This is a genomic window from Streptomyces sp. NPDC051041 (assembly GCF_044456065.1).
Classification (GTDB): domain Bacteria; phylum Actinomycetota; class Actinomycetes; order Streptomycetales; family Streptomycetaceae; genus Streptomyces; species Streptomyces glaucus.
Window position 1 is genome coordinate 46,863 of record NZ_JBITFM010000010.1, and the last position, 56,992, is coordinate 103,854.

Consider the following 56,992-nt stretch of genomic DNA (forward strand, 5'->3'; position numbering starts at 1 on the left):
GGCGCCCGCGGGCCCGCCGCCCCGGGGCGTGTGGGCCGCCCGGGGGGCCCGGCGGGGGGGGGCGGCCCCGGGGGGGGGGGGGGGGCCCGGGGCGCGGGGGGGCCCCCCCGGCCCCCGTCGTCCTGCCGACGACCCTGGTGCGCCGCGCCTCCGCGTGACGCGCCCCGCCGGCCCCGGGTGCGCGGCTCAGTCCTCCCGCGGCGCGATCCTGAGCACCGCGAACCGGGCCCCGTACGGGTCGGTGAGCCTGGCGACGCGGCCGACGTCCGGCAGGTCCGTGGGCGGCATGCGGACCGTGCCGCCCAGTTCCCGGGCCCGGGCGGCTACGGCGTCGGTGTCGGCCACCTCGAAGTACGGCAGCCAGTGGGCCGGTCCCTCGGCCGGGGCGTCGGCCAGCGGCACGATGCCGCCGAACCCGGCGTCCGCTCCCGTGCCCGGAGGGCTCACCGTGGTGTACGTGCCGCCCGGGAAGGTCACGCCGTGGGTCTCCATGCCGAGCACCGCGTGGTAGAACGCGGCGGCCGCCGCCTCGTCCGCCGTGTACAGCTCGATCCAGCACAGCGCGCCGGGCTGCCGGACGACGTCGAGGCCCTGGCTGCGGGCGGGCTGCCACAGACCGAAGGGCACGCCCGCCCGGTCGGCGAGGACGGCCGTGCGGCCCTGGTCCAGCACGTCCACGGGCTGGAGCAGCACCGAGCCGTGGGCCTGCTCGGCCGCCTCCACCGCGGCCTGCGCGTCCGCCGTTTTGAAGTACACCGTCCACGAGGGCCGGCCCTGCTCCGGCGTGAGCTGCATACCGCCGGCGGCGATGTTCCCGTCGAGCCGGAAGAAGCCGTAGCCACCGGTCTCCGGGCCGCCCGGCTGGAACCGCCAGCCGAACAGGGCGCCGTAGAAGGACGCGGCGCCGTCCGTGTCGGGTGTGCCGAGGTCGACCCAGTTCGGGGCGCCGTCGGCATGACGGGTGGTGAGCATCTGGGCCCTCCTCCGCGGGATCCCGTTGCCTGCCCTGCCGAGTCTCGCACCCCCCGCCGGCACCCGCCGCCGAAGCGCGGCCGCGGACCACGGCGCCGGACGCGGTGACGCCCGGTGGGCGGCGGGGTCCGCTCCGGTCCGCCGCCGTCTCCGCCTGCCGCGCGCCGCCGTGCGCTCCGGCCCGGGACGGGGGACCATCGGAGCGGCCGCAGCCCTGGGCCGCGGCGTTGATCCCGCGTTGAGCGAACGTTTTTCACCGTCCGGCAGGCTCGGGGCCATGCACATCGAAACCATCGCGCCGCCCGACCTCGACTGGCAGGAGGAGGCGTTGTGCGCGCAGACCGGAAGCGACTTCTTCTTCCCCGAGCCCGGCAGCTCCGTACGGGAGGCCAAGCGGATCTGCGCCCTGTGCTCCATCCGCTCCGCCTGCCTGGAGTACGCGCTGGACCACGACGAACGCTTCGGCGTCTGGGGCGGCCTGTCGGAGAAGGAACGCCTGGAACTGCGGCGCGCGGCCCGCTGACCGCGGAGCGGCCCCGTCGCGCCGGCGCCGCCGGTGATCACGTGCGCCGCGCCCGGCCCGCCCCCGCCCGGCGGGACATCCCCGCACCCCGCGCCGCCGCCCCGCCGCCGGCGTACGCGCCGCGGGATCGGGGACGGGCGGACGAGCGCGAGGCGCCGGGGACGGCGTCAGCCGGCGGGGAGCGGCGGGTGACGGCGGGGGCTCGGGGCGGCGGGCACCGCCCCGAACCGTACCGCCGCCCCGCCGTGTCTCAGCCGCCGGCCCGCGCCGCCATCCGGGCCTTGCGGGCCGCCAGCTTCTCGTCGAACTTCGCGGCCTCCGCGTCCAGCCCGTTCATGAACAGGCCGAGCTCCTCCTGCGCCCGCAGCCCGTCGGGGCCGAGGCCGTCGATCTCCATGACCTTCAGGAAGCGCAGCACGGGCTGCAGCACGTCGTCGTGGTGGATGCGCAGGTTGTAGACCTCGCCGATCGCCATCTGCGCGGCGGCCCGTTCGAAGCCGGGCATGCCGTGCCCGGGCATGCGGAAGTTCACCACCACGTCCCGCACCGCCTGCATGGTCAGGTCGGGCGCGATCTCGAAGGCCGCCTTGAGCAGGTTGCGGTAGAAGATCATGTGCAGGTTCTCGTCGGTGGCGATCCGGGCCAGCATGCGGTCGCATACCGGGTCGCCGGACTGGTGGCCGGTGTTGCGGTGCGAGATGCGGGTCGCCAGCTCCTGGAAGGCGACGTAGGCCACCGAGTGCAGCATCGAGTGCCGGTTGTCCGACTCGAAGCCCTCGCTCATGTGGGCCATGCGGAACTGCTCCAGCTTGTCCGGGTCGACCGCGCGCGAGGTGAGCAGGTAGTCCCGCATCACGATGCCGTGCCGGCCCTCCTCGGCGGTCCAGCGGTGCACCCAGGTGCCCCAGGCGCCGTCGCGGCCGAAGAGCGTGGCGATCTCGTGGTGGTAGCTGGGCAGGTTGTCCTCCGTCAGCAGGTTCACCACCAGCGCGATCCGGCCGATCTCGGTGACCTTGGACTGCTCCTTGTCCCAGGCCTCGCCGTCCTCGAAGAGGCCGGGGAAGTTGCGGCCGTCGCTCCACGGCACGTACTCGTGCGGCATCCAGTCCTTGGCGACCTTCAGATGGCGGTTGAGCTCCTTCTCGACCACTTCCTCCAGGGCGTACAGCAGCCGGGCGTCGGTCCATGCGGAGGAAGGGCTGCCGAGGTGCGGGGAAGTGATCGTCATGGGTACTCCAGGGGGACGTGCGGCAAAGCGGATGGATCCGGCGAGCGGCGCCGGGAACCTACGGAATCGTAGGCTACGAAACCGTAGGTTACGAGACCGTAGGTTAAATGTGTCGTAAAGACCCCTGCTCACATGTCGCGACACACCGGCCGGCGGACCGCGACATCACGGAAAAGCCCCGGAACTCCAGGTCCCGGACCCGGACGCGGGCGCGCGTCACCCGGTCAGGCGTACAGCTCCCGCAGCCGCGCCGACGGACACCTCACGCAGCCCTCGGGCTTCCCGCACCCGCCGGTGGCGACGGCGACCGGCTCGTGGCCGGGGCCGGCGAGCGGGTCCGCCGTCCCCGGCGCGCTCGCCGCCGCCGGCAGCTTCCCGCCGCCGAGCAGCACCGCGTGCGCCCCGGCCCGCTCCGGCACCGGCGGGAAGCGCGCGAGGAGCGAGGGCGCGTCCACCTCCGGGACGTGCCCGGTCACCGTCCCGTCCGGCAGCGCGGTGACCGCCGGCTTCAGGTGCGGCACCCCGTGGGCGCGCGGCGCCGTCCCGTACGCCTCCCGCTGCTCCACCGCGAGGCCGACGTCGGCCTCCTGCCGCTCGACGCGCGCCACCCGCCCTTCGGCGAGGCGCGGGCCGGGGCGGCGGACGAGGGCTTTCCCGCCGGGCACGCCGGGGTTCCCCGTATCGGGGGCGGTCCTCCGGCGCCCGTGACGCGGCGCCGGTGGGCCGTCATGCGGCGCGGGCCGGCGCGGACGAGAACCCGCGCGGTCGGGCCACGGCCCGCCGGAGGTGCTCCGCCGTGACCGAGTCCGGGGCGTCGAGGAGCTGCCGGGGCGTCCCCTCGAAGACCACCCGGCCGCCGTCCCGGCCCCCGCCGGGGCCGAGGTCGACGATCCAGTCGGCGTGCGCGACCACATCGAGGCTGTGCTCGACGACCACGACCGTGTTGCCGGCGTCGACCAGCCGGTCCAGCAGGGCGAGCAGCCCGTCGACGTCCGACATGTGCAGCCCGGTCGTCGGCTCGTCCAGCACGTACACCGCGCCGGTCCGGTGCAGCCGGGTGGCCAGCTTGAGGCGCTGCCGCTCGCCGCCGGAGAGCGTGGACAGCGGCTGGCCGAGCGTGAGGTAGGTCAGGCCGACCTCGCGCAGGGCGCGCAGCCGGCGGCGTACGCCCGGGTCGTCGAAGAAGCCGAGCGCCTGGTCGGCCGTCATCCCGAGGACGTCCGCGATGCAGTGCCCGCCGACCGTCAGCCGCAGCACCTCGTCCTTGAAGCGCCGCCCCCCGCAGTCGTGGCAGGTCGTCGTCACCGGGTCCATGAAGGCGAGGTCGGTGTGGATGACGCCGCGTCCCTCGCAGGTTCCGCAGGCACCCGCGGAGTTGAAGCTGAAGAGGCCGGGGTCGGTGCCCGTCTCGCGTGCGAAGACCTTCCGTACCGTGTCCATGATCCCCAGGTACGTCGCCGGGGTGGACCGCGCGGAGATGCCGATCGACGACTGGTCGACGACCACGGCGCCCGGGTGCGCGTCGGTGAGCTCCGCGACCAGCGTGCTCTTGCCCGAGCCGGCGACCCCGGTCACCGCGGTCAGCACCCCGGTGGGGAACCGGACGGTCACGTCCCGCAGGTTGTGCCGGCCGGCCCCCTTCACCCACAGCCCGCCGTCCGCCGTCCGCGTACGTTCCTTCACCGCCGTCCGCCGGCGCAGGCACCGCCCGGTCGGCGTGTCCGACCGGGCCAGCTCGCCCGGCGTCCCCTCGAACACCACCCGCCCGCCGTGCGCCCCGGCCCCCGGCCCCATGTCGACGACGTGGTCGGCGAGCGCGATCACGTCCGGGTCGTGCTCGACGACCAGCACGGTGTTGCCCTTGTCGCGCAGCCGCAGCAGCAGGTCGCCGAGCCGGCCGACGTCGCGCGGGTGCAGGCCGGCGCTGGGCTCGTCGAAGACGTACGTCATGCCGGTCAGGCTGGAGCCGAGGTGCCGGACCGTCTTCAGCCGCTGTCCCTCGCCGCCCGACAGCGTGGCGGTCTCCCGGTCGAGGCTGAGGTAGCCGAGGCCGATCGCCTCGATGCGCTCCAGCGCGGCGACGGCGGCCCCGGCGACGGGCCGGGCGACCGGATCGTCGATCTCCTTCAGCACGGCGATGAGGTCGGTGACCTGCATCCGGGTGCAGTCCGCGATGGTCCGCCCGCCGATCCGGGTCGCGAGCGCCGCCGCGTTCAGCCGCGCGCCCCGGCAGTCCGGGCAGACGTCCTCGACCAGGAACTCCCGCACCAGGTCCCGGGTCTTCTGGCTCATGCCGGACAGGTCCCGCTTCAGGTACAGCCGTTCGAAACGGTCCGCGAGACCCTCGTACTCCGTGGTCCACGTGCCGCCCGAGCCGCTCACGGTGACCTTGCTGCCGGGCCGCCCGCGCATCAGGAACTCCCGCTCGGCCGCGGTGAACTCGCCCACCGGCTTGTGCGGGTCCAGCTCCTCGCTGTTCGTGTACGCCTGCCCCTGCCAGGTCCCCGCGGCGAACGGCGGGAAGCGGACCGCGCCGTCCGCGAGGGACCTGGCCGGGTCGAGGATGCGGTCCCAGTCCGGCCGGACCGCCCGGCCGAGCCCGTCGCAGCCGGGGCACATGCCCGACGGGTCGTTGAACGAGTACGCCGTCGCCGGGCCGGCGCTCGGAGTGCCGTGCCGGGAGAACAGCACCCGCAGCACCGAGTAGACGTCCGTCATCGTGCCGACGGTGGACCGCGAGTGGCCCCCGACCGGCCGCTGGTCGACGACGATCACGGGCGTGAGGTCCTCCAGGGCGTCCGCGCGCGGCCGCTCGTACTTGGGCAGCCGGTTGCGGACGAACCAGGTGAACGTCTCGTTCAGCTGACGCTGCGACTCGACGGCGATCGTGTCGAAGGCGATCGAGGACTTCCCCGATCCCGAAACGCCGGTGAACACGGTCAGCCGGCCCTTCGGGATGCGGAGCGTGACGTCCTTGAGGTTGTTCTCCCGGACTCCGGTGAGGGTGATGAAGTCGGTCATGCGGTCGAAGCTAGGCGGGAAACCCGACAGCTCCCGGCGTGATTTCCCGCAGTTCCCCGTCCAGCAGCAGCCAGCGCGTGATGCCGATCGACTCCAGGAACGGCAGGTCGTGGGAGGCCACGATCAGCGCCCCCTCGTACGACTCCAGGGCCGTGACGAGCTGCCGGACGCTCGCCATGTCCAGGTTGTTCGTCGGCTCGTCCAGCATCAGCAGCTGCGGCGCGGGCTCGGCCAGCATCAGCGCGGCCAGCGTCGCCCGGAAGCGTTCGCCGCCGGAGAGCGTCCCCGCCGCCCGGTCGGCCCGGGCGCCCCGGAACAGGAAGCGGGCCAGCCGCGCCCGGATCCGGTTGCCGGTGGCGTCCGGCGCGAACCGGGCCACGTTCTCGGCGACGGTCAGACGGTCGTCGAGGACGTCCAGCCGCTGCGGCAGGAACCGCAGCGGCACATGCGCGACCACCTCGCCCGACACCGGTTCCAGCTCGCCCGCGATCGTGCGCAGCAGCGTCGTCTTGCCCGTGCCGTTGCGCCCGATCAGCGCCACCCGCTCCGGGCCGTGCAGGTCGAGGCCGCCGGCCACGCGCGTGCCGTACGCCGGCTCCAGGTCCCGCAGGGTGAGGACGGTGCGGCCCGGCGGTACGGCGGTGTACGGCAGGTCGACGCGGATCTCGTCGTCGTCCCGCACGGCCTCCACAGCCTCGTCGAGCCGCTCCCTGGCCTCGGCGAGCTTCTCCTCGTGCAGGATGCGGTGCTTGCCCGCGGACTCCTGCGCCGCGCGCTTGCGCGCCCCCATGACGATCTTCGGCTCGCGCTTGCTGTCCCACATCTTCTGCCCGTACCGCTTGCGGCGGGCCAGCTTGACCCGGGCGTCGGTCAGTTCCCGCTTCTGCTTGCGCAGGTCGGCCTCGGCGACCCGCACCATGCGCTCGGCCGCCTCCTGCTCGGCGGCCAGGGCCTGTTCGTACGCCGAGTAGTTGCCGCCGTACCAGGTGATCGAGCCGGCGTGCAGATCGGCGATCCGGTCGACGCGTTCGAGCAGCTCCCGATCGTGGCTGACCACGATCATCAACCCGGGCCAGGACTCGACGGCCGCGTACAGCCGCCGGCGCGCGTACAGGTCGAGGTTGTTGGTCGGCTCGTCGAGCAGCAGCACGTCCGGGCGGGCCAGCAGCAGCGCCGCCAGCCGCAGCAGCACCGACTCGCCGCCGGAGACCTCGCCGACGGTGCGGTCCAGCCCGAGGTGGCCGAGGCCGAGTTCGCCGAGCGTGGCGAGGGCGCGCTCCTCGACGTCCCAGTCGTCGCCGACGGTCTCGAAGTGCTCCTCGGCCGCGTCGCCGGCCTCGATGGCGTGCAGCGCGGCCCGCCGCGCGGCGATGCCGAGCGCCTCGTCGACCCTGACCGCGGTGTCGAGGGTGACGTTCTGCGGCAGGTAACCGGCCTCGCCCGCGATGCGGACGGCGCCGTCGGCCGGGGCGAGCTCCCCGGCGATCAGCTTCAACAGGGTCGACTTTCCCGACCCGTTGACGCCGACGAGCCCGGTCCTGCCGGGGCCGAAGGAGACGTCGAGACCGTCGAAGACGGGGGTGCCGTCGGGCCAGGAGAAGGAGAGGGAGGTGACGGTGACGGACTGGGCCATGGGGGCCTCCGCGATTGCGTGATGCGGTCAGGGGCAGACGCGTGTCGAGACACCGGGAGGCGACGACCCGCCGCCGGGCGGGGAAGGGAGGCGCCGGGCACGGGAAAAGCCCTGCTCCGCGAGGACGGCTCCAACGCCGAGGTCGCACGCCACGCCGACACCCCACGGGTGTGACGCGGTGTCTCGGGACCTCAGAGGAGCAACGTCCTTCTCCCATCGACGGCAACAGGACCGCTGTAGACCGTACGAGGGGGCCCGGCCGCCGTCAACGCATTATCGGGTCCGCCCCGACCGCCGAAGGAGATCACGTGCCCCACGGCCCGCTCTCGCTGCCGGCCCGGCTCTGCCTGCTGGCCTGGGACACCTCCCGGCCCGAGGCCGGCACCGCCGCGCGGCTCGCGCACCTGGTGCGGGCCGGCGCCCTCACCGAACTGGCCCAGCGCGGCCTGCTCGTCGACGACGACGGCATCGTCACCCCCGTCGACCTGGACTCCCGCACCGGTGACGCGGTCCTCGACGGACTGCTGGAACTCGTCCACGAGTCCCTGCCGCACCGGTGGCGGGCCTGGGTGCGGCTGCGGGCGCGGGTCACCCTCGACGCCGTCCGGGAGCAGCTGGTGGCCGAGGGGTACGTGCGGGCCGAGAAGAAGCGGGTGCTCGGCGTGTTCCCGTCCGTCGCGCACGTCCTGGCGCGGACCGCCGCCGTGGCCGAACTGCGCGAGGAGGCGCGGCGGATCCTGCTGGGGCCGGTGCCGGTCGCGGAGGTCGGCGCACGGGACGCGGCCGTGGTGGCGCTCGCGTCCGCCGCCGGACTGCGCACCCTGGCGACCGCTCAGGAGCACGTGCGCTCGGCGGGGCGCGTGGCGGAGCTGACCGAGCGCGGCGGGGCGTCCCCCGCGCTGCGAACGGCCGTCCGCGAGGTGCGCACGGCGGTGGGCGCATCCGCCCGGACGGCCGCCCCCGCGGGCGGCTGACGCCTCGGCGGGCGGTGCCGCCCCCACCGGGGGCCGGCGCGTCAGCGGGCGTCGCGCATCAGTTCCGCCAGGTCGCGGTCGAGGTCGAGCTGCAGGTGCTCCAGGCCGGCGGGCACCAGCTCGCTCGTGGCCCGCAGGAACCGGCGCACGTCCCGGGAGTGCACGTGCACGACGGCCGTTCCCTCGGGGGCGTGGAACTCCAGCACGGTGCGGTCGTACCCGTACGGCCGCACCCGGACGTCGCCGTGGCCCTCGGGGCCGTGGAGGCCGGCGGTGAGCAGCTCGCGGGAGAAGGTCCAGCAGACCTCCACGCCCTCCAGGGTGGCGGGGGCCGGGAAGGTCATGCGGACCGCGAACGGGTCGCGCCGGTCGTAGTGCAGGGTGGCGGGAATGCTCGGCATCCGCGGCGCGGCGGCGACGAGGCGGGCTTCGACGGGCTGCTCGATGACGGTGGACAACGCCTTGCTCCCTCGTGACGGCTGGACGGACTTCCGGGGCGGACGGGCCGGGCACTGGAAGAGACGCCGGAATCAGCCGATCCGTGCACACGGATGTCGAGTGACCTCTGTCACCGTCTTCATTCCCGGACGTTCCCCGACGGTCCGGGGCGGCGTTCCCGGCCGGGTGCGGCGGGAACGCGCCACCCGGCCGGCCCGCACGGCGGCGCGGACGGCGGCCCGCTTCCCGCAAGCGGCGGGACGCGCTCCCCGCCCGCCGCGCGGAGCGCGTGCGGCGCTCACCCGAACGGCCGTTCGCGGGGCGTCGCCGCGCCGCGGGCCGGCCGCCGGGGCGGCACCCCGACGGACGGCGGGCAGGGAGGCGTACGGCACCCCGGACTGCTCCCGCGACCCGGACCGTCGGGCCGCGGGCGGGCGGCCCGGCCGGGGAGCCGACACCGCGCGACGCGCCGGGTTTGTCCGTAACGTGGGTATCCGTTCGCTGAGCGTGAGAGGAAGTGAGCGGACATGCCACGCGGATCGAACCCCGAACGGGAGCGGCAGTACGAGCACGTCGAGCGGAGCGCCGAGGAGCGGGGCGCGAACACCGGGCGGGCCAAGGAGATGGCGGCCCGGACCGTGAACAAGGAGCGCGCCCGGTCCGGGGAGTCGAGGACCGCGAGCCGCAGCTCGAAGCAGGACGCGCCGTCCGGCAAGCGGGGCGGCCGGCGGTCCGGCGGCGGCTCCGGGGGCCCCACCTACGACCAGCTGTACCAGGAGGCCAAGCGCCGCGACGTCCACGGCCGTTCGGGCATGAGCAAGAGCGAGCTGCAGCGCGCGCTGGGCAAGTGAGACCGAACCCCCCCGCGGGGCTTCTCCCGGCGCCGTTCCGGGAGCGGCGCCGCCTCGGCGGCGGACCCCGTGCCGCGGCGCGCGCACGACGGCGGCGAGAACGGATCCCCCGCGGCGGCCCCCGGTCCGCGCGGCCCTTCGCGACGGCGGCGAACGGATCACCGCCCCGCCCCGGCGCGTAGGCTCGGGGCCACCATGACGACCGTACGCATTCCCGCGGGCCGGCCCGCGACCGAGGAGGAGGCCCGCGCCGTCCAGGAGGAGCTGCGGGCGCGGGTGGTGCTCGACGAGCCGGGGCCGCCGCCCGGGACGGGCCGCGTCACCGGGGTCGACGTGGCGTACGACGACGAGCGCGACGTGGTCGCCGCGGCGGCCGTCGTGCTGGACGCGGCGAGCCTCGACGTCGTCGCCGAGGCCACGGCCGTCGGCCGGGTCTCCTTCCCGTACGTGCCCGGCCTGCTCGCCTTCCGCGAGATCCCCACCGTGCTCGCCGCCCTGGACGCCTTGCCCCACGACCCCGGCCTGGTCGTCTGCGACGGCTACGGCCTCGCCCATCCGCGCCGCTTCGGCCTCGCCAGCCACCTCGGCGTCCTCACCGGCCTGCCCACGATCGGCGTCGCCAAGAACCCCTTCGCCCTCACCTACGACGACCCGGACACGCCGCGCGGCAGCACCTCGCCGCTGCGTTCGGGCACCGAGGTGGTCGGCCGCGCCCTGCGCACCCGGGACGCCGTCAAGCCGGTCTTCGTCTCCGTCGGCCACCGGGTGAGCCTCGACAACGCCTGCGCCCACACCCTGGCCCTCACCCCCGCCCACCGTCTGCCGGAGACCACCCGCCGGGCGGACGCCCTGTGCCGGCGGGCGCTGCGGGAGGCCGTCGGCGCCGGACCGGAGCGTGCCCCCGGCGGGACCTGAGTCCGGGCTCCGAGGACCCGTACCGCGTACCCGGGCTCCGAGTACCGGTACCGGGAGCGGGTTCTGAGTACCCGTACGGATGCGGCGGCGCCGCCCCGGTCGGCAGGCTGGGCGGCATGACGACGCACCGTGCCTCCGAGTCCGCCGCCCACCCCGACCGGCCCGTCGGGCGGGCCGTGACCGCCGGGCTGGTCCTCGCCCTGCTGGCGGGGCTCGGCTGGACGGCCGGGATGATCTACACCGTCGCGGGCTGGTAGCGCCGCGGCCCGTCCGCGCCGTCACGGCGCCGGCGGCGCCGTCACCGGCGGGCGGCGACCCGGAAGGTGATCCCCGCCCTGCGCAGCCGCTCGATCAGCGCGTCGCCCATCGCCACCGCCGTCGTGACCTGCCCGGCCGTCGGCGGCAGCGCGTCGAGCGCCAGGGACAGCGCCGACTCGGCGAACATCCTCGCCGTCTCGCCGTATCCCGGATCGCCGCCCGCCACCTCGGTGAACACCCGCCGGCCGCCGCCCTCGCCGACGAAGCGGACCGAGAACCAGCTCTTCGCCCGCCGCTCGGGACCCGGCCCCTGCCCGGCCTCGAGCAGGCCCGACAACCAGCGCCGGGCAGGCGGCAGCCGGGCGGCGGCGAACACCGCGCCCACCGCCGCCGCCCCGCCCACCGCGACCGGCAGGTGCCGCACGGCCGCGTAGTGCCGGTAGCGGAAGTCGGGGCCGTAGCGCTCCAGCGCCCTCGCCGAGCGCCGCACGATCCGCGGGTCGACGGTCGGCAGCGGCAGCGCCCAGGCGCCCACCTCCGGGGCGAACCGCGGCGCACCCGCCGGCACCGCCACCCGGCGGCCCACCAGTCGCGGCTCGTGCCGCCTGCGCTCCAGCGCCGCGGCCCGCATCTGCCGCCCGCGCGCGAACTGGCCCAGAGCGGAGGCCAGCGTGCCGCCCGAGAGGGCGCCCTCGGCGGTCACGAACCCGTCCACGGCCAGCGGCACGCCCTCGGGGAGCAGGCCGACCGTGAAGTACACGCCGAGGTCGTGCGGGACGGAGTCGAAACCGCAGGCGTGCACCAGCCGCGCGCCGGTCTCCCGCGCGCGTGCGTCGTGGCGGACGTACGTCAGGTCCACGAACTCGGGCTCGCCGGTGAGGTCGAGGTAGTCCGTGCCGGCGTCCGCGCACGCGGCGACGACTCCCTCGCCGTGGGCCACATAGGGGCCCACCGCCGTGGCCACCACGCGCGCGTGCCCGGCGAGTTCGCGCAGCGACGCCGGCTCGGACGCGTCCGCCCGCAGCACCCCGACGCCCTCGCCGCCGGGCAGCCGCTCGCGCAGCCGCTCCAGCTTCGGCTCGCTGCGGCCGGCGATCGCCCAGCGCAGCCCGTCGGGCGCGTGCGCGGCGAGGTACTCCGCGGTGAGCCGCCCGACGAAACCCGTGGCCCCGAAGAGCACGATGTCGTACGGGCGGTCCGTCCTGTTCAACCTGCTCATGACACCCCTTGCTCCGCAGCACGCGCCGTTGTCGGTGGCTGAGGCTAGCGTGAGGGGTGCGGAGCCCGACGACGAGCCCGGAGGCGGACAGGTGGCCGTGCCCAGAAGTGCCCCGGAGAAGGGGGAGGAGGAGCGCGGGGCCGCCCGCGGGCTGCCGGGCGCGCCCGGAGGGCCCCTCCGGACCGGCGTCCCCCGGGACGGCGGGACGCCCCGGCCGCCGGGCCGCGGTACGGCCGGACGGGGGAGGGGCGCCGCGCGGCGGAGCCGGACGCGCGCCGAGCCGGAGCCGCCCCGCCATCCGTCGGACGACCTGGCCAAGCGCTTGCTCGCTCGACTCTTGTGCCGGCGGGGACCCGTTCCTAGCATCGCTGGCGTCACCACACTCGTGTCATGAACCTTGGGAGCTGCATGGCAGCGGCGACGACGCCCGGGCACGGCCCGCTCGGCGGTGTGCGCGTGGTCGAGCTGGCCGGCATCGGCCCCGGCCCCTTCGCCGCGATGCTCCTCGCCGACCTGGGCGCCGACGTCGTGCGCGTCGACCGCCCCGGCGGCAGCGCGCTCGCCCCCGATCCCGCCCACGACGTCACCCACCGCAACAAGCGCTCGGTGATCGTCGATCTGAAGTCCCCGGACGGCCCGGCCCGCGTCCTCGACCTCGCCGCACGCGCCGACATCCTGATCGAGGGATACCGCCCCGGCGTCGCCGAACGCCTGGGCGTCGGCCCCGGGCCCTGCCACGCCCGCAACCCCCGGCTCGTCTACGGCCGCATGACCGGCTGGGGCCAGCAGGGGCCGCTCGCCCGCCGCGCCGGGCACGACATCACCTACCTCGCGCTCACCGGCACCCTGGGCCTGATCGGCCGCCCGGACGAGCCGCCCCCGCCCCCGGCCAACCTGCTCGGCGACTACGCGGGCGGCTCCCTCTACCTCGTCGTCGGCGTCCTCGCGGCCCTGCACCACGCGCGCGCGACCGGCACCGGCCAGGTCGTCGACGCCGCCATCGTCGACGGCGCCTCGCACCTCGCCGCGATGCTCCACGGCATGATGGCCGCCGGCCACTGGCAGGACCGCCGCGCCGCCAACCTCCTCGACGGCGGCTGCCCCTTCTACGGCACGTACGAGACGGCCGACGGCCGGTACATGGCGGTCGGCGCCCTGGAGCAGCGGTTCTACGACGAGTTCCTGGACCTGCTCGGCGTCGGGGACGACGTCCCCGCCCGCGAGGACACCGCCCGCTGGGGCGAACTGCGCGAGGCGGTCGCCACCCGCTTCAAGACCCGCACCCGGGACGAGTGGGCGGCCCTCTTCGAGGGCTCCGACGCCTGCGTGGCCCCGGTGCTGTCGCTGCGCGAGGCCCCGCGCCACCCGCACCTCGCCGCCCGCGGCACCTTCACCGACCACGGCGGCATCACCCAGCCCGCCCCCGCCCCCCGCTTCTCCGCGACCCCCGCCGCCGTCCGCACCGGCCCCGCCCGCCCGGGGGCCGACACGGCGGACGTGGCCCGCGACTGGGGCGTGCCCGCGCTCCTGCGGCACGCCGCGGCCGACGCCCCGCAGGACGGCGGTTCCTCCGAGGCCCACCCGGACGGCGCCTCCCCCGGGAACGCCGGCCGTCAGGACGGCGACCCCCCGCCGGACCCCCACCCGGGCGGCCACCCGTTCCCCGCCCACCCTCCGCGAAAGGCCTGACCGTGAGCACCGAAGCGTACGTGTACGACGCGATCCGCACCCCGCGCGGACGCGGCAAGGCGAACGGCGCCCTGCACGGCACCAAGCCCGTCGACCTGGTCGTCGGCCTCATCCACGAGATCCGCGCCCGTTTCCCCGGCCTGGACCCCGCCGGGATCGACGACGTCGTCCTCGGCGTCGTCGGCCCGGTCGGCGACCAGGGCTCCGACATCGCCCGGATCGCCGCCATCGCCGCGGGACTGCCGGACACGGTGGCGGGCGTGCAGGAGAACCGCTTCTGCGCCTCCGGCCTGGAGGCCGTCAACCTGGCCGCCGCCAAGGTGCGCTCGGGCTGGGAGGACCTGGTCCTCGCGGGCGGCGTCGAGTCGATGTCGCGGGTGCCGATGGCCTCCGACGGCGGCGCCTGGTTCAACGACCCGATGACCAACCTCGCCACCAACTTCGTGCCGCAGGGCATCGGCGCCGACCTGATCGCCACCATCGAGGGCTTCTCCCGCCGGGACGTCGACGAGTACGCGGCCCTGTCCCAGGAACGGGCGGCCACCGCCTGGAAGGAGGGCCGCTTCGAGCGGTCCGTCGTACCGGTGCGGGACCGCAACGGCCTGGTCGTCCTCGACCACGACGAGCACCTGCGCCCCGGCACCACCGCCGACTCCCTGGCCCGGCTGAAGCCGTCCTTCGCGGACATCGGCGAACTCGGCGGCTTCGACGCGGTCGCCCTGCAGAAGTACCACTGGGTCGAGAGGATCGACCACGTCCACCACGCGGGCAACTCCTCCGGCATCGTCGACGGCGCGGCACTGGTCGCGGTCGGCTCCCGGGAGGCGGGCGAACGCCACGGCCTCACCCCGCGCGCGCGGATCGTCTCCGCCGCCGTGTCCGGCTCCGAGCCGACCATCATGCTCACCGGCCCCGCGCCCGCCACCCGCAAGGCGCTCGCCAAGGCCGGGCTGACCATCGACGACATCGACCTCGTCGAGATCAACGAGGCGTTCGCGGCGGTCGTGCTGCGCTTCGTGAAGGACATGGGGCTCCCGCTCGACAAGGTCAACGTCAACGGCGGCGCGATCGCCCTGGGCCACCCGCTCGGCGCGACGGGCGCGATGATCCTCGGCACGCTCGTCGACGAACTGGAACGCCAGGACAAGCGCTACGGCCTGGCCACGCTGTGCGTGGGCGGGGGCATGGGCATCGCCACGATCGTCGAGCGCGTCTGAACGCCCCGGCGGAACCACGAGACCTCAACGGAGACCCCTGTCATGACGACCGAGCCCACCACCATCCGCTGGGAGCAGGACGACACCGGTGTCGTCACCCTCGTCCTCGACGACCCGGACCAGTCCGCGAACACCATGAACCAGGCGTTCCGCGCCTCGCTCGCCGCGGTCGCCGACCGCCTGGAGGCCGAGCGGGACTCCGTCCGGGGCGTGATCGTCACCTCCGCCAAGAAGACCTTCTTCGCCGGCGGCGACCTGCGCGACCTGATCCGGGTCACCCCCGGGACCGCGCAGGAGCTGTTCGACGGCGGCATGGCGGTCAAGCGCGACCTGCGCCGCATCGAGACCCTCGGCAAGCCCGTGGTCGCCGCGATCAACGGCGCCGCCCTCGGCGGCGGCTACGAGATCGCCCTGGCCTGCCACCACCGCGTCGCCCTCGACGTGCCCGGGTCGAGGATCGGCTGCCCCGAGGTCACCCTCGGCCTGCTCCCCGGAGGCGGCGGCGTCGTCCGCACCGTCCGCCTGCTCGGCATCGCCGACGCGCTGCTGAAGGTCCTGCTCCAGGGCACCCGGTACAGCCCGCGCCGGGCCCTGGAGAACGGCCTGGTCGACGAGGTGGCCGACACCCCGGAGGAACTGCTGGCCAAGGCCCGTGCCTTCATCGACGCCCACCCCGAGTCCGCCCAGCCCTGGGACCGGCCCGGCTACCGCATCCCCGGCGGCACGCCCGCGAACCCGAAGTTCGCGGCGAACCTGCCCGCCTTCCCGGCCACCCTGCGCAAGCAGACGGGCGGCGCCCCCTATCCGGCGCCGCGCAACATCCTGGCCGCCGCCGTCGAGGGCTCCCAGGTCGACTTCGAGACCGCGCAGGTCATCGAGGCCCGCTACTTCGTGGAGCTGGCGGCCGGGCAGACGTCGAAGAACATGATCCAGGCCTTCTTCTTCGACCTCCAGGCCGTCAACTCCGGTGCCAACCGCCCCCGGGGCGTCGAGCCCCGCCGGGTCCGCAGGGTCGCCGTCCTCGGCGCCGGGATGATGGGCGCGGGCATCGCCTACGCGTGCGCCCGCGCGGGGATCGACGTGGTGCTCAAGGACGTCTCCCTGGAGGCCGCCGTCAAGGGCAGGGGCTACTCCGAGAAGCTGTGCGCCAAGGCCGTCGCCAAGGGCCGCACGACCCAGGAGAAGGCGGACGCGCTGCTCGCCCGGATCACCCCCACCGCCGAGGTGGCCGACCTCGCCGGCTGCGACGCGGTCATCGAGGCCGTCTTCGAGGACACCGCCCTCAAGCGCAAGGTGTTCCAGGAGGTGCAGAACGTCGTCGCCCCCGACGCGCTGCTGTGCTCCAACACCTCCACCCTCCCCATCACCGCCCTCGCCGAGGGCGTCGAGCGGCAGGCCGACTTCATCGGGCTGCACTTCTTCTCGCCGGTCGACAAGATGCCCCTCGTCGAGATCATCAGGGGGAGGCGGACCGGTGACGAGGCCCTCGCGCGCGCCTTCGACCTGGTCCGGCAGATCGACAAGACGCCGATCGTCGTCAACGACAGCCGCGGCTTCTTCACCTCCCGCGTCATCGGCCACTTCCTGAACGAGGGCGTGGCCATGGTCGGCGAGGGCGTCGAGCCCGCGTCGGTGGAGCAGGCGGCGGCCCAGGCGGGCTACCCGGCCAAGGTGCTCTCCCTGATGGACGAGCTGACCCTCACCCTGCCGCGCAAGATCCGCAACGAGACGAAGCGGGCCGTGGAGGAGGCGGGCGGCACCTGGACGCCGCACCCCGCCGAAGCCGTCGTCGACCGCATGGTCGACGAGTTCGGCCGCACCGGCCGCAGCGGGGGAGCGGGCTTCTACGACTACGGGGAGGACGGCAGGCGCATCGGGCTCTGGCCCGGCCTGCGCGAGCACTTCACCGAACCGGGCCACCGGATCCCGTTCGAGGACATGCAGGAGCGCATGCTGTTCTCCGAGGCCCTGGACACCGTCCGGCTGCTGGAGGAAGGCGTGCTGACCTCCGTCGCCGACGCCAACATCGGCTCGATCCTCGGCATCGGCTTCCCCGGCTGGACCGGCGGTGTGCTCCAGTACATCAACGGCTACCGGGGAGGGCTGCCCGGTTTCACCGCCCGCGCGCGGGAGCTCGCCGAGCGCTACGGCGAGCGGTTCGCCCCGCCCGCGCTGCTGGTGGCGAAGGCGGAGCGGGGGGAGACGTTCACGGACGGCCGCTGAGGCGCCCGCCGTCCGCCCGGGCCCCGTCGCGGCCGCCGCGACGGGGCCCGGGCGAACGGCGCGGAAGCGCTCGGTCAGCGCGGCGCGGGCGGCGAGGAGCGTCTCTCCCGGAGCAGCGGCCCGCCGCCGGGCCGGAGCAGCCCGGGGCCGGCTCCTCGGCGCCGGCCGCCAGGTGCGCCGCCGTCCGCGCGGCGCCGCGGCACCCCGCGCGCCCCGGCCGGTGACCCTGGTGTGAACGGCCGGTGACCGAGATGGACACCCGGAATGGATCATGTGAGAAGTAACGCTCTGTGACATGGGTCACCGCGTGTGGCTGAAACGTTGTGGGAAAGTGCTGGCCTGGTCTGTGCCGCGCGCGACAGAGGGTGGTGCGGGCCGAGACACGTACGGACGACCCGGACGCATCCCGCCCGGGCGCACCAGGAAGTGGAAGCACCCGTGAGCAAGGACGCCGTGGACACGGCACAGGTCGCCGCCCACCCCCAGGCGACCGGGACGCCCGCGGACGCGGGCGACGCCGGTTACAGCAAGGGCCTCAAGGCCCGCCACGTCAACATGATCGCCATCGGCGGCGCCATCGGCACCGGACTCTTTCTCGGCGCCGGCGGCCGCCTGCACAACGCGGGACCGGCGCTCGCGCTGGCCTACCTCGTCTGCGGCGTCTTCGCCTTCTTCGTCGTCCGGGCGCTCGGCGAGCTCGTCCTGTACCGGCCCTCCTCCGGGTCCTTCGTGTCGTACGCGCGCGAGTTCCTCGGTGAGAAGGGCGCGTACGTCGCCGGCTGGATGTACTTCCTGAACTGGTCCACGACCGGTATCGCCGACATCACCGCGATCGCGCTCTACACGCACTACTGGAGCCTGTTCACCGACATCCCGCAGTGGGCGCTCGCGCTGGCCGCGCTCGCGGTGGTGCTGGCCGTGAACCTGATCTCGGTGAAGATCTTCGGCGAGATGGAGTTCTGGTTCGCGATCATCAAGGTCGCCACCCTCGTCGGCTTCATGCTGATCGGCGTCTTCCTGCTGGCCACCCAGCACGAGGTGGGCGGCCGGACCCCCGGCCTGAACGTGATCACGGACCACGGCGGCGTCTTCCCGCACGGCCTGATGCCCGTCGTCCTCGTCATGCAGGGCGTGATCTTCGCGTACGCCGCTCTGGAGCTGGTCGGCGTCGCCGCCGGCGAGACCGCCGAGCCGGAGAAGATCGTCCCGCGCGCGGTGAACTCGATCATGTGGCGGGTGGGCCTGTTCTACGTCGGCTCGGTCGTCCTGCTGGCCCTGCTGCTGCCCGGCTCGGTGTACTCGGCCGACGAGAGCCCCTTCGTGACCGTCCTGTCGCGGATCGGCGTGCCGGCGGCCGGCGACGTGATGAACCTCGTCGTCCTCACCGCGGCGATGTCGTCGCTGAACTCGGGCCTGTACTCCACCGGCCGCATCCTGCGGTCCATGGCGATGGCGGGCTCCGCGCCGAAGTTCACCCGGGTGATGAGCCGCAGCCAGGTCCCCTACGGCGGCATCCTGCTGACCTGCGCGGTGTGCGTGCTCGGCGTGGTGCTGAACTACCTGGTGCCCAGCCAGGCCTTCGAGATCGTGCTGAACGTCGCCTCCCTGGGCATCATCAGCACCTGGGTGATCATCATGATCTGCCACCTGATCTTCGTCCGCCGGGCGAAGGCGGGCCTGGTCGCCCGGCCGCACTTCCGGCTGCTCGGCAGCCCCGTCACCGAGCTCGCCACGATCGCCTTCCTGCTGGCCTGCCTCGGCATGATGTGGAACGACCCCGAGGTCGGCCGCAGGACGCTCCTGCTCGTCCCGGTGATCGCGGTCCTGCTGGTCGCCGGCTGGTTCGGCGTCCGCCGCCGGGTGGCCCGGGAACAGGCCGGGAAGTGACCGGGGCGGCGGAGGGGGCCGCGGGCGGCCCCCGGCCGGGGGACGGCGTCCACGGCGGCGCCGGGAACCGGGCGGTTCCGGCCTGACACCGCCACGCCGCCGGGCCCGGCCCCCGGCGCCCGGGGCGGGGGCCGCGCCCCGGCCCCGCCGCGCCGCCCACCGCGGGCCGGCGGAGCGGGGCGGCCCCGCGACGGTGCACGACGACCACGGGGATCGAGACCCCCGCTCCCGCGGCGGACCGGTTACGCGTCCGGCGCCGCCGGGCGGACGCGTCAGTCCTCGCGTACCCCGTGCGCCCGCCCGTGCCCGTCCTCGTGCTCCCGCGCCCCGTGCTCGTGCACCCCGTTCGTCGCGGCGATCTTCTGCCAGGACTTCGGCGGCACGGACGCCTCCCGCGTCCGCGCGACGGACGCGGCGCGGGCCGCGGGCGCGGCCGGCTTCGACGGCTGGAACAGCCACGTGTCGAAGAGCGCGGCCAGCGGCTTCCCGGACACCCGCTCGGCGTACTCGCGGAAGTCGGCCACCGACGCGTTGCCGTGCGCGTACGCGCGCGGCCAGCCCTCGAGGATCGCGAAGAACGCCTCGTCGCCGATCTCGTTGCGCAGCGCCTGCAGGGCCAGCGCGCCCCGGTCGTAGACCGCGGTGTGGAACTGGTTCTCGGGCCCCGGGTCGCCGGGCCGGACCGTCCAGAACGGGTCGTCGGCGGGGCGCGAGGCGTACACGTGGTCGGCGAGCTCCTGCGCCGTGCCCTCGCCCTCGTGCTCGGACCACAGCCACTGCGCGTACCGGGCGAAGCCCTCGTTGATCCAGATGTCCTTCCAGCCCGCCACGGACACCAGGTCCCCGTACCACTGGTGGGCCAGCTCGTGCACGACCAGGGAGGTGTTGGACCCGTTCGCGAAGTTCCGCGGGCTGTAGAAGGGCCGCGTCTGCGTCTCCAGCGCGTACCCGGTGTCGGTGTTCGGCACGTACCCGCCGAGCGCGCCGTACGGGTACGGGCCGAAGAATCCGCTCAGCCAGTCGGCGATCTCCCCGGTCCGCTCGATGCTGGCCCGCGCCGCCCCGTAGTGCTCGCCCAGGTCCTTGCTGTAGGCGTTGAGGACCGGGATGCCGCTCTCGGTCGTGCCGCGGGTGACGTCGAACCGGCCGATCGCGAGCGTGGCGAGATAGGTGGCCTGCGGCTTGTCGGAGCGCCAGTCGTACCGGGTCCAGCCGAGCCGCGAAGCGGTCGACTGCAGCGTGCCGTTGGAGATGGCCTGGGTGCCGTCCGGCACCTGCACCGACACGTCGTAGGTGGCCTTGTCCAGCGGGTGGTCGTTGCCGGGGAACCACCACGCCGCCGCCTCGGGCTCGTTGGCGGCGACGCCGCCGTCCGGGGTGCGGTGCCAGCTGGTGAAGCCGTACGCCCGCTTCGACGACGGCACGCCGCGGTAGCGCACCACCACGGAGAAGGACGTGCCCTTCGCCAGCGGCGTCCGGGGGGTGATCTCCAGTTCGTGCTCGCCGGAGGCGGCGAACGACGCCCTCGCGCCGTCCACCCGCACCTCGCCGACGTCCAGCAGGAAGTCCAGGTTGAACCGGGACAGGTCCTGCGTGGCGCGGACCAGCAGGGTGGCCGTGCCCTCCAGTTCGTCGGTGGCCGGCTGGTACTTCAGCCGCAGGTCGTAGTGGGAGACGTCGTATCCGCCGTTGCCGTAGGCCGGGTAGTAGGGGTCGCCGATGCCCGGCGCGCCGGGGGAGTGGCTCGCGGCCGACGCCGGGATCGCCAGCAGCAGGGAGGCCGAAGCGAGCGCGCCCGGTGCGATGAGTCTGCGGTGCACGAGAGCTCCAAGTCGTAGGGGACCGAAGTCTGTCGGGAGCCTATTGACTCCCTGTGACCTCGGGCATGTCCATGACCCCCGCTGTCGCACGATCGCCATCCGGCCGTCACGGGACGGGCGGACGGGAGATGCTCACCCGCCACGCCCGCACCGGGTCGCCCTCTTCTGCGCGGGAGTTGACCGATGTACGGTCCGCGCATGCCGACACGCATGCGCTTCACGATCTGGAGACCGCTCGCGACGGCGGCCGCGACCGCCCTGCTGGCCGCCTTCCTCACGCCCGCCACGGCGCAGGCCGCGCCGCGCGTGAGCCAACCCGTCCACTCGTACGAGAACGCCGTCCGCGAGGCCGTCTGGGTGGACACCGGGCTCGACGGGGACGGCGACGGGAAGGGCGACCGCGTCGCCGTCGACATCGTCCGCCCGCGCGAACCCGCCCGGCAGGGCCGCAAGATCCCCGTCATCATGGACGCCAGCCCGTACTACTCCTGCTGCGGGCGCGGCAACGAGAGCCAGAGGAAGACGTACGACGCCGACGGGGACGTCGTGCAGATGCCGCTGTTCTACGACAACTACTTCGTGCCGCGCGGCTACGCCTTCGTCGGCGTCGACCTCGCCGGCACCAACCGCTCCGACGGCTGCGTCGACGTCGGCGGCCGCTCCGACATCCGGTCCGCGAAGGCCGTCGTCGACTGGCTCAACGGCCGCGCCAGGGCGTACACCACCCGCACGGGCACGCAGCGCGCCGAGGCGGACTGGACCAACGGCCGCACGGGCATGATCGGCAAGAGCTGGGACGGCACCATCGCCAACGGCGTCGCCGCCACCGGGGTCGAGGGCCTGGAGACCATCGTCCCGATCGGCGCCATCTCCTCCTGGTACGACTACTACTTCTCCCAGGGCGCCCCGCTGTACGGCACCGGCCCCGACTGGCTGTCCGGCCACGTCAACAGCCCCGACGCCCATGCCCGGTGCGCCGCCGTCCAGCAGAAGCTGGTCGACGGGGCGCCGCGCACCGGCGACCGGACGCCGCTGTGGACCGAACGCGACTACGTGCGGGCCGCGAAGAAGGTCAGGGCCAGCGTCTTCCTGATCCACGGCATGCAGGACCTCAACGTGCGGATGCAGCACGTCGGCCCGTGGTGGGACGCCCTCGCGGAGAACGGCGTCGAACGCAAGATCTGGCTCTCCCAGACCGGCCACGTCGACCCCTTCGACTTCCGCCGCGCACAGTGGGTCGACACCCTGCACCGCTGGTTCGACCACGAACTCCTCGGCTACGACAACGGCATCGACCGCGAGCCCATGGCCGACATCGAACGCCACCCCGGCCAGTGGGTCACCTCGGAGGTCTGGCCGCCGCGCGGCACACGGACGGCCGTCCTCCGTCCCGGCCAGGGCGCCCGGCCGGGCGTCGGCACCCTCGGCCTGGGCCGGGGCGGCGGCACCGAGACGTTCACCGACGACCCGGCGCTCGGCGAGACCGACTGGGCGGCGCGGATCGACACGCCGACACCGGACAAGGCCGGCTTCGTCACCCGGCCGCTCACCCGCGACCTGCGCCTGTCCGGCTCCTCCGAGGTGACCGTCACCGCGACCCCGACCACTGCGACGGCCCACCTGTCCGCCGTCCTGGTCGACCTCGGGCCCGCCACCATCCGCGACTACGCCGACGCCGCCGAGGGCATCACCACGCTCACCGACCGCACCTGCTGGGGCGCGAGCACCGCGGGCGACAGCGCCTGCTTCAAGGACACCCGGGCCAGGACGGCCGACGTGGAGCACACGATCGTCAGCCGCGGCTGGGCCGACCTGGGCCACAGCGCCGCGACCGGCAAGGGCGCCCCGCTCACCCCCGGCCGGGCCTACACCGTCACCCTCGACCTGGCGGCCACCGACCACGTCGTGCCCGAGGGCCACCGCCTCGCGCTGATCGTCGCGGGCACCGACAAGGACCTCATCGACCCTCCCGCCGACACCCCGACGCTCACCCTCGACCTGTCCCGCACCTCGGCGCGCGTCCCGTTCGCCGGCGGAGCCGCCGCCTTCGCCCGCGCCACCGCCGGCCCGGCGTCCGCCGCGCCTGCGGCCACGGTCCTGGACGGCGTGCGCGCGCCGCGCACTCCCCACCGCGTCCCGGAGGGAGGCCGGTGATCCGCCTCCTCGCCGCGGCGGCCCTCGCCGCGTCCCTCGTCACCGCGCCGGCCGCCCACGCCGCCGACGCCCCGCCCCGCACCGGCTTCGAGCGCTCCAGCGGCGCCCGCTGGACCAGCCAGCCCGAGGAACGGGACTTCCTGGCCGCCGTCGACCGGGCGAGCGGCCGGGTCTCCCTGAGCACCGTGGGCACGACGAAGCAGGGCCGGCCGCTGCAGCTCGTACGGATCGGCGCACGCCCCGCCGCGAACACGGTGCTCCTGGTGTGCGGCCAGCACGGTGACGAACCGGCCGGCCGCGAGGCCTGCCTGTCCGTGATCCGCGACCTGGCCTACGCGGACGACCGGCGCACCCGCCGCTTCCTGGAGCGGACCACCGTGCTCGTCGTGCCGACCGCCAACCCCGACGGCCGGGCCGCCGGCACCCGCGGCAACAGCGACGGGACGGACGTCAACCGCGACCACCTCGCCCTGCGGACCGCCGAGGCGCGGGCGCTGGCCGCCGTCGTCCGCGACCGGCGCCCCGACGTGGTTTACGACCTGCACGAGTACGGCGCCACACCCCCGTACTACGACAAGGACCTGCTCGACCTGTGGCCGCGCAACCTCAACACGGACGCGGCCGTCCACGACGCGGCCGAGACCCTCTCCCGGGAGTACGTCCGCCCCGCGGCGGAGCGCGCCGGGTACTCCACCGGCACGTACGGCGTCTGGACCGATCCCGCGACCGGCGAGCCGGTCCGGCAGGTCGCGGGCGACGGTCAGGAGCGCATCCTGCGGAACACGTCCGGGATCAAGCACGCGGTCGGCCTGCTCGTCGAGAGCCGCGTGGACGCGCTCGCCGGCGTGCCCGAGGCGGTCGACAACCGCCGCCGCGTCGGCTCCCACCTGGCCGCGCTGGAGGGCCTGTTCCGGTTCGTGGACGAGCGGCGCGGGCGGATCGAGGCGGCGACCGGCGCGGCCCGGCTCGCGGGACACCGCGACGAGGGCCCCGTCCACCTCGGCGGCGCCGACAACGACCCGCCCGAACCGTCCGAGGTGCTCCGGGACCCGCCCTGCGGATACCGGCTCACCGCCGGCCAGTACGCCGAGGTGCGGGACGAACTCGCCCTGCACGGAGTGACGACTAGGGGCACGTACGTCCCCCTCCGCCAGTCCCTGCGCGCCCTCGTCCCGCTGCTCCTCGACGCCCGCGCGCCGCACCGCCTCACGGCCGCGGCCCCCGTCACCGACTGCTGAGCCCGCCGCGGGGAGGCGGCCCGGCCGCCTCCCCGCGGCGACCCCCGGGCCGCCGCGGGGAGGCAGCCGCCCGTCCGGCGGCGGTCCGCGCTCCGGCCGTGCCCCGGGTCCAGCCCGGTCCCGCCCGGTCCCCCTTCGACCATCCGTACGCCGGGCCGCCCGGCCGACTCCCCGTACTCCTCCGGCGCCCGGCCGCCGCGGATCCCCGCGACCGCCGAGGCGACCCGCCCCACGGGCCGCGCGGCCATGCCCGGACCCGCCCGCCGCGCCCGGCGGGAACGCCGGCCGCCGCCCGTCCGGCGGCCCCGCCCCGGCCACGACGGTCCCGGCCCCCGGCCCGCTCCCCGCACGGGGACGGTAGCGGAATATGTCATGCCGTGCCCGCGTCCGTCCCGCTCCGGGAATACTCGGGGCATGTCTGCCGAGTACGCGACCTTCGCCCTGGCGCCGGCGATGCGGGCCGGCGGGGTCCTCGCGGGTGGTGACCACCAGGTCCACCGGGACTTCGTGGACTTCGTCGTCGACGGCCGTCCGCTGCTGTTCCGGCTCTCCGACCTGGACGCCGTCTCCCCGCTCGCCTCCGACGTCCCGCCCGCGATCTTCACCGCGCAGGTCCGCAGCCTGCTCCTGGAGACCGAGGCGCCCCTGCCCGGCGGCCGGCACATCGTCTACGGCTGTCCCGAGTGCGAGGCACTGGCGTGCGGCGCCGTGACCGCCGTCATCGAGCGGGACGGCGAGGACTTCGTCTGGCGGGACTTCGCCTGGCAGACGGACGAGCGCGCCGACCTGGACCTCAACGGCTACCACGGCATCGGCCCGTTCCGCTTCCGCGGCGCCGAGTACCGCGCGGCGCTGGCCGCCCTGCTCGACGGCGGTTCCCCGGCCGCCCGCCGCCGGGTCCTCCTGGTCGGCGCCCGCGTCGCCGTCCTCGCCAGGCTCGCCGCCGCGCTGCGCACCATCGGCATCGGCGCCGACATCACCCACGACACCGGCGACGTCCCCGCCGACGAGCTGCGCGGCTACGGCGCCGTCGCCTTCGGCGAGGCGGTCACCGAGGAGGAACGCCGCGCCGTACGCCGCGCCTTCGACCGCGCCGGAGCCGACGTGGCCTACGTCGACGGCCTCGCCCCGATCGTGCCGGTCCTCGTCGCCCAGATCGAACACGCCCTGGAGCGCGGCCCGTGGGCGCGGCGCCGCCTGGCCGGCCTGGCCGCCACCGACGGCGAGGCGGGTGTCGAGGTCACCTCGCCCTGCCGGGTGCGGCTCACCGCCTACCGCCTGGACCGGCTGCGGCGCACCCGCGGCCACGAGGTCTTCGACGGCGTCCTCGGGCCGGGCCGCCACCGCATCGCCCTGGACGCCGGAGCCGTACGGGGGCGGGCCTTCGTCGTGGCGCGGGCGTCGGAGAGCGTGCTGGTGACGGCGGTGGCGCGGGGAAACGGGGCGGCCCCGCGGTGAGCGCGGACCGCCGGGCCGCGGACGCCGGGTGCGGCACGGGCGGGCCGCCCTCCGCGCCGGGCCGCCGGCTCCGGGTGCCCCGGCCCGGGGCACCCGGTGTGCCGCCCGCCTACGCCAGCCCGGCCCGCCGCAGGGCGTCGGCCATCGCGCTGTTGGCGGGCGGCGGCGCCTGCCGGGCGCCCCGGTCACCGCCGCGCCCCTGCCGCTGCTGCGGGCGCTGCTGCCGCTGCTGCGGCGGCCGTCCGCCCCGCTCGCGCTGCTGCCCCTGCGGGGCGGCCTCGTCGTCCAGACGCAGCGTCAGCGAGATCCGCTTGCGCGGGATGTCGACGTCGAGGACCTTCACCTTGACGATGTCGCCGGGCTTCACCACGTCCCGCGGGTCCTTGACGAACGTCTTCGACATCGCGGACACGTGCACCAGCCCGTCCTGGTGCACCCCGACGTCGACGAACGCCCCGAAGGCCGCCACGTTCGTCACGACGCCCTCCAGCACCATCCCGGCCGACAGGTCGGAGATCTTCTCCACGCCCTCCTTGAAGGCCGCCGTCCGGAACGCCGGACGCGGGTCGCGCCCCGGCTTCTCCAGCTCCCGGAGGATGTCGGTGACGGTCGGCAGACCGAAGGTGTCGTCCACGAAGTCCTGCGGACGCAGCGAGCGCAGCACCGTCGTGTTGCCGATGAGGGAGGCCACCTCCTGCCCGGTGGTCTTCACCATCCGGCGCACCACCGGATACGCCTCGGGGTGGACGCTGGAGGCGTCCAGCGGGTCGTCGCCGCCGCGGATCCGCAGGAAGCCCGCGCACTGCTCGTACGCCTTCGGGCCGAGCCGCGGCACCTTCCTCAGCTCCGCCCGGGACCGGAACGGCCCGTTGGCGTCCCGGTGCGCCACGATGTTCTCGGCGAGGGAGGAGGTGATGCCGGACACCCGGGCGAGCAGCGGCGCGGAGGCCGTGTTGACGTCCACGCCGACGCCGTTCACACAGTCCTCGACCACCGCGTCCAGCGAGCGGGACAGCTTCACCTCGGACAGGTCGTGCTGGTACTGGCCGACGCCGATCGACTTCGGGTCGATCTTCACCAGCTCGGCCAGCGGGTCCTGGAGCCGGCGGGCGATGGAGACCGCGCCGCGCAGCGACACGTCCAGGTCCGGCAGTTCCTGCGAGGCGAAGGCGGAGGCCGAGTACACGGAGGCGCCGGCCTCGGACACCATCACCTTGGTCAGCTTCAGCTCCGGGTGTCGGGCGATGAGTTCACCGGCCAGTCTGTCGGTCTCGCGGGAGGCGGTGCCGTTGCCGATCGCGACCAGCTCGACCGCGTGTTCCCGCGCCAGCCGGGCCAGGGCGGCGATCGCCTCGTCCCAGCGGTTGTGCGGCACGTGCGGGTGGACGGTGTCCGTGGCGACGACCTTGCCGGTGGCGTCGACCACGGCGACCTTCACGCCCGTGCGGAAGCCCGGGTCGAGGCCGATCGTCGCGCGCGTGCCGGCCGGGGCGGCGAGCAGCAGGTCGCGCAGGTTCGCCGCGAAGACGTTCACGGCCTCGTCCTCGGCGGCCGTGCGCAGCCGCAGCCTCAGGTCGATGCCGAGGTGCACCAGGATGCGGGTGCGCCAGGCCCAGCGGACCGTGTCCAGCAGCCACTTGTCCGCGGGCCGCCCCCGGTCGGCGATCCCGAACCGGGCGGCGACGATCCCCTCGTACGACGACGGCCCCTCCGTGGGCTCCTCGGGCTCCAGGACGAGGTCGAGGACCTCCTCCTTCTCGCCGCGCAGCAGCGCCAGCACCCGGTGCGAGGGCAGCGCGGTGAACGGCTCGGCGAAGTCGAAGTAGTCGGCGAACTTGGCGCCCGCCTCCTCCTTGCCCTCCCGCACCTTCGACACCAGCCGCCCGCGCACCCACATGCGTTCGCGCACCTCGCCGATCAGGTCGGCGTCCTCGGAGAACTTCTCGGTGAGGATGGCCCGCGCGCCGTCCAGGGCGGCCTGCGGATCGGCCACCCCCTTGCCGGCGTCGACGAACGCGGCGGCCGCGGCGAGCGGCTCGACGGACGGGTCCGCGAGCAGCCCCTCCGCCAGCGGTTCGAGACCGGCCTCCCGCGCGATCTGCGCCTTGGTGCGCCGCTTGGGCTTGAACGGCAGGTAGATGTCCTCCAGGCGCGCCTTGGTCTCGGCGCCGCGGATCCGGGCCTCGAGCTCCTCGGTGAGTTTGCCCTGTTCGCGCACCGAGTCGAGGATCGCCGTCCGCCGCTCCTCCAGCTCCCGCAGGTAACGCAGCCGCTCCTCGATCGTGCGCAGCTGCGCGTCGTCGAGCAGCTCGGTCGCTTCCTTGCGGTAGCGGGCGATGAAGGGCACCGTCGAACCGCTGTCGAGCAGTTCCACCGCGGCCTTCACCTGCCGCTCCCGTACGCCGAGCTCCTCGGCGATCCTGCCTTCGATGGACCCTGCGTCGATGGATCCGCTGGACCCGGGTGTCGTCACGATCCCGTACCGCCTTCTCACTGAGGTTGCGCGGCAATTGTGGCAGGTGACCCCGACACCCGGGGATCAGGGCGGCGCCACGGCGGTGCGGGACCGGACGGGACCGGGTCAGACCCGGTGGCCGCGGGCCGTGCCGGACGCCCCGCCGAAGAGCCGGGCCAGGGCCCGGAAGGGCAGGGTCACCACGGTGGCGACGGCGCCGCCGATCTGGCGCAGCACATCCGCAATGGCTCGGAACACGTGATTCTCCTTTCCTGTACCGGCCGACCTGGCCGGTACAGGAACGGGTACCTCGGCGGCGCCGGGACATGCTCCGCCGCTCCGCCCGGCGTGTCGCCGCCCGCCGGGAAGGCCTCCGCGGCGAGCGCGGCGCGGACGAACGCCGTACCGGGTTCCGGCAGCCGCGCGACGACCGCGCCCGGACGGTGCGGCCGGCCGCGGAGCACGACCCGCGGCCGCCGTACGACGCCGGCTTCCCGGGGAAGACCCCGGCGCACCTGGTCGAACGGCGCCGCGCCCGCGGCCGGTTCATCCTGGCGCGGGCACGTTCCACGTGAACCGCGGCGGCCTGCGCTCCAGGAACGCGGCGACGCCCTCCGCGGTGTCGCCGCTGCCGCGGGCCTGCCCGGCCCAGTACGCGTCCCGGTCCCTGCGCCCGTCCGCGAACTCCTTGGCCGCGGCCTGCGTCAGCTGCGAGCGCGCGACCAGGGTCCGGGTGAACTCCGCGACCCGCTTGCCGAGTTCCCCCTCGGGCAGCACCTCGTCGACTAGGCCCGTCCGCAGCGCCCGCTCGGCGTCGATCAACTCGCCGGAGAACAGCAGGTACTTGGCGGTGGCCGGGCCCACGAGCGACACCAGCCGCCGGGTGGCGGACGCCGGGTAGACCACCCCGAGCTTCGCCGGCGTCACCCCGAACAGCGCTCCCCGCTCGGCGAACCGCAGATCGCAGGCCGCCGCCAACTGCGTCCCGCCGCCCACGCAGTGCCCGCGCACCGCCGCCAGCGCCGGCTTCGGAAAGGCCGCGAGGGCCTCCTCGGCGCGTACGGCGAGCCGCTGCGCCTCCTCCGGCGAGTCCCGCAGCGTCGCGATGTCCGCCCCGGCGCAGAACGTCCCGCCCTCGCCGGTGAGCACCAGCGCCCGCACCGCCGGATCGGCCGCCAGCGCGTCGAGCAGCGGCGGCAGCGCCCGCCACATCGCGGCCGTCATGGCGTTGCGCTTGGCCGGGTGGCGGATGACGACGGTGGCGACCGAGTCGGCGACGCTGTGCAGCAGCTGCGGCTCCATGCGCCGGATGCTATCCGCCCCGTTCCCGGCGGCCCCGGGCCGGCCGCGACCGGCCCGGGGCCGCCGGGAACGGGGCGGTCTCCCGCGACGTCACACCCGTACCACCCGAACAGTTTTTCAGACAGCACGATCCCGACAGGATCGGTCCTTCGGCTGACCGTGTCATGCACAGGCGGTCAGAACCGTTCGATACCCGCTGACTTCTGTTCAGTTCTGTGGCGCGGTGCGACGCGTTACCAACACTCGGGGTGTGGTGACAATCGAGTGCAAGGGTGGCGACCGGACGATGGACAAGCACGGGCGCGGGCCCGGCCCACGCCCCGAGGGCGCGGACGCGCCCCCCGGCACGGGGTCCGCGGGATCCCTGCCGTACGAAGGAGTCTGGCGGTTCACCGCCCCCGCCGTCGACGTCTCGGTCCCGCGGGCACGGCACGCCGTGCGGGACCTGCTGCTGCGCCAGGGGGTGCCCGTCTCGGACGACGTGGCGCAGGGACTGCTGCTGATCGTGTCGGAACTGGTCACGAACGCGGTCCGGCACGCGGCGGTGCTCTCGCCGACGCTCGCCGTGGAGGTCGCCGTCGGCGCCGAGTGGGTCCGGGTGTCCGTGGAGGACGGCCACCCCTACCGCCCGACCGCGCTGGAGGCCGACCCCGGCCGGACGGGCGGCAGGGGCCTGCTCCTGGTGAGCGAGCTCACCCGGGAGGCCGGCGGAGCCTGTGACGTCCAGCGCACCGCGAGCGGCGGCAAGGTGATCTGGGCCGTCCTGCCGCTCAAACCCGCCCGGCCGCGCTGACCGCCCTCACCAGCCGGCGGACGGGCCCGTCAGCTCCCGGACCGCGGGCCGGGCCGCGTCCAGCACGGTCATGAACCACGCCGAGAACGGGTCGTTCGCGTGCCGCTCCGCCAGCTCCGCCGGGGTCACGAACGCCGTCGCCGCCACCTCGTCCTCGTCCGGCCGCAGCGGGGACTGCGCCAGACCGACGAAGAGGTGGTTGTACTCCTGCTCCACCAGGCCCGAGGCCGGGTCCGGGTGGTTGTAGCGGACCGTGCCCGCCTCGGCGAGCAGCGACGGGGAGATCCCGAGCTCCTCGTGCGTCCGCCGGGCCGCCGCCGCGAAGGGCGCCTCCCCGGGGTAGGGGTGGCCGCAGCACGTGTTGGACCACACGCCGGGGGAGTGGTACTTGCCGAACGCCCGCTGCTGCAGCAGCAGCCGGCCGTGCTCGTCGAAGAGGAACACGGAGAACGCCCGGTGCAGCCGGCCCGGCGGCTGGTGCGCGGCGAGCTTCTCCGCGGTGCCGATCGTCACGCCGTTCTCGTCGACCAGTTCCAGCAAAATGGCGTCCGCGGTGCCGTTCGACGCGGTCTGCGTCGCGGCGGCAGGTGTGATCGGCATACCCATCCTTCGCATCGGTCTTCGCGCCCAAGTGTGCCGCACGAATCCGGCACTCCCGGCACTTCGCGGCGTGCCCGCATGTTCCGTGCGCGGTGGCCCGGCTCACGGCCGTCCCCGTCCGGACACCGGAAGGGACCGTCCGGACGCCGGCGGGAGGGGCCCGGCGGCCCCGTCCCGGAGGGGAAGCGGCCGGGGCGGGGCCGCCGGAGCCGGGGTGCGGGCGCGCGCCCGCCCGGCCCGCGCCCCGCGCACCTCAGTGGCACAACCGCGCCTCGTGCGCCGCGTGCCCGCTCGGCTCCAGCTGGAAGGTGCAGTGCTCCACGTCGAAGTGGTCGCCCAGGCAGCCCTGGAGCTCGTGGAGCATCTTCTCGTGGCCGATCGCGCTCAGCACGTCGGAGCGCACCACCACGTGCGCGGACAGCACCGGCAGCCCGGAGGTGATCGTCCAGGCGTGCAGGTCGTGGACGTCCTCGACGCCGTCGAGGGCCAGTATGTGGGCCCGCACCCGGGCCACGTCCACGCCCTTGGGAGCGGCCTCCAGCAGGACGTCCAGGGTCTCGCGCAGCAGCCGCCACGCCCGCGGCACGATCATCAGGGCGATCACCAGGGAGGCGACCGGGTCGGCGGCCTGCCAGCCGGTGACCAGGATCACCAGCGCCGAGACGATCACCGCGAGCGAGCCCAGCGCGTCCGCCGCCACCTCCAGGAAGGCGCCGCGCACGTTCAGGCTCTCCCGCCGGCCGCGCATCAGCAGGGCCAGCGACACCGAGTTCGCCGCCAGGCCGATCAGACCGAACACGACGGTCAGCTCGCCCTCGGTGCCGGCCGGCACGAGGAACCGCTGGACCGCCTCGTACAGGACGTAGCCGCCGACGCCGAGCAGCAGCAGACAGTTGGCCAGGGCCGCGAGGATCTCGGCGCGGGCGTACCCGAAGGTGCGCTTCTCGCTCGGCGGGCGGTTCGCGAAGTGGATCGCCAGCAGCGCCATGCCCAGGCCGAGGGCGTCCGTCGCCATGTGCGCCGCGTCGGCGATCAGCGCCAGGGAGTCGGCGAGCACCCCGCCGACGATCTCGACGACCATCACGGCGAGCGTGATCGACAGCGCCACCCGCAGCCTGCCGCGGTACGCCGCGCTCGCCGTCCCGCCGGCCGGCACGCCGTGCGCGTGCCCGTGATCGTGCCCAGCCCCCATGAAAGCCGCCTCCTGCCCCGTCCGGGATCCTCCGTCAGCGAGCACAGTGAACTACGGCCGGAGTGATCCGGCAACGCGGCATTGAACACCGTTGTCACTGTCCTGACCTGCGGAAACGTTCCGGTAGGTCAGGGGGTGCGGGATCGGCCGCCGTGGTGCAGCAGCCACCCCCGCCACGCCGACTCGACCATCTCGCGCACCCCGCGCCGCGCGGTCCACCCGAGTTCGGCGGCGGCCCGGGCGGCCGAGGCGACCGCGCGCGGTGCGTCCCCGGGCCGCCGCCCCTCGACGACAGGCGGTCGCCGGTCGCCGGTGACCTCGCCGATGACGGTGATCAGCTCCCGGACGGAGACGCCCTCGCCGCGCCCGACGTTGACCGTCAGGTCCCCGGCCACGCCGCCCGCGGCCAGCCGCCGGGCCGCCGCCAGGTGCGCCTCGGCCAGGTCGGCGACGTGGATGTAGTCCCGGACGCAGGTGCCGTCCGGCGTCGGATAGTCGTCGCCGAAGATCCGCGGCGCCTCGTCGCGGGTGAGCCGGTCGAAGACCATGGGGACGATGTTGAAGACGCCGGTGTCGGCCAGCCCGGGCGCGGCGGCCCCGGCCACGTTGAAGTACCGCAGGCACACCGTCGCGATGCCGTGCGCCCGGCCCGCCGCCCGCACCAGCCACTCCCCGGCGAGTTTGGTCTCGCCGTACGGGTTCACCGGGGCGCAGGGCGTGTCCTCCGTGATCAGTTCCACACCGGGGTCGCCGTACACGGCCGCCGACGAGGAGAACACGAACCGCTCGATCCCGGCCTCGGCGACCGCGTCCAGCAGCGTGGCGAGACCGCCCACGTTCTCCCGGTAGTAGTACGCCGGCCGCGCCACCGACTCGGCGACCTGCTTGCGCGCGGCGAGGTGCACCACACCCGTCACCGCGTGCTCGGCCAGCACCCGCCTCAGCAGCTCCCCGTCCAGCGACGAGCCCCGGACCAGCGGGACCTCGGCGGGCAGCCGCGCGGGAACCCCCGCCGAGAGGTCGTCCAGGGCGACGACCCGCTCCCCGGCGTCGGCCATGGCCCGCGCCACGTGTGCCCCGATGTATCCGGCGCCGCCGGTGATCAGCCATGTCATGGTCGTCCACCCTATGCCGACGCCGTCCGGGCGGACGCAATGTCCTCGATGCCCGGTCTGGGGGCGCGGTTTGTGGGCCGGGCCCCGGATCCCTGATGATGATCGCGGCAAAGGCCTGGGCAAACCGCTTCGATCAAGCCGCCGAACGGGTGGTGAACGCGGGGTTCCCGGCATCCGATAGCCTCTGCCGACATGCCGCCCGGGTGCCGCAGGCACGGGCGCCCCCACCGTGTACACGGCCGGCGCGCACGCGCCGGCATCCAGGGAGTGAGTTCGGTTGCCGACCGCCATCCTCACCGGTCAGCCGGTACCCGGTTCGTCGATCGAGGGCGATCTGCGGTCGCTCGGCTTCGAGGTGCGCCTCGCCTCCGGCGCCGCCGACGCCGAGACGCTGCTCGCCCAGCTGCCCGCCGGGGAACGGGTCGCCGTGGTCGACGCCCGGTTCGTGGGCCATGTGCACGCGCTGCGCCTCGGCCTCACCGACCCCCGCTTCCCGCTCGCCGCGATCCCCGGCGCCGTGACGGCCCAGCCGGCCGGCCGCCGCGCCCTGACCCGCGCGATGGCCCGCGAGAACTCCGCGGACGCCGGCGCCTCCGCCGACGGCGGCGTCACCCTCGCCGAGGGCCTCGCCGACCGGATCGCCGACGCCCTCGACACGGACGGCGCCGAGGTGCACCGGCCCGAGCTCGGCAGCCTCGTCGCCGCCGTCCCCGCCGACCCCCAGGCCCGCAACGAGGCGCGGCAGGCCGTCTCCGCCGTCGACGACGAGGCCGTACGCCTGAAGTCGGCCGTCAAGGCCCGCGACGGCTTCTTCACCACGTTCTTCGTCAGCCCGTACTCCCGCCACCTCGCCCGCTGGTGCGCCCGCCGCGGCCTGACCCCGAACCAGGTCACCACCGCCTCGCTGCTCACCGCGCTCATAGCGGCCGCCTGCGCGGCCACCGGCACCCGCGGCGGCTTCGTCGCGGCCGGCGTCCTGCTCGTCGCGTCCTTCGTCCTGGACTGCACCGACGGGCAGCTCGCCCGCTACTCCCTGCAGTACTCCACGCTCGGCGCCTGGCTGGACGCCACCTTCGACCGGGCCAAGGAGTACGCCTACTACGCCGGCCTCGCCCTGGGAGCGGCCCGCGGCGGCGACGACGTCTGGGCGCTCGCCCTCGGCGCGATGATCCTGCAGACCTGCCGGCACGTCGTGGACTTCGCCTTCAACGAGGCGAACGCCGGGGACCCCGCCGCCACCGCCAACACCAGTCCCACAGCCGCCCTCTCCGACAGGCTGGACAGCGTCGGCTGGACGGTGTGGGTGCGCCGGATGATCGTCCTGCCGATCGGCGAGCGCTGGGCGATGATCGCGGTCCTCACGGCGGCCACCACCCCGCGCGTCACCTTCTACGCCCTCCTCGTCGGCTGCGCCTTCGCGGCGACGTACACCACGGCGGGGCGCGTGCTGCGGTCGGTGACCCGCAGGGCGCGGCGCACGGACCGGGCGGCGAAGGCGCTCGCGGACCTCGCGGACAGCGGGCCGGCCGCCGAGGCGCTGGCCCGGGTGCTGGGCAGGCTGCCCGCCAGGCCTCCCCTCGGCGCGCGCATCCTCGTCGCGCTCCCCGGCGGCGCCCTGCTCGTCCTGGCGGCGGCGCTGGAGCCGTACGGCAGCGCGCTGCCCGTCGCCGCGGCCGTCCTCTACACGGTCACCTCGGCCGCGGCCGTCGCCCTGCCCCTCAAGGGCGCCCTCGACTGGCTCGTGCCCCCGCTCCTGCGCGCCGCCGAGTACGGCACCGTGCTGCTGCTCGCGGCCAAAGCGGAGGTGAACGGAGTCCTTCCCGCGGCTTACGGGCTGGTGGCGGCCGTCGCCTACCATCACTACGACACGGTCTACCGCATCCGCGGCGGTGCGGGCGCGCCCCCGCACTGGCTGGTGCGGGCGATCGGGGGGCACGAGGGCCGCACGCTGGTGGTCGTCGTACTGGCCGCGCTGCTCACCGCCGCGCAGTTCGAGGTCGCGCTCACGGTCCTCGCCGTGGCCGTGGCCCTGGTGGTGCTCGCCGAGAGCATCCGCTTCTGGGTGTCCGCCCACCGGGCCGGGGCACCTGCCGTACACGATGAAGGAGAACCCGCATGATCGGCCTCGTGCTGGCGGCCGGCGCCGGACGGCGTCTGCGCCCCTACACCGACAGCCTGCCCAAGGCGCTGGTGCCGGTGGGGCCCGCGGGCATAGACGGCGAGCCGACGGTCCTGGACCTGACCCTCGGCAACTTCGCCGAGGTCGGCCTGACCGAGGCGGCGATCATCGTCGGCTACCGCAAGGAGGCCGTGTACGCGCGCAAGGACGCGCTGGAGAAGAAGTACGGCCTCGAGCTCACCCTCATCGACAACGACAGGGCCGAGGAGTGGAACAACGCCTACTCCCTGTGGTGCGGCCGGGGCGTCCTCGAGGACGGCGTGATCCTCGCCAACGGCGACACCGTGCACCCGGTCTCCGTCGAGAAGACGCTGCTCGCCGCCCGCGGCGAGGGCAAGCGGATCATCCTCGCCCTCGACACGGTCAAGCAGCTCGCCGACGAGGAGATGAAGGTCGTCGCCGACCCCGAGCGGGGCATGACGAAGATCACCAAGCTGATGGACCCGGCGGAGGCGACCGGCGAGTACATCGGCGTCACCCTCATCGAGGGCGACGCCGCCCCCGAGCTGGCCGACGCCCTGAGGACCGTCTGGGAGACCGACCCGCAGCAGTTCTACGAGCACGGCTACCAGGAGCTGGTCAACCGCGGCTTCCGCATCGACGTGGCGCCGATCGGCGACGTCGAGTGGGTCGAGATCGACAACCACGACGATCTCGCCCGGGGACGGGAGATCGCGTGCCAGTACTGACCCGGCTCATCCCCTCGCCCCTCGTCGTGGACATCCGCCCGGGCGCCCTCGACGACCTGGCGTGCGTCCTCGCCGACGAGCGCATCTCGCACTCCGGCCGCCTCGCCGTCGCCGTCAGCGGCGGCTCCGGCGCCGCGCTGCGCGCGCGGATCACCCCCGGCCTGCCGGGCGCCACCTGGTACGAGGTCGGCGGCGGCACCCTCGACGACGCGGTCCGACTGGCGGGCGACATAAAGGCCGGCCACTACGACGCGGTCGTCGGGCTCGGCGGCGGCAAGATCATCGACTGTGCCAAGTTCGCCGCGGCGCGCGTCGGCCTGCCGCTGGTCGCCGTCCCCACGAACCTCGCCCACGACGGCCTGTGCTCGCCGGTCGCCACCCTCGACAACGACGCGGGCCGCGGCTCGTACGGCGTGCCGAACCCGATCGCGGTCGTCATCGACCTGGACGTCATCCGCGAGGCCCCGGTGCGCTTCGTGCGCGCCGGCATCGGCGACGCCGTGTCCAACATCTCCGCCATCGCGGACTGGGAGCTCGCCAACCGCGTCAAGGGCGAACGCATCGACGGGCTCGCCGCCGCGATGGCCCGCCAGGCCGGCGAGGCGGTGCTGCGGCACCCGGGCGGCATCGGGGACAACGACTTCCTCCAGGTGCTGGCCGAGGCGCTGGTGCTCAGCGGCATCGCCATGTCGGTGTCCGGCGACTCGCGGCCGTCCTCCGGGGCCTGCCACGAGATCAACCACGCCTTCGACCTGCTGTACCCCAGGCGGGCGGCGGCCCACGGCGAGCAGTGCGGCCTGGGCGCGGCCTTCGCGATGTGGCTGCGGGGCGCCCACGAGCAGTCGGCGTACATGGCCGAGGTGCTGCGCCGGCACGGCCTGCCGGTCCTGCCGGACGAGATCGGCTTCACCACCGAGGAGTTCGTCAAGGTCGTGGAGTTCGCCCCGGAGACCCGGCCCGGCCGCTACACGATCCTCGAACACCTCGACCTGACCACCGAACAGATCAAGGACATCTACGCCGACTATGTCAAGGCCATCGGTAGCTGAACTCCGTCCGGTCGTCCACCCCGCGGGGGTGAAGGACCGGCGCAGCGGTGAGCACTGGGCGGGACGCCTCTACATGCGCGAGGTGTCCCTGCGAGTCGACCGCTATCTGGTGAACACCAGGGTCACGCCCAACCAGCTCACGTACCTGATGACCGTCTTCGGCGTCCTGGCGGCCCCGGCCCTGCTGGTGCCGGGGATCGCGGGCGCCGTCCTCGGCGTGGTGATGGTCCAGCTGTACCTGCTGCTGGACTGCGTCGACGGCGAGATAGCGCGCTGGAAGCAGCAGTTCTCGCTCGGCGGGGTCTACCTGGACCGGGTCGGCGCCTACCTGACCGACGCCGCCGTCCTGGTCGGCCTCGGCCTGCGCGCCGCCGACCTGTGGGGTCCCGGCCGGATCGACTGGCTGTGGGCCTTCCTCGGCACCCTCGCCGCCCTCGGCGCGATCCTGATCAAGGCCGAGACCGACCTCGTCGGCGTCGCCCGCCACCAGGGCGGGCTGCCCCCGGTCAAGGAGGCCGCGTCCGAGCCGCGCTCCTCCGGCATGGCGCTGGCCCGCCGGGCCGCCGCCGCGCTCAAGTTCCACCGGCTCGTCCTCGGCATCGAGGCGTCCCTGCTGATCCTCGTCCTGGCGATCGTGGACGCGAGCCGGGGCGACCTGTTCTTCACCCGGCTCGGCACCGCCGTGCTCGCGGGGATCGCGCTGCTGCAGACCCTGCTGCACCTGGTGTCCATCCTCGCCTCCAGCAGGCTCCGGTGAGCGCGGCCCTGAAGGTCGGCGCGGTCGTCATCACCATGGGCAACCGCCCCGACGAGCTGCGCGCCCTGCTGGAGTCGGTCGCCAAGCAGGACGGCGACCCGGTCGAGGTCGTCGTGGTCGGCAACGGCTCGCCCGTCCCGGACGTCCCCGAGGGGGTGCGGACCGTCGAGCTGCCGGAGAACCTCGGCATCCCCGGCGGCCGCAACGTCGGCATCGAGGCCTTCGGCCCCGGCGGCCGGGACGTCGACATCCTGCTGTTCCTCGACGACGACGGCCTGCTGGCCCGCACCGACACCGCCGAGCTGTGCCGCCGGGCCTTCGCGGCCGACCCCCGGCTCGGCATCATCAGCTTCCGCATCGCCGACCCCGACACCGGCGTCACCCAGCGCCGCCACGTGCCGAGGCTGCGCGCCTCCGACCCGATGCGCTCCTCGCGGGTGACCACCTTCCTCGGCGGCGCCAACGCGGTCCGCACCCGGGTCTTCGCCGAGGTCGGCGGTCTGCCGGACGCGTTCTTCTACGCGCACGAGGAGACCGACCTGGCGTGGCGGGCCCTCGACGCGGGCTGGATGATCGACTACCGGTCCGACATGGTGCTGTACCACCCGACGACCGCGCCCTCGCGGCACGCGGTCTACCACCGCATGGTCGCCCGCAACCGCGTCTGGCTGGCCCGCCGCAACCTCCCCGCCCCGCTCGTCCCCGTCTACCTCGGCGTCTGGCTGCTGCTCACCCTGGTGCGCCGCCCCTCCCGCCCGGCCCTGAAAGCGTGGTTCGGCGGGTTCCGCGAGGGCTGGACCACCCCCTGCGGACCGCGCAGGCCCATGAAGTGGCGTACGGTGTGGCGGCTGACCCGACTGGGCCGGCCCCCGGTGATCTGACAAGCTCGTGTCCGGGACCGGGAGCCGTTCCCAGACCCCCGGCTCATGCCCTGCCCGCACAGGCTGCGCATCCGAAGACGAAAGTTTCCACTAGTGAGTGAGACAACGCACGACGGCTCGGTCGCGGTGACCACGCCGCCGTCGCCCGACGAGGGCCTCACGGCGGCGCAGCTCGCCGCCAAGTACGGGCTGACCGTGAGCGGCGCCCGCCCCTCCCTGGTCGAGTACGTCCGTCAGCTCTGGGGACGGCGCCACTTCATCCTCGCCTTCTCCCAGGCGAAACTGACCGCCCAGTACAGCCAGGCCAAGCTCGGCCAGCTGTGGCAGGTGGCCACCCCGCTGCTGAACGCGCTCGTCTACTACCTGATCTTCGGCCTGATCCTGAACGCGGGCCGGGGCATGCCGAGGGACGTGTACATCCCGTTCCTGGTGACGGGCGTCTTCGTCTTCACCTTCACGCAGTCCTCGGTGATGGCGGGCGTGCGCGCGATCTCCGGCAACCTGGGCCTGGTGCGCGCGCTGCACTTCCCGCGCGCCTCCCTGCCGATCTCGTTCGCGCTGCAGCAGCTCCAGCAGCTGCTGTTCTCGATGATCGTGCTGTTCGCGGTCGCGCTGGCCTTCGGCAGCTACCCGGACCCGTCCTGGCTGCTGATCGTCCCGGTGCTCGTCCTGCAGTTCCTCTTCAACACCGGCCTCGCCCTGGTGGTGGCGCGGATGGGCGCGAAGACCCCCGACCTCGCCCAGCTGATGCCGTTCGTGATGCGGACCTGGATGTACGCCTCCGGCGTCATGTTCTCCATCCCGATCATGCTTCAGGACAAGCCGGCCTGGATCGCCGACGTCCTGCAGTGGAACCCGGCCGCCCTCTACATGGACCTCATGCGCTTCGCGCTGATCGACGGATACGGCTCGCAGAACCTGCCGCCGCACGTGTGGGCGGTCGCCCTCGGCTGGGCGGTGCTCGTCGCCGTGGGCGGCTTCGTGTACTTCTGGAAGGCCGAGGAGAGGTACGGACGTGGCTGAGCGGAACCAGGGGGAGCGGGACCGCGGGGAGCGCGTCCCCACCGTCATCGCGGACGACCTGCACATCGTCTACCGGGTCAACGGCGCCAGGACCGGCAAGGGAAGTGCCACCGCCGCCCTGAGCCGGATACTGAGGCGCGGCGAGGAGCGGGGTGTGCGCAAGGTGCACGCCGTGCGCGGGGTCTCCTTCGTCGCCTACCGCGGCGAGGCGATCGGGCTGATCGGCTCCAACGGCTCCGGCAAGTCGACCCTGCTGCGCGCCATCGCCGGTCTGCTGCCCGCCGAGAAGGGCAAGGTCTACACCGACGGCCAGCCCTCGCTGCTCGGCGTCAACGCGGCTCTGATGAACGACCTGACCGGCGAGCGCAACGTCATATTGGGCGGGCTCGCCATGGGCATGTCCCGCGAGGAGATCAAGGCCCGCTACCAGGGGATCGTCGACTTCTCCGGCATCAACGAGAAGGGCGACTTCATCACCCTGCCGATGCGCACCTACTCCTCCGGCATGGCGGCCCGCCTGCGCTTCTCCATCGCCGCTGCCAAGGACCACGACGTCCTGATGATCGACGAGGCGCTGGCCACCGGTGACCGCAAGTTCCAGAAGCGCTCCGAGGAGCGCATCCGGGAGCTGCGCAAGGAGGCCGGCACGGTGTTCCTGGTCAGCCACAACAACAAGTCGATCCGCGACACCTGCAACCGCGTCCTGTGGCTGGAGCGCGGCGAACTGCGCATGGACGGCCCGACCGACGAGGTCCTCAAGGAGTACGAGAAGTTCACGGGGAAGTGACCCGCCCCGCGACGGGCCCCGCCGGAACGCTCCCGGCGGGGCCCGCCTCCGCGAAGGAGCGTCAACTCCGGTGCGCTTGAGGAATCTTGGGGCCGATCGGTGTGTTGTCGTGATGCGCGGGACACCCTGGCGGACCCCGATGGGTTGTACAACGTAAGCTGTACCGGTCCCGAAACGCGGCAAGCGGGGAGATACTGCCCGGCACCCTGCTCAGGGCGGCCGCACGGAGGGCCGGGCGGCGTGTCCGAAATAGTGCGTATTGGGTCGGCAGTGTAGAACGGGAGATGTGACGGCGATGGCTACGGAAACTCCCCGGCTCCGCACAGCATGTGCCGTCCCCGCCCGGGACAGCCGGCGGTGACGGGAACCGGTACGGCGCGCCCCGTGGATCCGGAGCGCGCCACGCTCGGCAAGGCCGCGGGCGAGAACTTCCCCGTGGCCCCGTTCTTCCTGCCCAGGGCCTGGCGCGACGACCTGATGGCCGTCTACGGCTTCGCCCGCCTCGTCGACGACATCGGCGACGGCGACCTGGCCCCCGGCGGGGCCGACGCCCGCCTCCTCGGCGTCCCGCCCGAGCGGGCCGGGGACCCGCTGGTGCTGCTGGACGCCTTCGAGGCCGACCTGCGCCGGGTCTTCGACGGGGAGCCGCGCCACCCGCTGCTGCGCCGCCTGCGGCCGACCGTCCGCCGCCGCGCGCTGACCCCGGGGCCGTTCCTCGACCTGATCGCCGCCAATCGTCAGGACCAGCTGGTCAAGCGGTACGAGACCTACGACGACCTGCTGTCCTACTGTGCGCTGTCCGCCAACCCGGTCGGCCGTCTGGTCCTCGCCGTCACCGGCACCTCGACACCCGAACGGATCCGCCGCTCGGACGCGGTCTGCACGGCCCTGCAGATCGTCGAGCACCTCCAGGACGTCGCCGAGGACCTGGCCCGCGACCGCGTCTACCTGCCCGCCGAGGACATGCGGCGCTTCCACGTCCGCGAGACGGACCTCGCCGCGGCGAGCGCCGGCGCATCGGTGCGCGCCCTGGTCGCGTACGAGGCGCAACGCGCCCGCGAGCTGCTGGATGAAGGCATCCCCCTGCTGGGTAGCGTGCACGGCAGACTGCGGCTGCTGCTCGCGGGCTTCGTCGCGGGGGGACGGGCGGCCGTCGAAGAGATCGCCGCCGCCGGCTACGACGTACTTCCCGGCCCGCCCAAGCCCGGAAAGCTCCGGTTGCTGCGCGAGGTGGGCGTGACTCTGCGAGGAGAGGGGTGATCCGGACCGTGGAGTCTGCGCCGCACATGTCCGCACCGGTGCTCGCCGCCTACGGCTACTGCGAGACCGTCACCGGGCAGCAGGCCCGTAACTTCGCCTACGGCATCCGCCTGCTGCCCGCGCCCAAGCGCCGCGCGATGTCGGCGCTGTACGCGTTCTCGCGCCGGGTCGACGACATCGGCGACGGCACGCTCGGCGCCGACGTCAAGGTCGCCCGGCTGGAGCAGACCCGGGCGCTGCTCACCCGGATCCGCGAGGGCGCGGTCGGCGAGGACGACACCGACCCGGTCGCGGTCGCCCTCGCCCACGCCGCCGCGCACTTCCCGATCCCGCTCGGCGGCCTGGACGAGCTCATCGACGGCGTGCTGATGGACGTCCGCGGCGAGACCTACGAGACCTGGGACGACCTGAAGGTGTACTGCCGCTGCGTGGCGGGCGCCATCGGGCGGCTCTCGCTCGGCGTGTTCGGCACCGAACCGGGAGCGCGCGGCGCCGAGCGCGCACCGGAGTACGCCGACACGCTCGGGCTCGCGCTCCAGCTCACCAACATCCTCCGGGACGTCCGCGAGGACGCCGAGGGCGGGCGCACCTATCTGCCCGCCGACGACCTCGCCAAGTTCGGCTGCTCGGCCGGATTCGCCGGACCGACCCCGCCGCAGGGCTCCGACTTCGCGGGCCTGGTGCACTTCGAGGTGCGTCGGGCCCGTGCCCTCTTCGCCGAGGGCTACCGGCTGCTCCCCCTGCTCGACCGGCGCAGCGGCGCCTGTGTCGCCGCCATGGCCGGCATCTACCGCCGCCTGCTCGACCGCATCGAGCGGGACCCGGAGGCCGTGCTGCGCGGCCGGGTCTCCCTGCCCGGGCACGAGAAGGCCTACGTCGCCGTGCGCGGCCTGTCCGGGCTGGACGCCCGGCACGTCACCCGGCGGACCGTCAGGAGGCGCGCCTGATGGATACACCGGTCCGTGCCGACGCCCCCGGCGCGAAACGGCGGGCAACCCTTCGGCGGCGCGCGGCGTCCCCGACCACGACGGCCCGCCGGGCGGCGCCGCACCCGCACGGCCGTCGCACAGGGGAGGGCGCGCCATGACCCACGGCACGCGGTCCGGGGGACCGCTCACGGAGGTCCCGGCCCGCTCCGGCCGGCACGCGGTCGTGGTCGGCGGCGGGCTCGCCGGCATCACCGCCGCGCTCGCGCTCGCCGACGCCGGGGTGCGCGTCACCCTGCTGGAGGGCCGGCCGCGCCTGGGCGGACTCGCCTTCTCCTTCCGGCGCGGCGACCTGACCGTCGACAACGGCCAGCACGTCTACCTGCGCTGCTGTACCGCCTACCGCTGGTTCCTCGACCGCATCGAGGGCGCGGCGCTCGCTCCGCTGCAGGACCGTCTCGACGTGCCCGTGGTCGACGTGGCCAGGCCCGAGGGGCGGCGGCTCGGCAGGCTGCGGCGCGACGCGCTGCCCGTCCCCCTGCACCTGGGGCGCAGCCTCGCCGCCTATCCGCACCTGTCGCTCGCCGACCGCGCCAGGGTCGGCCGGGCCGCGCTCGCCCTCAAGGGGCTCGATCCCGCCGATCCGGCGCTGGACGCGCGGGACTTCGGCAGCTGGCTGGCCGCGCACGGCCAGTCGGCGCGTGCCGTCGAGGCCCTGTGGGACCTGGTCGGGGTCGCCACCCTCAACGCGGTCGCGGACGAGACCTCCCTGGGGCTGGCCGCGATGGTGTTCAAGACCGGTCTGCTGTCCGACCCGGGCGCGGCCGACATCGGCTGGGCGCGCGTCCCGCTGGGCGACCTGCACGACCGGCTGGCCCGCAAGGCGCTCGACTCCGCGGGCGTGCGCACCGAGCTCCGTACCCGCGTCACCGCCGTCTCCTCCGACGGCGGCGGGGGCTGGAGCGTCCGGGTGCCCGGCGAGACGCTCCGGGCGGACGCGGTCGTGCTGGCCGTACCGCAGCGCGAGGCGCACGACCTGCTGCCCGCGGGCGCGCTCGACGCCCCCGAGCGGCTGCTGCGGATCGGCACCGCCCCCATCCTCAACGTGCACGTGGTCTACGACCGCAAGGTGCTCGCCCGGCCCTTCCTGGCGGCCCTGGGCACCCCGGTGCAGTGGGTGTTCGACCGGACCGAGGCCTCCGGGCTGACGGACGGCCAGTACCTCGCGCTGTCCCAGTCGGCCGCGCAGGACGAGATCGACGAACCCGTGGCCGCGCTGCGCGCGCGGTACCTGCCCGAACTGCGGCGGCTGCTGCCCCGTACGCGCGACGCCGCGGTGCTGGACTTCTTCGTGACCCGGGAGCGCGCGGCGACGTTCGCTCCCGCACCCGGCGTCGGACGGTTCAGGCCCGGCGCCCGCACCAAGGCACCCGGCCTGTACCTGGCCGGAGCGTGGACCGCCACCGGGTGGCCCGCGACCATGGAGAGTGCGGTCCGCAGCGGTGTCGGTGCGGCGGGCGCCGCGCTCGGCGCGCTCGGCCGGTCCCGCGATCGCCTCCCCGGCTTCTTCGAGGAGGCGGCATGAGAACCGATCCGCGTGGCACGGGCTCCCGCACCTTCGGTACCGCAACAAGAGGAGAGACTGTGCCCACTGTGCCCCCGGCCTCGAAGGCTGCCGACGCGGTGGACGTGACCGCACTGCTGGAACGCGGCCGGACCCTGGCCACGCCGGTGCTGCGGGCGGCCGTCGACCGCCTGGCGCCGCCCATGGACACCGTGGCGGCCTACCACTTCGGGTGGATCGACGCCGAGGGCAACCCCGCGGACGGCGACGGCGGCAAGGCCGTGCGCCCCGCGCTCGCCGTGCTCTCCGCGGAGGTCACCGGCGCCGCGCCCGAGACGGGTGTGCCCGGGGCCGTCGCCGTCGAGCTGGTCCACAACTTCTCGCTGCTGCACGACGACCTGATGGACGGCGACGAGCAGCGCCGGCACCGCGACACCGTCTGGAAGGTGCACGGCCCCGCCCAGGCCATCCTGGTCGGCGACGCCCTGTTCGCCCTGGCCAACGAGGTGCTGCTGGAACTCGGCACCGTCGCGGCGGGCCGCGCCGCCCGCCGCCTCACCACCGCGAGCCGGGCCCTGATCGACGGTCAGGCCCAGGACATCTCCTACGAGCACCGCGACCGCGTCAGCGTCGAGGAGTGCCTGGAGATGGAGGGCAACAAGACCGGCGCCCTGCTGGCCTGCGCCAGCTCCATCGGCGCGGTGCTCGGCGGCGCGGACGAGAGCACCGCCGACGCGCTGGAGAAGTACGGCTACCACCTGGGCCTGGCCTTCCAGGCCGTCGACGACCTGCTCGGCATCTGGGGCGACCCGGAGGCCACCGGCAAACAGACCTGGAGCGATCTGCGCCAGCGCAAGAAGTCCCTGCCGGTGGTGGCCGCGCTCGCCGAGGGCGGCCCCGCCTCCCGGCGGCTCGGCGAGATCCTCGCCGCCGACGCCAAGAGCAGCGACTTCGCGACCTTCTCCGAGGAGGAGTTCGCGGCCCGCGCCGCCCTCATCGAGGAGGCGGGCGGCCGGGAGTGGACGGCGGAGGAGGCACGCCGCCAGCACGCCATCGCCATCGAAGCCCTCGACGCCGTCGACATGCCCGACCGCGTACGGGCGCGGTTCAGGGCGCTCGCCGACTTCGTCGTCGTACGAAAGAGATGATCACTATCGGCCGAATAACCCTCGCGTAGTCGCCGGCCGGTGCCACGGGGAGAAGGACACCGGCCGACGGCGGACCCACAGCAGACGCACGACTTGCAGGACTGCACGAAGGGGAAGCCATGACAGCGACGACCGACGGAAGCACCGGGGCCACCCTGCCGCCCCGCGCAGCCGCGGCCAGCGAAACGGACACCGACACCCCCGTGGCGGCCGGGGCGCACGACGCCGCCGTACGCGCCGTCCGGCGCGCGACCGACTTCCTGCTGGCCCGGCAGGACGCCGAGGGCTGGTGGAAGGGCGACCTCGAGACGAACGTCACGATGGACGCCGAGGACCTGCTGCTGCGGCAGTTCCTCGGCATCCTCGACGAGGAGACCGCGCGGGCCGCCGCCCTGTTCATCCGGGGCGAGCAGCGCGAGGACGGCACCTGGGCCACTTTCTACGGCGGCCCCGGCGAGCTCTCCACCACCGTCGAGGCCTACGTCGCCCTGCGCCTGGCCGGCGACGCGCCGGACGCGCCGCACATGGCGAAGGCCGCCGCCTGGGTCCGCGAGCAGGGCGGCATCGCCGCCACCCGCGTCTTCACCCGGATCTGGCTCGCCCTGTTCGGCTGGTGGAAGTGGGAGGACCTGCCCGAACTCCCGCCCGAGCTCATCTACTTCCCCACGTGGATCCCGCTCAACATCTACGACTTCGGCTGCTGGGCCCGCCAGACCATCGTCCCGCTGACCATCGTCTCGGCCAAACGGCCGGTGCGGCCCGCGCCCTTCCCGCTCGACGAACTGCACACCGACCCGGCCCGCCCCGCCCCTCCGCGACCCCTCGCCCCGGCGGCGAGCTGGGACGGCGCCTTCCAGCGCCTCGACCGGGCGCTGCACGCCTACCACAGGATCGCCCCGCGCCGGCTGCGCCGGGCCGCGATGAACACCGCCGCCCGCTGGATCATCGAACGACAGGAGAACGACGGCTGCTGGGGCGGCATCCAGCCCCCGGCCGTGTACTCGATCATCGCACTGTACCTGCTCGGCTACGACCTTCAGCACCCCGTGATGCGCGCGGGACTGCAGTCACTGGACCGGTTCGCCGTCCGGCGCGAGGACGGCGCCCGGATGATCGAGGCCTGCCAGTCCCCGGTGTGGGACACCTGCCTGGCGACCATCGCGCTGGCCGACGCCGGGCTGCCCGCGGACCACCCGCAGCTGGTGAAGGCCGCGGACTGGATGCTCGGCGAGCAGGTCGTGCGGCCCGGCGACTGGTCCGTACGACGGCCCGGGCTGCCGCCCGGCGGCTGGGCGTTCGAGTTCCACAACGACAACTACCCCGACATCGACGACACCGCCGAGGTGATCCTCGCGCTGCGCCGGGTCAGGCACCACGACCCGGAGCGGGTCGAGAGGGCGATCGGGCGCGGGGTGCGCTGGAACCTCGGCATGCAGTCCAGGAACGGCGCCTGGGGCGCCTTCGACGTCGACAACACCAGCCCCTTCCCCAACCGGCTGCCCTTCTGCGACTTCGGCGAGGTCATCGACCCGCCGTCGGCGGACGTCACCGCGCACGTCGTGGAGATGCTGGCCTACGAGGGACTCGCCCACGACCCGCGCACCCGGCGCGGCGTCCAGTGGCTGCTCTCCGAACAGGAGCCGGACGGCTCGTGGTTCGGTCGCTGGGGCGTCAACTACCTCTACGGCACCGGATCCGTGGTGCCCGCCCTGGTCGCGGCCGGGCTGCCCGGCGCGCACCCGGCGATCCGCCGCGCGGTGGCCTGGCTGGAGTCCGTCCAGAACGACGACGGCGGCTGGGGCGAGGACCTGCGCTCCTACCAGGACGCCAGAGGATGGAGCGGCCGGGGCGCCTCGACCGCCTCGCAGACCGCGTGGGCGCTGATGGCGCTGCTGGCGGCGGGGGAGCGGGAGTCGGGGGTCGTCGAGCGCGGCGTCGCGTGGCTGGCCGCCACCCAGCGGGAGGACGGCTCCTGGGACGAGCCGTACTTCACCGGCACCGGCTTCCCCTGGGACTTCTCCATCAACTACCACCTCTACCGGCAGGTCTTCCCGCTCACCGCCCTGGGCCGGTACGTCAACGGAGAGCCCCTCGACCGGCAGCCCCCCGCCGGGGGACAGCTCGCCCAGCCGTCCTCCGCCGGAAAACCCCTCGCCGGGGCCGGGGAGGGCTGATGAGCGCCCAGCCCGCCGCGGCCCCGCTGCTGATCGCCTGCGCGCTCGGCATCGAGCGGCTCGCCCTGCGCACGGGCGGTCGCGGCGGGACCGGCGGGCCGGTCACCGTCCTGCGGACGGGCATGGGTCCCCGGGCGGCCGAGCGCTCCGTCACCCGGGCCCTCGCCGGCCCGGCGCTCGGCGGCGCCGCCGTGCTGGCCACCGGCTTCTGCGCGGGCCTCGTCCCCGGTATGCACCCCGGCGACCTGGTCGTCGCCGACGAGACCCGCGATCCGCGCGGCACCGTCCCGTGCACCGGGACCGCACTGCTCGTCGAGGAGCTCGGGCGCGCCGTGCCCGGGCGCACCGTCCACACCGGGCCGCTCACCGGGTCCGGTCACGTCGTCCGCGGTCACGAACGGCCGAAGCTGCGCGCGACCGGCGCCGTCGCGGTCGACATGGAGTCCGCGGCCACGCTCCTGAGCGCCGTACGGGCGGGCGAGCGCCCGGTTGCGGCCGTCCGGGTGGTCGTGGACGCCCCAGAACACGAACTCGTCCGGATCGGCACGGTGCGCGGTGGAATATCGGCCTTCCGTGTCCTTCGTTCCGTGCTTCCCGCCTATCTCGAATGGCACCGTTCTTTGCCGCTCCCCCGGAGGTGAGCCAGATGGCCATGCCGCTGCGCCAGTCCATCAAGGTCGCTACATACCTGGCCGAACAGAAGCTCCGCAGGCGGGACAAGTTTCCGCTCATCGTCGAGCTGGAGCCGCTCTTCGCCTGCAACCTCAAGTGCGAGGGCTGCGGCAAGATCCAGCATCCGGCGGGCGTGCTCAAGCAGCGGATGCCGGTCGCGCAGGCCGTGGGCGCGGTGCTGGAGTCCGGCGCGCCGATGGTGTCGATCGCCGGCGGCGAGCCGCTGATGCACCCTCAGATCGACGAGATCGTGCGCCAGCTGACGGCCAAGCGGAAGTACGTCTTCCTGTGCACCAACGCCGTACTGCTGCGCAAGAAGATGGACAAGTTCACGCCGTCCCCCTACTTCGCCTTCGCCGTGCACATCGACGGGCTGCGCGAACGGCACGACGAGTCCGTCGCGAAGGAGGGCGTCTTCGACGAGGCCGTGGCGGCGATCAAGGAGGCCAAACGGCGCGGCTTCCGGGTCACCACCAACTCCACCTTCTTCAACACCGACACCCCCCAGACCGTCGTCGAGGTCCTGAACTACCTCAACGACGAACTCGAGGTCGACGAGATGATGATCTCGCCCGCCTACGCCTACGAGAAGGCCCCCGACCAGGAGCACTTCCTGGGGGTGGAGCAGACCCGCGAGCTGTTCAGGAAGGCGTTCGCCGGTGGCAACCGGCGCCGCTGGCGGCTCAACCACTCCCCGCTGTTCCTGGACTTCCTCGAAGGCAAGGTCGACTTCCCGTGCACGGCCTGGGCGATCCCGAACTACTCGCTCTTCGGCTGGCAGCGGCCCTGCTACCTGATGAGCGACGGATACGTGCCGACGTACCGGGAGCTGATCGAGGAGACCGACTGGGACAAGTACGGCCGCGGCAAGGACCCGCGCTGCGCCAACTGCATGGCGCACTGCGGCTACGAGCCGACCGCCGTCCTGGCCACCACGGGATCCCTGAAGGAGTCCCTGCGCGCCCTGCGCGAGACGGTCTCCGGGAACCGGGGCTGACGTCGTGGCCGCCGGCGCCCCACCGCCGCGGGGAAGCCGGCCGTGACGGTGAGCCGGAGCGAGACACCGACCGAGAGGGGGCCCGAGCGTGTCGCTTCTGGAGAACATCCGCGGACCACGCGACCTGAAGGCGCTGTCCGAGGCGGAACTCGGTGAACTGTCCCGGGAGATCAGGGAGTTCCTGGTGCGCGCGGTCGCCAGGACCGGCGGACACCTCGGGCCCAACCTGGGAGTGGTGGAGCTGACCGTCGCCCTGCACCGGGTCTTCGAGTCGCCGGCCGACCGCATCCTCTGGGACACCGGTCACCAGAGCTATGTGCACAAGCTGGTGACGGGACGCCAGGACTTCTCCAAGCTGCGCGGCAAGGGCGGGCTGTCCGGCTACCCGTCGCGTGAGGAGTCCGAGCACGACGTCGTCGAGAACAGCCACGCCTCCACCGCGCTCGGCTGGGCCGACGGCCTCGCCAGGGCCCGCCAGGTGCAGGGCGGGGAGGGACACGTCGTCGCGGTGGTCGGGGACGGGGCGCTCACCGGCGGCATGGCCTGGGAGGCGCTGAACAACATCGCCGCCGCCAGGGACCGGCCGCTGATCATCGTCGTCAACGACAACGAGCGCTCCTACGCCCCGACCATAGGCGGCCTCGCCGACCACCTCGCGGCGCTGCGCACGACCGACGGCTACGAGAAGGCGCTGGCCTGGGGCAAGGACGCCCTGCTGCGCACCCCGGTCGTCGGCGGCACCCTCTACGAGGCCCTGCACGGCGCGAAGAAGGGCCTCAAGGACGCCTTCGCCCCGCAGGGCCTGTTCGAGGACCTGGGGCTGAAGTACCTCGGACCGGTCGACGGGCACGACATCGGGGCGGTCGAGTCGGCGCTGCGGCGCGCCAAGCGCTTCCACGGCCCCGTCCTCGTCCACTGCCTGACGGAGAAGGGCCGCGGCTGCGGGCCGGCCCTCGCCCACGAGGAGGACCGCTTCCACACCGTCGGCGTGATGGACCCGCTCACCTGCGAGCCGCTCGCCCCCGCGGACGCGCCGTCGTGGACGTCCGTCTTCGGCGACGAGATCGTGCGGATCGGCGAGGAGCGCGACGACGTCGTGGCGATCACGGCCGCCATGCTGCACCCGGTCGGGCTCGGGAAGTTCGCGGAGCGGTTCCCCGACCGGGTCTGGGACGTCGGCATCGCCGAGCAGCACGCCGCCGTGTCCGCGGCCGGCCTGGCCACCGGCGGACTGCACCCGGTCGTCGCCGTCTACGCCACCTTCCTCAACCGGGCCTTCGACCAGCTCCTGATGGACGTGGCGCTGCACCGCTGCGGCGTCACCTTCGTCCTGGACCGGGCCGGTGTCACCGGCACCGACGGCCCCTCCCACAACGGCGTGTGGGACATGTCGGTCCTCCAGGTCGTCCCCGGCCTGAGAATCGCCGCGCCGCGCGACGCCGACCAGCTGCGCGCCCAGCTGCGCGAGGCGGTCGCCGTCGACGACGCGCCGACGCTGCTGCGCTTCCCGAAGGAGTCCGCCGGCCCGGCGATCGAGGCCGTCGACCGGGTGGGCGGCCTGGACGTCCTGCACCGCCGGACCGAGGACCCGCAGGTCCTCCTGGTCGCCGTCGGCGTGATGGCGCCGGTGTGCCTGCAGGCCGCCGAGCTGCTGGAGGCGCGCGGTATCGGCTGCACCGTCGTCGACCCGCGCTGGGTCAAGCCCGTCGACCCCGCGCTGCCCGGCCTCGCCGCCGGGCACCGGCTGGTGGCCGTCGTCGAGGACAACAGCCGGGCCGCCGGGGTCGGCTCCGCCGTGGCGCTGGCGCTGGGCGACGCCGACGTCGACGTGCCCGTGCGGCGGTTCGGGGTCCCGGAGCGGTTCCTCGCGCACGCCAAGCGTGCCGAGGTGCTCGCCGACATCGGCCTCACCCCCGTCGAGATCGCCGGGCGGATCGGCGCGAGCCTGGCCGCCGGGGAACAGCGGCCGGAAGGCGTCCGGGCCGTCCCGCCAGTGCAAGGAGAGACCTGAATGACCACGGAGTTCGACCTCGGCGCCCTCCTGGCCGAGCGCGGAGCCGAGCGCTACGAGCTGCACGCCCGGCACCTGAACCACCAGCTCCCGCGCATGCTGCGCACCATCGGCTTCGACAAGGTCTACGAGCGCGCCGAGGGCGCCTACTTCTGGGACGCGGACGGCGAGGACTACCTGGACATGCTCGCCGGGTTCGGGGTGATGGGCCTGGGCCGCCACCACCCCGTCGTCCGCAAGGCGCTGCACGACGTCCTCGACGCCTCCCTCGCCGACCTCACCCGCTTCGACTGCCCGCCGCTGCCCGGGCTGCTGGCGGAGCGGCTGCTGTCGTACAGCCCGCACCTGGAGCGGGTGTTCTTCGGCAACAGCGGCACGGAGGCCGTCGAGAGCGCGCTGAAGTTCGCCCGGTACGCGACCGGCCGGCCCCGCGTCCTGTACTGCGACCACGCCTTCCACGGGCTGACCGCCGGTTCCCTGTCCGTCAACGGCGAGTCCGGCTTCCGCGACGGCTTCGCCCCGCTGCTGCCCGACACCCCCGTCCCGCTCGGCGATCTCGACGCCCTGGCCCGGGAACTGGAGCGGGGCGACGTCGCCGCCCTGATCGTCGAGCCGATCCAGGGCAAGGGCGTGCACGAGGCCCCGCCCGGCTATCTGCGCGCCGCCCAGGAGCTGCTGCACCGGCACAAGGCGCTGCTGATCGCCGACGAGGTGCAGACGGGGCTGGGCCGCACCGGCCGCTTCTACGCCTACCAGCACGAGGAAGGCGTCGAACCGGACCTGGTGTGCGTGGCCAAGGCGCTCTCCGGCGGCTACGTGCCGGTGGGCGCCACCCTCGGCAGGGACTGGATCTTCCAGAAGGTCTACTCGTCGATGGACCGGGTGCTGGTCCACTCGGCCAGTTTCGGGGCCAACGCGCAGGCCATGGCGGCCGGGCTCGCCGTGCTGTCGGTCCTGGAGAACGAGCGGATCGTCGCGAACGCCGCCGCCACCGGCGAGCTGCTGAAGTCCCGGCTCCAGGCGCTGACCGACAAGTACGAACTGCTCGCCGAGGTCCGCGGCCGGGGCCTGATGATCGGCATCGAGTTCGGCCGCCCCCGGTCGCTGAAGCTGCGCGGTCGCTGGGCCGTGCTGCAGGCGGCGCGCAAGGGGCTGTTCGCGCAGATGGTGGTCGCCCCGCTGCTGCACCGGCACCGGATTCTCACCCAGGTCTCCGGGGACCACCTGGAAGTGATCAAGCTGATCCCGCCGCTGATCATCGGCGAGCGGGAGGTGGACCGGTTCGTGGACGCCTTCACCGAGGTGATGGACGACGCCCACGGCGGCGGCCTGATGTGGGACTTCGGCAAGACCCTGGTCAGGCAGGCGATGGCCCACCGGTGACTGCGGTTTTTGCCTCTGAGGCAAGGAAATTGCCGCAGAGGCAAAAATCGGGCTCAATGGAGGCATGAACCCCGCCGAGCCCGAGCCCTCGGACGGGCCCGTCGAAGCGGTGCCCGCCGTGGCGCCGCAGCTGCGCGCTCTGCGGCGCCACGCCGCCCTCACCCTGGAGGCCGCGGCCCGCGCCGCCGGGCTGTCGCCCGCCCACCTCTCCCGCCTGGAGACCGGGCAGCGCCAGCCCTCCCTGCCGATGCTGCTCGCCCTCGCCCGCATCTACGGTACGACCGTCTCGGAACTGCTCGGCGAGACGGTCGCCGACCGGGACGCCGTCGTCCGCGCCGCCGAGATGGAGCCGACCGCCGCGGGCGGCTGGACCTACTGGCAGGCCGGCGCGTCCGGCCGCGGGATGCAGGCGCTGCGGGTCCACGTGCCGTACGGCTCCCAGGGCGACATCGTGCGCGTGCACCCGGGGGAGGAGTGGCTGTACGTCCTCAGGGGGCGGCTTCGGCTGCGGCTCGGGGACGCGGCGCACCGGCTCGGCCCGGGCGACAGCGCGCACTTCGACTCGCTGACCCCGCACCGCATCGCGGCCCAGGACCCCGGCGGGGTCGAGCTGCTGTTCGTCCACACCCTGTTGCAGAGTCCCACGGTCACGCTGTGCCTGGGCCCGACCCCCGGAGACGCGCCATGAGCGACATGGAGGAGAAGTTCCCCCGCGGCCTGTGGATACGGCTGATCGTCTACATCGCCGTGGGCCACCTGTTCGCGGCCTTCATCTACCTGCTGTTCGAGGTGGGCGCGAAGTAGTCCCGGCGGCTCAGTCGAGCAGGCGCTCGCGCAGCCGCTCCCGGGTCCGCGGGGTGATCCCCAGTCCCCTCTCCAGGTAGGCGTCGACGCCGCCCCACGTCTGCTCGACGGTCTCGAAGGCGGCCGTCAGATACTCGGCGCGCGCGTCGAACAGCGGGCTGAGCAGCTCCATCACCTCGGGGGAGTAGGCCGAGGGGGAGCTGGAGCTGCGGTGCACCTTGTAGCGGCGGTGCTTGGCGTTGGACTTCAGGTAGTCGTCGAGGATCGCCTCGCGCTCGACGCCCAGGGCCAGCAGCGTCACCGCGACGGACAGGCCCGCGCGGTCCTTGCCGGCCGCGCAGTGCATCAGCGCGGGCACGCTGTCCTCGGCGAGCGCGTGCAGCACCCGGGAGTGCTCGGCGGTGCGCTCCTTGACGATCGTGCGGTACGAGGTGATCATCCGCTGCTCGGCCCTGCCGTCGGCCAGGATCTCCCGCAGCTGGTCGAGGTCGCCGTCGCGGACCATCCGCCAGAACTCGGCGCCGTCGGCCGGGTCGGTCAGCGGCAGGTTCACGTTGCGCACGCCCGGCAGCTCGATGTCCGGCCCCTCCAGCTTCTGGTCGGCCGCGTTGCGGAAGTCGAAGATCGTGTGCAGGCCCAGGGAGGCGAGGAAGGCGGCGTCCGCCGCGGTCGCGTGCGCGAGGTGGCCGCTGCGGAACAGCACCCCGTGCCGCACCCGGCGGCCGTCCACGGTCGGCAGTCCGCCCACGTCACGGAAGTTGCGCACGCCGGCCAGTTCGGGCTCGGTCGACGGGACCTGCTGCGTCACGGGGGACTCCTCCCACTCCCTCCCGCCGACGCGGCTCGTCGGCGGGCGCCACTCGACGATACGCCATGGCTTCCCGGCGCCACGGGTTGTCCACAGGCGTTGCCGAACCAGCGGACAGCCCTCGATGATGTCGGGACGTGGGTGGATCCGTTCGTGCTCGGGGGGCTGCATGCTGGAGATCTCGGAAACCGGCCGTACCTGGGTCCTCTCCGGGCCGGCCAGCAGCTACGCCCTCCACCTCACCGCACGCGACGAACTCGTGCACCTGCACTGGGGCCCGAGGATCGCCCTCGCCGACGCCGAGGCGCTCGCCGTGCGCCCGCTGCCGGACTACTGGCCCTTCGAGTCCCCGCTCGACGGACGCGAGGAGTACCCGGTCGAGGGCGGTCCCCGCTTCGTCCGGCCCGCCCTCGCCGTGCGCACCGGGGAGCGGCGCGGCACCGAATGGGCCTTCGAGCGGGACGAGAGCGACGGCGGCGAACTGCGGCTGCTGTTCCGCGACGGCGGACTGGGCGTCACGCTGCACTACCGCATGCGGGGCGACGTCGTGGAGCGCTGGGTGACCCTGGAGAACCGGGGCCCGGCGGTCGAGCTGCTGCGCGCCGACTCCGCCACCTGGACCCTGCCCGACCGCGACGGCTGGCGGCTGTCCCAGCTGCACGGCCGCTGGGCCGCGGAGTCCCGGCTCGCCCGCTTCCCGCTCGCCCACGGCGAGCAGGTCATCGGCAGCCGCCGCGGCCACACCGGGCACCAGCACCTGCCGTGGGTCGCGCTCGACACCGACGCCACCGAGGAGCGCGGCGAGGTCTACGGCTGCGCGCTCGGCTGGTCGGGCTCCTGGCGGATCTGTGTCGCCCGGCTCCCGGACGCTCGGGTGCAGATCACCGGCGGCGCCGGCCACGACGACTCCGGCCTGCTGCGGCTGGCCGCCGGGGAGACCTTCACCACACCCGTCTTCGCCGGCCTGTGGAGCGACGGCGGCTTCGGCGGCGCGAGCCGCGCCTGGCACGCCTACCAGCGCGCGTACGTCGTCCCGGACGCGGACCGGGACCGGCCGGTGCTGTACAACTCCTGGGAGGCCACCGGGTTCGACATCTCCGAGGAGCAGCAGCGGGCGCTCGCGCGGCGGGCCGCGGAGCTGGGCGTCGAACTGTTCGTGGTCGACGACGGCTGGTTCGGCGCGCGCACCGGAGACCGGGCCGGCCTCGGCGACTGGACGCCCAACCCCGAGCGCTTTCCCCGCGGCCTGGCCCCGCTCGCCGCGTACGTGCACGGCCTCGGCATGCGGTTCGGCATCTGGGTCGAGCCCGAGATGGTCAACCCGGACAGCGACCTGTACCGCGCCCACCCGGACTGGGTGCAGCACCAGAAGGGCCGCAGACGGACGGAGTTCCGCCATCAGCTCGTCCTCAACCTCGCCCGCGAGGACGTCCGGGAGTACCTGTGGGAGCAGCTCGACGGGCTCCTCTCCAGCGCCCCGATCGACTACGTCAAGTGGGACTTCAACCGCTGCTTCACCGACGCGGGCTGGCCCGGCGACCCGTACCCGCAGCGGCTGTGGGTCGACCATGTGCGCGCCCTGTACGCGCTGCTGGACCGGCTGCGGGCGGCCCACCCGGGGGTCGCCTTCGAGTCCTGCTCGGGCGGCGGCGGCCGGATCGACCTCGGCGTGCTCGCCCGCACCGACCAGGTGTGGACCTCGGACAACACCGACCCGCTCGACCGGCTCGCCATCCAGGAGGGCTTCAGCCAGATCCACCCGGCCCGCGTGATGGCCGCCTGGGTCACCGACAGCCCGAACGCCATGCTCAACGGCCGGAAGAGCTCCTTGCGGTTCCGGTTCGTGAGCGCCATGGCCGGGGTGCTCGGCATCGGCGGCGACCTCACGAAGTGGACCGGGGAGGAGCTCGCCGAGGCCCGGGAGTGGGTGAGCCGCTACAAGGAGATCCGGCCCCTGGTGCAGCGCGGGGAGCTCCACCGGCTCAGGCCGCCCCGGGGCGGCCTGAGTGCCGTGCAGTACGTGCTCGGCGACGAGACCGCCGTCCTCGCCTGGCTCCAGGCGCAGCACCACGGCGAGCCCGTCCCGGCGCTCCGGCTGCGTGGCCTCGACCCGACAGCGTCGTACGAATGCCGTGAAACGGGCGAAGTGCACCGGGGGGCGGTGCTGCTGCACCACGGTCTGCGGACCGGGTTGCGGGGCGACCTCGATGCGACGGTCATCCACTTGCGTCGCCTCTGACCCTTCTGTCCGGATTGATGCTTTTGTTGTAACTCCCCCTGTGCTGAGGGGAGCTGGAGCGGCGTCACGTGAGGAGCGTCATACCCGTGACCGTCCGTTGCCCGTCATGTTCACGTAATTCGCATGGTCCACAAGGGATTTCGGGAAAGGAAACGATGCCGAAATCGACGGAGGGTGACCGGGAATTCCAGTAGTGGATCAAGTTGATCCGCAATTCCGCGCAACCTTCGCTTGTCCCTGTGCGTCCTGGTCGCTTACGTTCGCCACCGATCCGGACGGACGCCGAATCCTGCCGCCGACCGGAGCCCGCACACCCACCCACCCGTGTACGGCAGGAGCGGGGGACCCACAGGTACGACTGCCTGTTCCGGTTCCCGGACCAGGCTTGGGGTAAAGCCGCGCCCCTCGGCGCGACCGGACATCTCCAGTCCGCACCCGACAGCTCACCTCGCAGGCGCCGGAGAGG

48 protein-coding genes and 1 riboswitch (1 of these 49 running past the window's edge) are annotated in these 56,992 nt (G+C 74.0%); of the genes, 33 read left to right on the top strand and 15 right to left on the bottom strand.

Features of this window, described 5'->3' with window-relative positions:
* Positions 1-186: 186 nt before the first annotated feature.
* Complete coding sequence (locus ACIBAI_RS17715; protein ID WP_399035198.1) at positions 187-972, bottom strand: VOC family protein; 786 nt, start codon at positions 970-972, stop codon at positions 187-189.
* 277 nt (positions 973-1,249) lie between these two features.
* Between ACIBAI_RS17715 and ACIBAI_RS17720 the strand changes: the two genes are divergently transcribed.
* On the top strand, positions 1,250-1,495 hold the full coding sequence (locus ACIBAI_RS17720) for a WhiB family transcriptional regulator (protein WP_399035200.1): 246 nt from the start codon (positions 1,250-1,252) through the stop codon (positions 1,493-1,495).
* 250 nt (positions 1,496-1,745) lie between these two features.
* On the opposite strand, the gene ACIBAI_RS17725 is transcribed toward ACIBAI_RS17720, so the two are convergent.
* The 4 genes from ACIBAI_RS17725 to ACIBAI_RS17740 form a co-directional block, all read right to left on the bottom strand.
* Complete coding sequence (locus ACIBAI_RS17725; protein WP_399035203.1) at positions 1,746-2,723, bottom strand: acyl-ACP desaturase; 978 nt, start codon at positions 2,721-2,723, stop codon at positions 1,746-1,748.
* 224 nt (positions 2,724-2,947) lie between these two features.
* Complete coding sequence (locus ACIBAI_RS17730; RefSeq protein ID WP_399035205.1) at positions 2,948-3,388, bottom strand: hypothetical protein; 441 nt, start codon at positions 3,386-3,388, stop codon at positions 2,948-2,950.
* A 61-nt stretch (positions 3,389-3,449) separates the two neighbouring features.
* On the bottom strand, positions 3,450-5,744 hold the full coding sequence (locus ACIBAI_RS17735; protein ID WP_399035208.1) for an ATP-binding cassette domain-containing protein: 2,295 nt from the start codon (positions 5,742-5,744) through the stop codon (positions 3,450-3,452).
* A 10-nt stretch (positions 5,745-5,754) separates the two neighbouring features.
* A complete protein-coding gene (locus tag ACIBAI_RS17740; protein ID WP_399035210.1) occupies positions 5,755-7,377 on the bottom strand; it encodes an ABC-F family ATP-binding cassette domain-containing protein in 1,623 nt (540 codons plus the stop codon).
* Between the two features lie 308 nt (positions 7,378-7,685).
* On the opposite strand from ACIBAI_RS17740, the gene ACIBAI_RS17745 reads away from it, so the two are divergent.
* Positions 7,686-8,351 (top strand): GPP34 family phosphoprotein, encoded by a 666-nt coding sequence (locus ACIBAI_RS17745; RefSeq protein WP_399035212.1) that lies wholly within the window; start codon positions 7,686-7,688, stop codon positions 8,349-8,351.
* Positions 8,352-8,392: 41 nt separating this feature from the next.
* On the opposite strand, the gene ACIBAI_RS17750 is transcribed toward ACIBAI_RS17745, so the two are convergent.
* Positions 8,393-8,809 carry an SsgA family sporulation/cell division regulator gene (locus tag ACIBAI_RS17750; protein WP_344599786.1) on the bottom strand — a complete coding sequence of 139 codons (417 nt, stop codon included), beginning with the start codon at positions 8,807-8,809 and terminating at the stop codon, positions 8,393-8,395.
* A 507-nt stretch (positions 8,810-9,316) separates the two neighbouring features.
* Here ACIBAI_RS17750 and ACIBAI_RS17755 point away from each other — a divergent pair.
* The 3 genes from ACIBAI_RS17755 (at position 9,317) to mmpA (ending at position 10,812) form a co-directional block, all read left to right on the top strand.
* Positions 9,317-9,640 (top strand): plasmid stabilization protein, encoded by a 324-nt coding sequence (locus tag ACIBAI_RS17755; RefSeq protein WP_399035214.1) that lies wholly within the window; start codon positions 9,317-9,319, stop codon positions 9,638-9,640.
* A gap of 195 nt (positions 9,641-9,835) precedes the next feature.
* Complete coding sequence (locus ACIBAI_RS17760) at positions 9,836-10,555, top strand: endonuclease V (RefSeq protein WP_399035217.1); 720 nt, start codon at positions 9,836-9,838, stop codon at positions 10,553-10,555.
* Between the two features lie 116 nt (positions 10,556-10,671).
* Complete coding sequence (mmpA, locus tag ACIBAI_RS17765) at positions 10,672-10,812, top strand: morphogenic membrane protein MmpA (protein WP_399035219.1); 141 nt, start codon at positions 10,672-10,674, stop codon at positions 10,810-10,812.
* 41 nt (positions 10,813-10,853) lie between these two features.
* Here mmpA and ACIBAI_RS17770 read toward each other — a convergent pair whose 3' ends face one another.
* On the bottom strand, positions 10,854-12,032 hold the full coding sequence (locus ACIBAI_RS17770; protein ID WP_399035221.1) for a saccharopine dehydrogenase family protein: 1,179 nt from the start codon (positions 12,030-12,032) through the stop codon (positions 10,854-10,856).
* 408 nt (positions 12,033-12,440) lie between these two features.
* Between ACIBAI_RS17770 and ACIBAI_RS17775 the strand changes: the two genes are divergently transcribed.
* The 4 genes from ACIBAI_RS17775 (at position 12,441) to ACIBAI_RS17790 (ending at position 19,048) form a co-directional block, all read left to right on the top strand.
* A complete protein-coding gene (locus ACIBAI_RS17775; RefSeq protein ID WP_399035449.1) occupies positions 12,441-13,721 on the top strand; it encodes a CaiB/BaiF CoA transferase family protein in 1,281 nt (426 codons plus the stop codon).
* Between the two features lie 2 nt (positions 13,722-13,723).
* Complete coding sequence (locus ACIBAI_RS17780) at positions 13,724-14,938, top strand: acetyl-CoA C-acetyltransferase (RefSeq protein ID WP_399035223.1); 1,215 nt, start codon at positions 13,724-13,726, stop codon at positions 14,936-14,938.
* 42 nt (positions 14,939-14,980) lie between these two features.
* Positions 14,981-17,161, top strand: coding sequence for a 3-hydroxyacyl-CoA dehydrogenase NAD-binding domain-containing protein (locus ACIBAI_RS17785; RefSeq protein WP_399035224.1), 2,181 nt, complete (start codon positions 14,981-14,983; stop codon positions 17,159-17,161).
* A gap of 438 nt (positions 17,162-17,599) precedes the next feature.
* On the top strand, positions 17,600-19,048 hold the full coding sequence (locus ACIBAI_RS17790; RefSeq protein ID WP_344599779.1) for an amino acid permease: 1,449 nt from the start codon (positions 17,600-17,602) through the stop codon (positions 19,046-19,048).
* A gap of 272 nt (positions 19,049-19,320) precedes the next feature.
* Here the strand turns inward: ACIBAI_RS17790 and ACIBAI_RS17795 are convergent, their stop codons facing one another.
* The gene (locus tag ACIBAI_RS17795; protein WP_399035226.1) at positions 19,321-20,868 is read right to left on the bottom strand and encodes a M1 family metallopeptidase; all 1,548 of its coding nucleotides are present in this window, start codon (positions 20,866-20,868) and stop codon (positions 19,321-19,323) included.
* Positions 20,869-21,066: 198 nt separating this feature from the next.
* On the opposite strand from ACIBAI_RS17795, the gene ACIBAI_RS17800 reads away from it, so the two are divergent.
* From ACIBAI_RS17800 to ACIBAI_RS17810, 3 genes are all read left to right on the top strand, one after another.
* Complete coding sequence (locus ACIBAI_RS17800; protein ID WP_399035228.1) at positions 21,067-23,022, top strand: Xaa-Pro dipeptidyl-peptidase; 1,956 nt, start codon at positions 21,067-21,069, stop codon at positions 23,020-23,022.
* Positions 23,019-24,260 carry a M14 family metallocarboxypeptidase gene (locus ACIBAI_RS17805; RefSeq protein ID WP_399035230.1) on the top strand — a complete coding sequence of 414 codons (1,242 nt, stop codon included), beginning with the start codon at positions 23,019-23,021 and terminating at the stop codon, positions 24,258-24,260. Before ACIBAI_RS17800 ends, ACIBAI_RS17805 begins: the two co-directional genes overlap by 4 nt.
* Positions 24,261-24,674: 414 nt before the next feature.
* A complete protein-coding gene (locus ACIBAI_RS17810; RefSeq protein ID WP_399035232.1) occupies positions 24,675-25,718 on the top strand; it encodes an oxidoreductase in 1,044 nt (347 codons plus the stop codon).
* A gap of 109 nt (positions 25,719-25,827) precedes the next feature.
* Here the strand turns inward: ACIBAI_RS17810 and ACIBAI_RS17815 are convergent, their stop codons facing one another.
* From ACIBAI_RS17815 to ACIBAI_RS17825, 3 genes are all read right to left on the bottom strand, one after another.
* Entirely contained in the window at positions 25,828-28,191 is a 2,364-nt protein-coding gene (locus tag ACIBAI_RS17815) for a Tex family protein (RefSeq protein WP_399035233.1), read from the bottom strand.
* 108 nt (positions 28,192-28,299) lie between these two features.
* Positions 28,300-28,431, bottom strand: coding sequence for an LPFR motif small protein (locus ACIBAI_RS17820; RefSeq protein WP_399035236.1), 132 nt, complete (start codon positions 28,429-28,431; stop codon positions 28,300-28,302).
* A gap of 288 nt (positions 28,432-28,719) precedes the next feature.
* A complete protein-coding gene (locus ACIBAI_RS17825; protein WP_399035238.1) occupies positions 28,720-29,475 on the bottom strand; it encodes an enoyl-CoA hydratase/isomerase family protein in 756 nt (251 codons plus the stop codon).
* 286 nt (positions 29,476-29,761) lie between these two features.
* Between ACIBAI_RS17825 and ACIBAI_RS17830 the strand changes: the two genes are divergently transcribed.
* Positions 29,762-30,268 (top strand): ATP-binding protein, encoded by a 507-nt coding sequence (locus ACIBAI_RS17830; RefSeq protein ID WP_399035451.1) that lies wholly within the window; start codon positions 29,762-29,764, stop codon positions 30,266-30,268.
* A gap of 6 nt (positions 30,269-30,274) precedes the next feature.
* On the opposite strand, the gene idi is transcribed toward ACIBAI_RS17830, so the two are convergent.
* From idi to galE, 3 genes are all read right to left on the bottom strand, one after another.
* On the bottom strand, positions 30,275-30,868 hold the full coding sequence (idi, locus tag ACIBAI_RS17835) for an isopentenyl-diphosphate Delta-isomerase (RefSeq protein WP_399035239.1): 594 nt from the start codon (positions 30,866-30,868) through the stop codon (positions 30,275-30,277).
* 253 nt (positions 30,869-31,121) lie between these two features.
* Positions 31,122-32,060, bottom strand: coding sequence for a cation diffusion facilitator family transporter (locus ACIBAI_RS17840; protein WP_399035241.1), 939 nt, complete (start codon positions 32,058-32,060; stop codon positions 31,122-31,124).
* Positions 32,061-32,188: 128 nt separating this feature from the next.
* Positions 32,189-33,175, bottom strand: coding sequence for a UDP-glucose 4-epimerase GalE (galE, locus tag ACIBAI_RS17845; RefSeq protein ID WP_399035243.1), 987 nt, complete (start codon positions 33,173-33,175; stop codon positions 32,189-32,191).
* Positions 33,176-33,452: 277 nt separating this feature from the next.
* Here galE and ACIBAI_RS17850 point away from each other — a divergent pair, with 277 nt between their 5' ends.
* From ACIBAI_RS17850 to ACIBAI_RS17940, 19 genes are all read left to right on the top strand, one after another.
* Positions 33,453-35,294 (top strand): DUF5941 domain-containing protein, encoded by a 1,842-nt coding sequence (locus tag ACIBAI_RS17850; RefSeq protein WP_399035245.1) that lies wholly within the window; start codon positions 33,453-33,455, stop codon positions 35,292-35,294.
* Positions 35,291-36,043 (top strand): sugar phosphate nucleotidyltransferase, encoded by a 753-nt coding sequence (locus tag ACIBAI_RS17855; RefSeq protein WP_399035247.1) that lies wholly within the window; start codon positions 35,291-35,293, stop codon positions 36,041-36,043. Before ACIBAI_RS17850 ends, ACIBAI_RS17855 begins: the two co-directional genes overlap by 4 nt.
* Positions 36,031-37,092, top strand: a complete 1,062-nt coding sequence (locus tag ACIBAI_RS17860) for an iron-containing alcohol dehydrogenase family protein (RefSeq protein ID WP_399035248.1) — start codon at positions 36,031-36,033, stop codon at positions 37,090-37,092. The genes ACIBAI_RS17855 and ACIBAI_RS17860 overlap by 13 nt, the downstream gene beginning before the upstream one ends.
* On the top strand, positions 37,070-37,849 hold the full coding sequence (locus tag ACIBAI_RS17865; RefSeq protein WP_344599765.1) for a CDP-alcohol phosphatidyltransferase family protein: 780 nt from the start codon (positions 37,070-37,072) through the stop codon (positions 37,847-37,849). The genes ACIBAI_RS17860 and ACIBAI_RS17865 overlap by 23 nt, the downstream gene beginning before the upstream one ends.
* Positions 37,846-38,730, top strand: a complete 885-nt coding sequence (locus ACIBAI_RS17870; protein WP_399035250.1) for a glycosyltransferase family 2 protein — start codon at positions 37,846-37,848, stop codon at positions 38,728-38,730. The genes ACIBAI_RS17865 and ACIBAI_RS17870 overlap by 4 nt, the downstream gene beginning before the upstream one ends.
* 93 nt (positions 38,731-38,823) lie before the next feature.
* Positions 38,824-39,753 carry an ABC transporter permease gene (locus ACIBAI_RS17875; protein WP_399035252.1) on the top strand — a complete coding sequence of 310 codons (930 nt, stop codon included), beginning with the start codon at positions 38,824-38,826 and terminating at the stop codon, positions 39,751-39,753.
* On the top strand, positions 39,746-40,540 hold the full coding sequence (locus tag ACIBAI_RS17880; RefSeq protein ID WP_399035255.1) for an ABC transporter ATP-binding protein: 795 nt from the start codon (positions 39,746-39,748) through the stop codon (positions 40,538-40,540). The genes ACIBAI_RS17875 and ACIBAI_RS17880 overlap by 8 nt, the downstream gene beginning before the upstream one ends.
* A 327-nt stretch (positions 40,541-40,867) precedes the next feature.
* Positions 40,868-41,800: a squalene synthase HpnC gene (hpnC, locus tag ACIBAI_RS17885; RefSeq protein WP_399035257.1), complete on the top strand. Its 933-nt coding sequence runs from the start codon at positions 40,868-40,870 to the stop codon at positions 41,798-41,800.
* Positions 41,797-42,747, top strand: a complete 951-nt coding sequence (hpnD, locus tag ACIBAI_RS17890) for a presqualene diphosphate synthase HpnD (RefSeq protein ID WP_399035259.1) — start codon at positions 41,797-41,799, stop codon at positions 42,745-42,747. Before hpnC ends, hpnD begins: the two co-directional genes overlap by 4 nt.
* The gene (locus tag ACIBAI_RS17895; RefSeq protein WP_399035261.1) at positions 42,747-42,887 is read left to right on the top strand and encodes a DUF6380 family protein; all 141 of its coding nucleotides are present in this window, start codon (positions 42,747-42,749) and stop codon (positions 42,885-42,887) included. Before hpnD ends, ACIBAI_RS17895 begins: the two co-directional genes overlap by 1 nt.
* Positions 42,884-44,311, top strand: coding sequence for a hydroxysqualene dehydroxylase HpnE (gene hpnE, locus ACIBAI_RS17900; RefSeq protein WP_399035263.1), 1,428 nt, complete (start codon positions 42,884-42,886; stop codon positions 44,309-44,311). Before ACIBAI_RS17895 ends, hpnE begins: the two co-directional genes overlap by 4 nt.
* The gene (locus tag ACIBAI_RS17905; RefSeq protein ID WP_399035265.1) at positions 44,308-45,438 is read left to right on the top strand and encodes a polyprenyl synthetase family protein; all 1,131 of its coding nucleotides are present in this window, start codon (positions 44,308-44,310) and stop codon (positions 45,436-45,438) included. The genes hpnE and ACIBAI_RS17905 overlap by 4 nt, the downstream gene beginning before the upstream one ends.
* A 119-nt stretch (positions 45,439-45,557) precedes the next feature.
* The gene (gene shc, locus ACIBAI_RS17910) at positions 45,558-47,612 is read left to right on the top strand and encodes a squalene--hopene cyclase (RefSeq protein WP_399035267.1); all 2,055 of its coding nucleotides are present in this window, start codon (positions 45,558-45,560) and stop codon (positions 47,610-47,612) included.
* The gene (locus ACIBAI_RS17915) at positions 47,612-48,253 is read left to right on the top strand and encodes a 1-hydroxy-2-methyl-2-butenyl 4-diphosphate reductase (RefSeq protein WP_399035269.1); all 642 of its coding nucleotides are present in this window, start codon (positions 47,612-47,614) and stop codon (positions 48,251-48,253) included. Before shc ends, ACIBAI_RS17915 begins: the two co-directional genes overlap by 1 nt.
* Before the next feature lie 5 nt (positions 48,254-48,258).
* Positions 48,259-49,281 carry an adenosyl-hopene transferase HpnH gene (hpnH, locus tag ACIBAI_RS17920; protein WP_399035271.1) on the top strand — a complete coding sequence of 341 codons (1,023 nt, stop codon included), beginning with the start codon at positions 48,259-48,261 and terminating at the stop codon, positions 49,279-49,281.
* An 88-nt stretch (positions 49,282-49,369) separates the two neighbouring features.
* Positions 49,370-51,292 (top strand): 1-deoxy-D-xylulose-5-phosphate synthase, encoded by a 1,923-nt coding sequence (gene dxs, locus ACIBAI_RS17925; RefSeq protein WP_399035273.1) that lies wholly within the window; start codon positions 49,370-49,372, stop codon positions 51,290-51,292.
* Positions 51,293-52,675, top strand: a complete 1,383-nt coding sequence (locus tag ACIBAI_RS17930; protein ID WP_399035275.1) for an aspartate aminotransferase family protein — start codon at positions 51,293-51,295, stop codon at positions 52,673-52,675.
* Positions 52,676-52,739: 64 nt separating this feature from the next.
* A complete protein-coding gene (locus ACIBAI_RS17935) occupies positions 52,740-53,363 on the top strand; it encodes a helix-turn-helix domain-containing protein (RefSeq protein ID WP_399035276.1) in 624 nt (207 codons plus the stop codon).
* Positions 53,360-53,479, top strand: coding sequence for a DUF6126 family protein (locus ACIBAI_RS17940; protein WP_344599752.1), 120 nt, complete (start codon positions 53,360-53,362; stop codon positions 53,477-53,479). Before ACIBAI_RS17935 ends, ACIBAI_RS17940 begins: the two co-directional genes overlap by 4 nt.
* Positions 53,480-53,489: 10 nt before the next feature.
* Here the strand turns inward: ACIBAI_RS17940 and ACIBAI_RS17945 are convergent, their stop codons facing one another.
* Positions 53,490-54,287: a tyrosine-protein phosphatase gene (locus tag ACIBAI_RS17945; protein WP_399035279.1), complete on the bottom strand. Its 798-nt coding sequence runs from the start codon at positions 54,285-54,287 to the stop codon at positions 53,490-53,492.
* A gap of 169 nt (positions 54,288-54,456) precedes the next feature.
* Between ACIBAI_RS17945 and ACIBAI_RS17950 the strand changes: the two genes are divergently transcribed.
* Positions 54,457-56,526 (top strand): alpha-galactosidase, encoded by a 2,070-nt coding sequence (locus ACIBAI_RS17950; RefSeq protein WP_399035281.1) that lies wholly within the window; start codon positions 54,457-54,459, stop codon positions 56,524-56,526.
* Between the two features lie 305 nt (positions 56,527-56,831).
* Positions 56,832-56,992, top strand: a riboswitch (cyclic di-AMP (ydaO/yuaA leader); it runs 4 nt beyond the window's last position.

Bases quoted from the DNA above. Each gene is read 5' to 3' on its own strand.
- ACIBAI_RS17715 (WP_399035198.1), bottom strand. From the start codon at position 972: ATGCTCACCACCCGTCATGCCGACGGCGCCCCGAACTGGGTCGACCTC.
- ACIBAI_RS17720 (WP_399035200.1), top strand. From the start codon at position 1,250: ATGCACATCGAAACCATCGCGCCGCCCGACCTCGACTGGCAGGAGGAG.
- ACIBAI_RS17725 (WP_399035203.1), bottom strand. From the start codon at position 2,723: ATGACGATCACTTCCCCGCACCTCGGCAGCCCTTCCTCCGCATGGACC.
- ACIBAI_RS17735 (WP_399035208.1), bottom strand. From the start codon at position 5,744: ATGACCGACTTCATCACCCTCACCGGAGTCCGGGAGAACAACCTCAAG.
- ACIBAI_RS17740 (WP_399035210.1), bottom strand. From the start codon at position 7,377: ATGGCCCAGTCCGTCACCGTCACCTCCCTCTCCTTCTCCTGGCCCGAC.
- ACIBAI_RS17755 (WP_399035214.1), top strand. From the start codon at position 9,317: ATGCCACGCGGATCGAACCCCGAACGGGAGCGGCAGTACGAGCACGTC.
- ACIBAI_RS17760 (WP_399035217.1), top strand. From the start codon at position 9,836: ATGACGACCGTACGCATTCCCGCGGGCCGGCCCGCGACCGAGGAGGAG.
- mmpA (WP_399035219.1), top strand. From the start codon at position 10,672: ATGACGACGCACCGTGCCTCCGAGTCCGCCGCCCACCCCGACCGGCCC.
- ACIBAI_RS17770 (WP_399035221.1), bottom strand. From the start codon at position 12,032: ATGAGCAGGTTGAACAGGACGGACCGCCCGTACGACATCGTGCTCTTC.
- ACIBAI_RS17775 (WP_399035449.1), top strand. From the start codon at position 12,441: ATGGCAGCGGCGACGACGCCCGGGCACGGCCCGCTCGGCGGTGTGCGC.
- ACIBAI_RS17785 (WP_399035224.1), top strand. From the start codon at position 14,981: ATGACGACCGAGCCCACCACCATCCGCTGGGAGCAGGACGACACCGGT.
- ACIBAI_RS17800 (WP_399035228.1), top strand. From the start codon at position 21,067: ATGCCGACACGCATGCGCTTCACGATCTGGAGACCGCTCGCGACGGCG.
- ACIBAI_RS17810 (WP_399035232.1), top strand. From the start codon at position 24,675: ATGTCTGCCGAGTACGCGACCTTCGCCCTGGCGCCGGCGATGCGGGCC.
- ACIBAI_RS17825 (WP_399035238.1), bottom strand. From the start codon at position 29,475: ATGGAGCCGCAGCTGCTGCACAGCGTCGCCGACTCGGTCGCCACCGTC.
- ACIBAI_RS17830 (WP_399035451.1), top strand. From the start codon at position 29,762: ATGGACAAGCACGGGCGCGGGCCCGGCCCACGCCCCGAGGGCGCGGAC.
- idi (WP_399035239.1), bottom strand. From the start codon at position 30,868: ATGCCGATCACACCTGCCGCCGCGACGCAGACCGCGTCGAACGGCACC.
- ACIBAI_RS17840 (WP_399035241.1), bottom strand. From the start codon at position 32,060: ATGGGGGCTGGGCACGATCACGGGCACGCGCACGGCGTGCCGGCCGGC.
- galE (WP_399035243.1), bottom strand. From the start codon at position 33,175: ATGACATGGCTGATCACCGGCGGCGCCGGATACATCGGGGCACACGTG.
- ACIBAI_RS17855 (WP_399035247.1), top strand. From the start codon at position 35,291: ATGATCGGCCTCGTGCTGGCGGCCGGCGCCGGACGGCGTCTGCGCCCC.
- ACIBAI_RS17865 (WP_344599765.1), top strand. From the start codon at position 37,070: ATGTCAAGGCCATCGGTAGCTGAACTCCGTCCGGTCGTCCACCCCGCG.
- hpnC (WP_399035257.1), top strand. From the start codon at position 40,868: ATGTGCCGTCCCCGCCCGGGACAGCCGGCGGTGACGGGAACCGGTACG.
- ACIBAI_RS17895 (WP_399035261.1), top strand. From the start codon at position 42,747: ATGGATACACCGGTCCGTGCCGACGCCCCCGGCGCGAAACGGCGGGCA.
- hpnE (WP_399035263.1), top strand. From the start codon at position 42,884: ATGACCCACGGCACGCGGTCCGGGGGACCGCTCACGGAGGTCCCGGCC.
- ACIBAI_RS17905 (WP_399035265.1), top strand. From the start codon at position 44,308: ATGAGAACCGATCCGCGTGGCACGGGCTCCCGCACCTTCGGTACCGCA.
- shc (WP_399035267.1), top strand. From the start codon at position 45,558: ATGACAGCGACGACCGACGGAAGCACCGGGGCCACCCTGCCGCCCCGC.
- ACIBAI_RS17915 (WP_399035269.1), top strand. From the start codon at position 47,612: ATGAGCGCCCAGCCCGCCGCGGCCCCGCTGCTGATCGCCTGCGCGCTC.
- hpnH (WP_399035271.1), top strand. From the start codon at position 48,259: ATGGCCATGCCGCTGCGCCAGTCCATCAAGGTCGCTACATACCTGGCC.
- ACIBAI_RS17930 (WP_399035275.1), top strand. From the start codon at position 51,293: ATGACCACGGAGTTCGACCTCGGCGCCCTCCTGGCCGAGCGCGGAGCC.
- ACIBAI_RS17935 (WP_399035276.1), top strand. From the start codon at position 52,740: ATGAACCCCGCCGAGCCCGAGCCCTCGGACGGGCCCGTCGAAGCGGTG.
- ACIBAI_RS17940 (WP_344599752.1), top strand. From the start codon at position 53,360: ATGAGCGACATGGAGGAGAAGTTCCCCCGCGGCCTGTGGATACGGCTG.
- ACIBAI_RS17950 (WP_399035281.1), top strand. From the start codon at position 54,457: ATGCTGGAGATCTCGGAAACCGGCCGTACCTGGGTCCTCTCCGGGCCG.